The organism is Flavobacterium sp. CFBP9031 (assembly GCF_034044945.1).
GTDB lineage: Bacteria > Bacteroidota > Bacteroidia > Flavobacteriales > Flavobacteriaceae > Flavobacterium.
Genome location: NZ_JAXCWF010000012.1, coordinates 115,343 through 173,013, shown reverse-complemented (window position 1 = coordinate 173,013; position 57,671 = coordinate 115,343). Strand labels below are relative to the sequence as shown.

46 protein-coding genes (2 of these 46 running past the window's edge) are annotated in these 57,671 nt (G+C 34.4%); 24 read left to right on the top strand and 22 right to left on the bottom strand.

What is annotated here, in order from left to right; genetic code table 11:
* On the top strand, positions 1–310 hold the 3' portion of the coding sequence (locus SOM12_RS19385) for a DUF4870 domain-containing protein (protein ID WP_095930035.1). 20 nt of this gene lie to the left of the window's left edge; only the last 310 of its 330 coding nucleotides appear in the window; its start codon lies beyond the left edge, outside the window; the stop codon is at positions 308–310.
* Between the two features lie 132 nt (positions 311–442).
* On the opposite strand, the gene SOM12_RS19380 is transcribed toward SOM12_RS19385, so the two are convergent.
* Positions 443–736 (bottom strand): winged helix-turn-helix transcriptional regulator, encoded by a 294-nt coding sequence (locus SOM12_RS19380; RefSeq protein ID WP_320494969.1) that lies wholly within the window; start codon positions 734–736, stop codon positions 443–445.
* Between the two features lie 89 nt (positions 737–825).
* On the opposite strand from SOM12_RS19380, the gene SOM12_RS19375 reads away from it, so the two are divergent.
* From SOM12_RS19375 to SOM12_RS19345, 7 genes are all read left to right on the top strand, one after another.
* Positions 826–1,071, top strand: coding sequence for a redox-active disulfide protein 2 (locus SOM12_RS19375; RefSeq protein ID WP_320494968.1), 246 nt, complete (start codon positions 826–828; stop codon positions 1,069–1,071).
* Positions 1,072–1,175: 104 nt separating this feature from the next.
* Complete coding sequence (locus tag SOM12_RS19370) at positions 1,176–3,530, top strand: mechanosensitive ion channel family protein (RefSeq protein ID WP_095930038.1); 2,355 nt, start codon at positions 1,176–1,178, stop codon at positions 3,528–3,530.
* A gap of 210 nt (positions 3,531–3,740) precedes the next feature.
* A complete protein-coding gene (locus SOM12_RS19365) occupies positions 3,741–4,328 on the top strand; it encodes a phage tail protein (RefSeq protein WP_320494967.1) in 588 nt (195 codons plus the stop codon).
* Positions 4,329–4,377: 49 nt separating this feature from the next.
* The gene (locus tag SOM12_RS19360) at positions 4,378–5,508 is read left to right on the top strand and encodes an ABC transporter substrate-binding protein (protein ID WP_320494965.1); all 1,131 of its coding nucleotides are present in this window, start codon (positions 4,378–4,380) and stop codon (positions 5,506–5,508) included.
* Positions 5,509–5,522: 14 nt separating this feature from the next.
* Entirely contained in the window at positions 5,523–11,807 is a 6,285-nt protein-coding gene (locus tag SOM12_RS19355; RefSeq protein ID WP_320494963.1) for an MBG domain-containing protein, read from the top strand.
* A gap of 29 nt (positions 11,808–11,836) precedes the next feature.
* Positions 11,837–13,153, top strand: coding sequence for an OmpA family protein (locus SOM12_RS19350; RefSeq protein WP_172426905.1), 1,317 nt, complete (start codon positions 11,837–11,839; stop codon positions 13,151–13,153).
* A 183-nt stretch (positions 13,154–13,336) separates the two neighbouring features.
* Entirely contained in the window at positions 13,337–13,933 is a 597-nt protein-coding gene (locus SOM12_RS19345; protein ID WP_095930042.1) for a Crp/Fnr family transcriptional regulator, read from the top strand.
* A gap of 139 nt (positions 13,934–14,072) precedes the next feature.
* On the opposite strand, the gene SOM12_RS19340 is transcribed toward SOM12_RS19345, so the two are convergent.
* From SOM12_RS19340 to SOM12_RS19310, 7 genes are read right to left on the bottom strand one after another with little or no spacing between them, the layout of a single operon-like run.
* Complete coding sequence (locus SOM12_RS19340; RefSeq protein ID WP_095930043.1) at positions 14,073–14,444, bottom strand: group III truncated hemoglobin; 372 nt, start codon at positions 14,442–14,444, stop codon at positions 14,073–14,075.
* Between the two features lie 32 nt (positions 14,445–14,476).
* Entirely contained in the window at positions 14,477–15,244 is a 768-nt protein-coding gene (locus SOM12_RS19335; RefSeq protein ID WP_095930044.1) for an ABC transporter permease subunit, read from the bottom strand.
* Complete coding sequence (locus SOM12_RS19330; RefSeq protein ID WP_095930045.1) at positions 15,228–15,950, bottom strand: ABC transporter ATP-binding protein; 723 nt, start codon at positions 15,948–15,950, stop codon at positions 15,228–15,230. The genes SOM12_RS19335 and SOM12_RS19330 overlap by 17 nt, the downstream gene beginning before the upstream one ends.
* Complete coding sequence (locus SOM12_RS19325) at positions 15,947–17,179, bottom strand: nitrous oxide reductase family maturation protein NosD (protein WP_320494961.1); 1,233 nt, start codon at positions 17,177–17,179, stop codon at positions 15,947–15,949. Before SOM12_RS19325 ends, SOM12_RS19330 begins: the two co-directional genes overlap by 4 nt.
* Positions 17,180–17,208: 29 nt before the next feature.
* The gene (locus SOM12_RS19320; protein WP_095930047.1) at positions 17,209–18,210 is read right to left on the bottom strand and encodes a nitrous oxide reductase accessory protein NosL; all 1,002 of its coding nucleotides are present in this window, start codon (positions 18,208–18,210) and stop codon (positions 17,209–17,211) included.
* 54 nt (positions 18,211–18,264) lie between these two features.
* Entirely contained in the window at positions 18,265–20,238 is a 1,974-nt protein-coding gene (gene nosZ / locus SOM12_RS19315) for a Sec-dependent nitrous-oxide reductase (RefSeq protein ID WP_095930048.1), read from the bottom strand.
* Between the two features lie 29 nt (positions 20,239–20,267).
* Positions 20,268–20,744, bottom strand: coding sequence for a c-type cytochrome (locus tag SOM12_RS19310; RefSeq protein ID WP_095930049.1), 477 nt, complete (start codon positions 20,742–20,744; stop codon positions 20,268–20,270).
* Between the two features lie 125 nt (positions 20,745–20,869).
* On the opposite strand from SOM12_RS19310, the gene SOM12_RS19305 reads away from it, so the two are divergent.
* The 10 genes from SOM12_RS19305 to SOM12_RS19260 all read left to right on the top strand — a co-directional run bounded on the left by SOM12_RS19305 (position 20,870) and on the right by SOM12_RS19260 (position 31,053).
* Positions 20,870–21,238, top strand: a complete 369-nt coding sequence (locus SOM12_RS19305; protein ID WP_320494958.1) for a hypothetical protein — start codon at positions 20,870–20,872, stop codon at positions 21,236–21,238.
* A gap of 71 nt (positions 21,239–21,309) precedes the next feature.
* Complete coding sequence (locus SOM12_RS19300; RefSeq protein ID WP_320494956.1) at positions 21,310–22,152, top strand: hypothetical protein; 843 nt, start codon at positions 21,310–21,312, stop codon at positions 22,150–22,152.
* Between the two features lie 60 nt (positions 22,153–22,212).
* Positions 22,213–24,210 (top strand): TonB-dependent receptor, encoded by a 1,998-nt coding sequence (locus tag SOM12_RS19295; RefSeq protein WP_320494955.1) that lies wholly within the window; start codon positions 22,213–22,215, stop codon positions 24,208–24,210.
* Between the two features lie 181 nt (positions 24,211–24,391).
* Positions 24,392–25,324 (top strand): quinolinate synthase NadA, encoded by a 933-nt coding sequence (nadA, locus tag SOM12_RS19290; protein ID WP_320494952.1) that lies wholly within the window; start codon positions 24,392–24,394, stop codon positions 25,322–25,324.
* A 29-nt stretch (positions 25,325–25,353) separates the two neighbouring features.
* Complete coding sequence (gene nadB / locus SOM12_RS19285) at positions 25,354–26,868, top strand: L-aspartate oxidase (protein WP_320494950.1); 1,515 nt, start codon at positions 25,354–25,356, stop codon at positions 26,866–26,868.
* Positions 26,869–26,898: 30 nt separating this feature from the next.
* A complete protein-coding gene (gene ric / locus SOM12_RS19280; RefSeq protein WP_320494948.1) occupies positions 26,899–27,630 on the top strand; it encodes an iron-sulfur cluster repair di-iron protein in 732 nt (243 codons plus the stop codon).
* Between the two features lie 14 nt (positions 27,631–27,644).
* Complete coding sequence (locus SOM12_RS19275; protein WP_320494947.1) at positions 27,645–29,768, top strand: ribonucleoside triphosphate reductase; 2,124 nt, start codon at positions 27,645–27,647, stop codon at positions 29,766–29,768.
* Entirely contained in the window at positions 29,749–29,916 is a 168-nt protein-coding gene (gene nrdD / locus SOM12_RS19270; protein WP_172426906.1) for an anaerobic ribonucleoside-triphosphate reductase, read from the top strand. Before SOM12_RS19275 ends, nrdD begins: the two co-directional genes overlap by 20 nt.
* Positions 29,870–30,586 carry an anaerobic ribonucleoside-triphosphate reductase activating protein gene (locus SOM12_RS19265; protein WP_256385527.1) on the top strand — a complete coding sequence of 239 codons (717 nt, stop codon included), beginning with the start codon at positions 29,870–29,872 and terminating at the stop codon, positions 30,584–30,586. Before nrdD ends, SOM12_RS19265 begins: the two co-directional genes overlap by 47 nt.
* A gap of 20 nt (positions 30,587–30,606) precedes the next feature.
* Positions 30,607–31,053, top strand: a complete 447-nt coding sequence (locus SOM12_RS19260) for a copper resistance protein CopD (RefSeq protein WP_095930057.1) — start codon at positions 30,607–30,609, stop codon at positions 31,051–31,053.
* Positions 31,054–31,133: 80 nt separating this feature from the next.
* Here SOM12_RS19260 and aspT read toward each other — a convergent pair whose 3' ends face one another.
* The 10 genes from aspT to SOM12_RS19210 form a co-directional block, all read right to left on the bottom strand.
* Complete coding sequence (aspT, locus tag SOM12_RS19255) at positions 31,134–32,810, bottom strand: aspartate-alanine antiporter (protein ID WP_320494942.1); 1,677 nt, start codon at positions 32,808–32,810, stop codon at positions 31,134–31,136.
* A 374-nt stretch (positions 32,811–33,184) separates the two neighbouring features.
* Positions 33,185–34,747: a vitamin K epoxide reductase family protein gene (locus SOM12_RS19250; protein WP_320494940.1), complete on the bottom strand. Its 1,563-nt coding sequence runs from the start codon at positions 34,745–34,747 to the stop codon at positions 33,185–33,187.
* A 33-nt stretch (positions 34,748–34,780) separates the two neighbouring features.
* Positions 34,781–36,007: a TlpA disulfide reductase family protein gene (locus tag SOM12_RS19245; RefSeq protein WP_320494938.1), complete on the bottom strand. Its 1,227-nt coding sequence runs from the start codon at positions 36,005–36,007 to the stop codon at positions 34,781–34,783.
* Between the two features lie 137 nt (positions 36,008–36,144).
* Entirely contained in the window at positions 36,145–36,330 is a 186-nt protein-coding gene (locus SOM12_RS19240; protein ID WP_141248145.1) for a hypothetical protein, read from the bottom strand.
* Positions 36,331–37,157: 827 nt separating this feature from the next.
* Entirely contained in the window at positions 37,158–38,594 is a 1,437-nt protein-coding gene (locus SOM12_RS19235; protein ID WP_320494936.1) for a serine hydrolase, read from the bottom strand.
* A gap of 126 nt (positions 38,595–38,720) precedes the next feature.
* Entirely contained in the window at positions 38,721–39,857 is a 1,137-nt protein-coding gene (locus SOM12_RS19230; protein ID WP_320494935.1) for a helix-turn-helix domain-containing protein, read from the bottom strand.
* A 161-nt stretch (positions 39,858–40,018) separates the two neighbouring features.
* Entirely contained in the window at positions 40,019–40,519 is a 501-nt protein-coding gene (locus SOM12_RS19225; protein ID WP_320494934.1) for a GNAT family N-acetyltransferase, read from the bottom strand.
* A 130-nt stretch (positions 40,520–40,649) separates the two neighbouring features.
* A complete protein-coding gene (locus SOM12_RS19220) occupies positions 40,650–41,018 on the bottom strand; it encodes a hypothetical protein (RefSeq protein WP_320494933.1) in 369 nt (122 codons plus the stop codon).
* A 46-nt stretch (positions 41,019–41,064) separates the two neighbouring features.
* Positions 41,065–41,760 (bottom strand): LytR/AlgR family response regulator transcription factor, encoded by a 696-nt coding sequence (locus SOM12_RS19215; RefSeq protein WP_320494932.1) that lies wholly within the window; start codon positions 41,758–41,760, stop codon positions 41,065–41,067.
* Positions 41,757–42,779 carry a sensor histidine kinase gene (locus SOM12_RS19210; protein ID WP_320494931.1) on the bottom strand — a complete coding sequence of 341 codons (1,023 nt, stop codon included), beginning with the start codon at positions 42,777–42,779 and terminating at the stop codon, positions 41,757–41,759. The genes SOM12_RS19215 and SOM12_RS19210 overlap by 4 nt, the downstream gene beginning before the upstream one ends.
* Before the next feature lie 141 nt (positions 42,780–42,920).
* Here SOM12_RS19210 and SOM12_RS19205 point away from each other — a divergent pair, with 141 nt between their 5' ends.
* Positions 42,921–45,308, top strand: a complete 2,388-nt coding sequence (locus SOM12_RS19205; protein ID WP_320494929.1) for an outer membrane beta-barrel family protein — start codon at positions 42,921–42,923, stop codon at positions 45,306–45,308.
* Positions 45,309–45,329: 21 nt separating this feature from the next.
* On the opposite strand, the gene SOM12_RS19200 is transcribed toward SOM12_RS19205, so the two are convergent.
* Entirely contained in the window at positions 45,330–45,695 is a 366-nt protein-coding gene (locus SOM12_RS19200) for a hypothetical protein (protein WP_320494928.1), read from the bottom strand.
* A 166-nt stretch (positions 45,696–45,861) separates the two neighbouring features.
* Between SOM12_RS19200 and SOM12_RS19195 the strand changes: the two genes are divergently transcribed.
* Both SOM12_RS19195 and SOM12_RS19190 read left to right on the top strand, forming a co-directional pair.
* The gene (locus SOM12_RS19195; protein ID WP_320494926.1) at positions 45,862–46,449 is read left to right on the top strand and encodes a TetR/AcrR family transcriptional regulator; all 588 of its coding nucleotides are present in this window, start codon (positions 45,862–45,864) and stop codon (positions 46,447–46,449) included.
* Between the two features lie 67 nt (positions 46,450–46,516).
* Entirely contained in the window at positions 46,517–47,326 is an 810-nt protein-coding gene (locus tag SOM12_RS19190; RefSeq protein WP_095930068.1) for an SDR family NAD(P)-dependent oxidoreductase, read from the top strand.
* 74 nt (positions 47,327–47,400) lie between these two features.
* On the opposite strand, the gene SOM12_RS19185 is transcribed toward SOM12_RS19190, so the two are convergent.
* The 3 genes from SOM12_RS19185 to SOM12_RS19175 form a co-directional block, all read right to left on the bottom strand.
* Positions 47,401–48,132 carry a hypothetical protein gene (locus SOM12_RS19185; RefSeq protein ID WP_320494925.1) on the bottom strand — a complete coding sequence of 244 codons (732 nt, stop codon included), beginning with the start codon at positions 48,130–48,132 and terminating at the stop codon, positions 47,401–47,403.
* 341 nt (positions 48,133–48,473) lie between these two features.
* Positions 48,474–49,568 (bottom strand): PepSY-associated TM helix domain-containing protein, encoded by a 1,095-nt coding sequence (locus SOM12_RS19180; RefSeq protein WP_320494923.1) that lies wholly within the window; start codon positions 49,566–49,568, stop codon positions 48,474–48,476.
* Between the two features lie 56 nt (positions 49,569–49,624).
* Entirely contained in the window at positions 49,625–52,006 is a 2,382-nt protein-coding gene (locus tag SOM12_RS19175) for a TonB-dependent receptor (RefSeq protein WP_320494922.1), read from the bottom strand.
* Between the two features lie 574 nt (positions 52,007–52,580).
* On the opposite strand from SOM12_RS19175, the gene SOM12_RS19170 reads away from it, so the two are divergent.
* The 3 genes from SOM12_RS19170 to SOM12_RS19160 all read left to right on the top strand — a co-directional run.
* On the top strand, positions 52,581–53,480 hold the full coding sequence (locus tag SOM12_RS19170; protein ID WP_320494920.1) for a carbohydrate kinase family protein: 900 nt from the start codon (positions 52,581–52,583) through the stop codon (positions 53,478–53,480).
* A gap of 163 nt (positions 53,481–53,643) precedes the next feature.
* Positions 53,644–55,824: an HAD-IIB family hydrolase gene (locus SOM12_RS19165; protein WP_320494918.1), complete on the top strand. Its 2,181-nt coding sequence runs from the start codon at positions 53,644–53,646 to the stop codon at positions 55,822–55,824.
* Positions 55,825–56,295: 471 nt separating this feature from the next.
* A protein-coding gene (locus SOM12_RS19160; RefSeq protein WP_320494917.1) for a glycosyl hydrolase family 32 crosses the window boundary here: on the top strand, positions 56,296–57,671 show its 5' portion. Its footprint extends 136 nt past the window's final position; 1,376 of the gene's 1,512 nt are visible here — the first part of the coding sequence; the start codon lies at positions 56,296–56,298; its stop codon lies off the right edge, out of view.

Below are 57,671 nucleotides of genomic sequence, written 5' to 3'. Positions count from 1 at the left end.
TATTCTTAGCTATGTCACTATTATTGGTTGGATTATAGCTTTTGTTAAAAGTAAAGATTTAACACCTAAAAGTGATTTGGTAAGATACCATTTAAAACAAGGATTCGGAATTTTTCTGGTTTCTTTAGTCGTAAATGTTGCTTTGTCTATTATTGTAACGATCGTTCCAGCGCTTTACTTTTTAAGCTATATCGGATACGTTATTTTTATTTTATGGATTTTCGGAATCATAAATGCGGCTAACGAACAAAAGAAACCTATTCCGTTAGTTGGACAAGTTTTTGAAGATAAATTCAGCTTTATTGACTAACCGGTCTTGCTTTTTTTAGCTGACGTTTTTATTTTTTGGATGTAGGAGATGATTCTCAGAGAACTTCTGTAGCTATGGTAGCGCCGAATAGTATTTGAGGATCTTTCTACTTTTAAAACAAAAACTAAAAATTTATGCCAAACCTTCCAATTGCTGAAAAACAGGAATTAAAGCTTTTCCTTTTTCTGTTAAATTATACTCGATATGAAGAGGTTTTAGTTTAATAGTTACCTTTTCCAACAAACCTTCTTCTTCCAATTCTTTTAAAGCTGTAGCCAAAGATTGCTTATTTGAGCCTTGAATTTGGCGTAGCAAATTATTAAAACGTAAAGGCGATTCTGTAGCCAAACGAAAAATTTCTGCTTTCCATTTGCCAGATAACATTTTTAAGAGTCTTTGTGCTGGACAAGTTTCTATTTCTTCCATAATTAATTGGGGTAGTCAAAAAAAATTGACCTATTGTTTTCGAACGTTTTTTAATTAAAATTTGCTTTAATTCTAAGTAAAAATATAAAATGAAAGCAAAGAAACCAAGCGAAATGAGTATCGAAGAGTTATTAAAAACGCAAAAAACAATTAAAACAACCATTAAGGTTTTGATTCTAATTGCCATCTTATTACTTCTCCTTATTGTATTTATTTTCCTCAAAAAAGGATTTCTATCTTTAATGGTCTTTCCTTTATCTATGGCTTTTCTTATTGTCAATTCTAATTTTCTAAAAGAGATTCAAGAAGAAATCGCTACACGAAACCTCGAATAGAAGCACAAAATGAGATCGTTTTTCTTTATTTAAATTTCATTTTTCTTAACTAAAAGTCTTGCAAAAAAAATTACATTTGGGCTCCCTAAATAAGCCCATAAATTATGATTATTAGCAAAAAGACTTTTTATTTTTCCTCCTTATTTTTACTTCTATTATTTTCGCAGTTCAACTACGCGCAACAGCAACAAACCGTTAAAAAAGAAAGCCGCGGAAGACTATTTAACGACTCTACAGCCACAGACAGCGATTATTTAATGGCTATTGAAAAAGCCAGCGAAGTATTAGAATCTGCCTACAATGATATTGATTTTGCAGGCGATACGCGTCATCTTTTTGGCGAAATGAAACGTACAGAAAGCAAGCTGGATTTGATCTTAGCTAGTTTAAAAGGAGCAAATCCGAATGTGCGCAACCAACAAATGTACCGATTGGTTCTACAAGAAATCCAACAAGAATTAGAAGAACAGAACAAAGCAATTAATGCTAAAAATCTGGATCTTGAGAACATCAAAAAACGTGTAATTGATCTACGTAAAGACAAAACTTTAATTAGTTTATTAAAAGACACTATTCGTCGCAAACAGTTTCAGAAGGAATTCGGAAGTCTTAAAAAAAGATATCTTGCAACTGATAGTTTAATGACGAAAAATCAAACTACTTTAAACAATAAAAAACGACTTACCGTACAGCGAAAAATTTCTGTTTCTAATGCCTTGGTAGCCGTTGAAGGAAAACTGGAGAAATCTGGAATCAGTATTTTCAATAAAGAATATCCTTCTTTATGGCAGATTAACGATTCTGCCACAAAGAAAAAAGTAACCCACAATATAAAGGCAAAAATCATAATTGAAGAAAATGTCGCTGCGTATTACTTAGGTTACAAAGCTGGCGGGCTTATTACGCTATTTTTCTTTATGGGTCTTTTATTTTGGTATATTTCTCGAAATATCAAATACCTTACTACAAACGGTTATGCTGAAAACCTACAGCTTTTAAACTTTAAATATTTAAATCGAGGGGTTTTATTGCCCGTTTTAGTCATTGCGCTAAACATTGCTGTAGTCTCCAATTTATACGCTCCTGCTCTATTTTTAGAATTAATTCAGCTTTTCCTGCTTGGGGTTTTAATCTTCCTTTTCAAAAATCAATGGTCTGGAGTTGCCATGAGAAATTGGCTTTTCCTTTTAGGATTGTTCTTTGCTCTTTGTTTCCTAGACTTATTTATTACAATCGGATTATTGCAACGATTGGCTTTTGTAGCCATTAATATTTTAGGTATTCGTTACGGTTTGGTTCAGATTAAAACACTTAAAGAAGAACTTTATATAAAAGGCTTTTTTAAATGGGCAAGTATCATTTTTATTAGCTTAAATGTCTTGTCTATTCTTTATAATTTATTCGGGAGAGTTTCTCTTTCTAATATGTTAAGCATTACAGCTTTTATATCGCTCACTCAAATTGTTGCTTTAAGTGTGCTTTTGAAGATTATTTTGGAAATTATTTTGCTTCAAATCTACACGACTAGAGTAAAAAGAGGAATTGAAAAAATGTTTGATTACGAAAGTTTATCCGACACTTTGAAAAAGCCATTTATTATTGCCATTAGCTATATGTGGCTGATTGTAATTGCTTCAAATTTGAACATCTGGGAATCACTTCGCGCTGCTTTAGCGAAGTTATTAAGTCATCCAAATACCATTGGAAGCATTACGTTTACTTTAGGCAATGTTGTTTTATTCTTTATTATTATTTGGGCGGCGCACTTACTACAGAAATATGTTGCTTATTTCTTTGGCGAAATTGACGATGAAAACGAAGAGAACATCAATAAAAGACAGCACTCCAAATTACTTATTACAAGATTGGTTGTTTTAATAAGCGGTTATCTGCTTGCTGTTGCAGCTTCTGGAATGCCATTAGATAAATTGAGTATTCTTTTGGGAGCTTTAGGTGTCGGTGTCGGACTTGGGCTTCAGAATGTGGTTAATAATTTTGTTTCGGGAATCATATTGATTTTTGATAAGCCAATTCAGGTTGGCGATGTTGTAGAAATTAGTTCAGAATCTGGCCGAATCAAGTCTATGGGACTTCGTACCACTAAAATTAATGCTCCAAACGGCGCTGAAATCATTATTCCGAATGGTAACTTGTTATCTCAAAATATCACCAACTGGACATATACTGACAATTTTAAACTGGTTGAAATCACTTTTGAAATTAATGGAGAAACAATCCCAGAAGAAATTAATACTGTAGTAAATGAAACGCTTGCTAATCTACCATTGGTAAACAATTCAAAACCATCACAAATATATTACAGCTCAATTTCTGACGGAAAATATAAACTTTTAATCAAGTTTTGGTGCAGTATTTATCGAACGGAAGAAACAATAAGTTCGGCACGACAGGAACTTTATATCAGTTTCAAAAACAAAGGTTTAACTTTCTCAAGTTAGATTTAAGACAAAAAAGGCGGTAATTGATTACCGCCTTTTTTTATGCCTTACAATTTGCAATTTTTCTATCTTTTTATAGTAATATGTTAAATAATAGCATTTTACTAAAAACAGGTAAAAACCCGTGTACCCACAATTTAGTTATAAAGTAATTTAGCATTGTAGTAAAATACTACGAAAACTAACATTAACTATTAAATCTTAAAAATTATGATGGAAGTATACATGGGAACAATTTTGAGTTTCGCATTTAATTACCCACCTAGAGGCTGGGCTGCTTGTAATGGCCAGCTGGTAGCAATCACTCAGAATTCAGCTTTATTTTCATTGCTTGGCACAATTTATGGCGGTGATGGTGTCACCACATTTGGTTTACCTGATCTAAGAGGAAGAACTCCTATTCATTTTGGTCAAGGACCAGGTTTAAGCAATTTTGTAATAGGCCAAAAAGCAGGTAGCGAAACGATGACTTTATTAACGCCAAACATGCCTGCCCACGTACATAGCCTTACAACTGGTACTGTTTCATTAGCTTTAACAACTAATTCTGCAACTGGAGGAACGATTTCTAACGACACTGATAATGGAAACAACTCTTTATCTTCAGGCGGTTCAACACCAAATATCTACAGTGAACCAGGAACTGGAACTGCTAAAATAGGCGGTATTTCTGCAACTGCAACTTTAGGAGGAAGCACAAGTATAGCTGGAGGCACTCAACCTTTTGATTTACACAGTCCATATCTTGCTATCAATATGTGTATTGCATTATCTGGGATTTTCCCTTCTAGAAATTAACAAACTTAAATAGAGGCATTTTTTTGCCTCTATTTTCTAATCTCATTTTATGGATAACGACGTTAAAATAGGCATTTTAATTCCAAAGTCGCAACAGTATCCTTCATTAGACAAAGATTTTATAAGGGGTTTAAAACTCAATAATTTAAACGTAAAATTTTTTGTAGAGAGTATTGGTGTTGGCGCTGATGAAAAACTAATAATTGACAAAATTCAGAAACTTAATTTTCAAGAAGATGTATCAATTATAATTGGTTTTATGGGACATTGCAACATGTCTGAGGTTTATAATTATTCTTCTAATAATGACATCTTATTTTTGGCCGCAGATTTAGGAGCAACAACTCCTTATCAAACATCTGAATATGAAGGTATATTTATAAATTCATTAGGACTAACAGATTCTTGCTATTATTTAGGCCAATACTTTACCAATAAAAAATATCAAATAGCCTCTTCTACTTCATTTTATGATTCAGGATATGGTTTGCTTGCTGCATTAGAATATGCATTTAAAGAAAAAAATCAATTTACGGGACATTATATTACTCCTTTTATGCCAAGAGAAAATGAAGCATTACATATGGATCATACTATAAATACACAGCAACCCAATGCTGTTTTTGCGTTTTATAGTGGTTTATATGCTGAAGAGAATGCTACTTTTCTGAAACAAAATAAACTTACTCAAAAGTATCCTTTTTATGTAACTCCTTTTTTTATTAACGATAAAATTTTGGAGGAGTATAAAAATAATCCTTCTGAGCTTTATGTAGTGAGCAGCTGGATGCAAAATGATACTACTTCAACCAATTTTACTTCACTTTATAAAGAGGTTTACAACGATATTCCTTCTCTTTTTTCAGTCTTAGGATACGAAAATGGATTAATATTAAAGAATATACTTTTAAATGCTGACAGTTTAAAAACAAGCTCTTTAATTGAAGAAATGTACAAATTAGATATTGATGGCCCAAGAGGTAATATCCGATTTGATACCACAACCAACAGAACACTATTCAATCACTATATATACCAATTAAATTTGGATTCTTTTAACACTATAAGCTTTAGAAAAATTGAAACGTTATTAAACGATGGCGGTTTTATTAAAGCTTTTGCCTCACTAACAAAACCCGACCATATAGGAGGCTGGGACAATGCTTATCTATGTCATTAACTAAATTGTATGTTATGAAAAAAAAATTACTCTTATTTTTTACGTTCTTTTGCGTCTTTGGTTTACATCAAAATATAAAAGGACAAACTTTAGGACCCGGTGATATTGCTTTTATCGGCTTTGATACTGGAGGCCTAGATGGTTTCAGCTTTATAGCCCTAAAAAATCTACCAGCAGGAGAAATTGTATACTTCACTGAAGAAGGGCTCTATGCAAATGGCTGGATAGGCAGTAACGAGCCACACATCAAATGGACAATACCTGCTGGCGTTACTTGTGGAAAAATCATTTCTGTTATAGAAACTTCAACAAACAATATTTTTACAGTAACAGACGGATCAGTGGCTGATTTTGTAATTAATCCAGAAGGTCCCGTTTACAGTTTTAACTTATCTTCAGGAGATCAGATGCTTGCATACCAGAGTGTTAGTAATGTCATGAGACCCGTAATTTCACCAACTACCATAACTTTCTTAGCAGGTATTCATGGCGATTTTAATTCTTCCAATTATGACCCTGATACACATTGGAATAATGACGAAGTTTTATTAAATCTCGGCGGTGCTGAAAGTATCATACCACCGGGATTAACTAACGGAGTAAACTGTGTTGCCTTATTTCCTGGTGTAACAGAGCAAAGTCAATATTTCGCAAAATATACAGGTACTTTAACTGGTACTTCTACTGCTTTAAGAGCAAGTATCAATAATTATTCTAATTGGACAATCACATCCACAAGTACAACTCCTCCTGGTACTACCCAAGGAATTTTACCTAGCAACTATTCTCCAAATTTAACTTGTACATCAGTTCCAACAGTAACTACAACAACTCCTGCTACAAATATTGGAGCACTAACTGCTACATTAGGAGGCTTTAACAATAATGGTGGCGATACTGGTACTCTAGATAGAGGTATCGTTTGGTCATTAACGACAAATCCTGTGATAGGTGGTGGTGGAGTAACAAAATTATCAACGGCTACACTTAATGGTATTGGTACTTTTACCGTAAATGTAACTGGACTTCCTCCAGGAATACCGATATATTATAGAGCATATGCGGAAAATTCAGTAGGAATTGGATACGGAAATACGGTCTCATTTACAACTAACGCAGCTCTATCTGCTACACAATCACAAACAAATACTTGTAATGGTACCAATAATGGGACAGCAACAGTAGTTCCTTCGGGAGGAAAATCACCTTATACTTATGCATGGTCTAATGGTTCGACTGCAGCAACAATAACAGGTTTATCGCCATCTAATTATTCTGTTAATATAACAGATGGCGAAGGAACTTCGATAACCAAAATCTTTAATATAACTCAAAACTCTATTATCTCTGGAACAACTACCATTAGTAATGTATCTTGTAACGGAGGCAATAATGGATCTATAGATCTAACTCCTATAGGAGGCAGTGGATCTTACACTTATAACTGGGGAGGCGGAATAACAACGCAAGACAGAACAAATCTTGCAGCAGGCACATATTCTGTTACTATTACCGATTCTAACAATTGTAGTGTGGTTGTAAGTAATATAGCAGTTGGCCAGCCAGCAGCACTTGGCGGAACAACTGTTGTAACCAATGTAGCTTGCAACGGAGGAAATACAGGAGCTATAAATCTTACTCCAACTGGAGGGATTGGACCTTATACATTCTTATGGAATGATCTAGTAACTACTACAGAAGATAGAACAGGCCTAACAGCAGGTACCTACTCTGTCACTATTACAGATGCTAATTCATGCCAAGTAACGATTAATAGCATTACCGTAATTCAGCCTCCTGCAATTACAGGGATAGGTTCTACAACCCAAGTTGCGTGTTATGGAGGAAATACAGGAGCTATAAACGTTACCCCTGGCGGAGGAATCGGTCCTTACACCTACATATGGGATGATGGGCCTACTACTGAAGACAGGACAGGACTTACCGCCGGTACATACAGCATTAAGATAACTGATGCTAATTCATGTCAAAGAACATTCTCCTACACTATTAATCAGCCTGCAGCAGCTTTAAGTGCAGCAACGGGAGGAGGAAAAACAGATGTATCTTGCAATGGAGGTAATAATGGTACTGCTACTGTGGCGCCAACTGGCGGAACTCCTACTTACACTTATTCTTGGAATACCACTCCTGTTCAAACAACTGCTACAGCAACAGGGCTTGCAGTAGGTACTTATACGGTAACGGTAACTGATGCTAATGCATGTCAAACAACTAGAAGTTTTACAATTAACCAGCCAGCAGCAGCTTTAAGCGCATCTGCAGCTGGACAGACCGATATTTTATGTAACGGATCTGCAACTGGATCTGCAACTGTTACAGCAACAGGAGGAACTCCAGGTTATACCTATTCTTGGTCTCCATCAGGGGGAACTGCTGAAACAGCAACAGGTCTTACTGCTGGAACTTATACCGTAACGGTTACTGATGCTAATAGTTGCCAAACAACGCAATCATTTACCATTACAGAACCAGGGGCTTTAGTTGCAAGTCCAGCAGCTCAAACCAATATAGCCTGTCGTGATGATCTAACTGGATCTGCTACTGTTAATGCAACAGGAGGAGCAGGAGGCTACACTTATTCTTGGGCACCTTCTGGAGGAACTGCGGCAACAGCAACAGGACTTGCTGCAGGAAATTATACCGTGACAGTTACTGATGCTAATAATTGTCAGGCTACCCAAGCATTTACAATCGTACAGCCAACAACGGCACTTACAACCACAGCAGGCACTATAAACAATACTTCTTGTTATACAGGCGGTAATGGAACAGCAACGGTTATAGCATCAGGAGGAACTCCTAGTTATTCTTACTCTTGGAATACAACTCCTGTCCAAACAACTGCTACCGCATCAGGACTTTCTGCTGGCACTTATAGAGTAACGGTAACCGATGCTAATGGCTGTACAGCAAATAGAGACTTTACTATATCCCAGCCACCTGCTCTATCAATAACTCCAAGCCAAACTAATGTTTCTTGCAACGGAGGTACGAATGGTACGGCTACGGCATCTGTTAGTGGAGGAACCGGAGCTGGAACTTATACTTACTCTTGGGCTCCAACTGGAGGAACTGCAGCATCAGCAACTGGTCTTCAAGCTGGGACCTATACAGTTACAGTTAAAGACGCTAATAACTGTCAGATTGCACAAAGTTATACTATCGACCAACCAGCAGTCCTAACAGCAACACAATCACAAACGGAAGTTTTGTGCAATGGTTCTGCAACAGGTACAGCAACAGTTGTTGCCTCTGGCGGATCTCCTAACTATAGCTATTCATGGTCACCATCTGGAGGAACTGCTGCAACAGCAACTGGATTAACCGCTAATACTTATACTTGTACCATCACAGATAACAATGGTTGTTTCATAACAAAAACATTCATTATTACTCAGCCAGCTGCTCCATTAAGCGCTACTACTACTCACATTAACGCTACCTGTTCAACAGGTGGAGAAGCAAGTGTATCACCATCTGGTGGTACACCAAGTTATAGCTATCTTTGGTCGCCAGGAGGTGAGACAACACCTTTCATTACAGGTAAAGCAGCAGGTAATTACAGCTGTATAATTACAGATGCAAATGGATGTACTCTTACCAAAAACTTTACTATCTCTACAACTAATACTCTCGTTGCTAGCGCCGCTCAAACCAATGTACTATGTAACGGTTCATCAACTGGAAGCGCTTCTGTAATTCCATCTGGAGCTCCTGGACCATTTACTTATGTTTGGGCACCTTATGGCGGTAATACTGAAACAGCAGTGAATCTTAGCGCAGGAAACTATTCGGTGACTATTACTTCTTCAAACGGATGTTCTATTGTCAAGACTTTTACCATTACTGAACCCTCAGCAATTAATATAACTCCATCACAAACAAATGTTACCTGCAACACTGGATCAAACGGATCTGCTTCAGTAACTGTAACTGGAGGTACGGGAACTTATACTTATGCATGGTCTCCTTCTGGAGGAACTGCAGCAACTGCAAATGGACTTTCTGCTGGAACTTACACGGTAACTGTTAAAGACGCTAATCTATGTACCAAAACACAAAGTTTTACCATAACAGAACCTAATGCACTTACTCCATCAGTATCTCAAACAAATGTTTCTTGTAATGGTGGTTCAAACGGATCTGCAACTGTAAGCGTTACAGGAGGAACTGGAACTTATAGCTACCAATGGTCTCCTTCTGGAGGAACTGCTGCAACTGCAACTGGCCTATCGGCGGGAACCTATACTGTACTTATAAAAGATAGCAACTTATGTGAGACAACAGCAAGTGTAACTATTGCTGAACCTGCTTTACTTACTGCAACAATAGACAAAACAGATGTTTTATGTAACCAAGCAAATAATGGTACTGCAACGGTAATTCCTTCTGGAGGAACTGGAACTTATACATACTCTTGGTCTCCATCGGGAGGAACTACTGCAACAGCAACCGGATTAAGTCCAAACACTTACTCTGTTACCGTAACCGATGCAAATGGATGTACTGTAACACAAACTGTACAAATTACAGAGCCTAACACGCTTTCGGCTACAGACACACAAACAAATGTATCTTGTAACGGAGGAAATAATGGTACCGCATCTGTAGTGGCTTCTGGAGGAACAGGAAACTACAGCTATTTATGGGCACCTTCTGGCGGAACTGCTGCAACAGCAACTGGTCTTACAGCAGGAACTTATACGGTAACCGTTACAGATGAAAACTCATGTTCTGTTACTAATACGATTGAAATTACAGAACCAGATGCTTTAACTTTAACCGCTACTACTGTAGAAGTTTCATGTTATAATGGAAACAACGGATCGGCTACAGTAAATGTAACTGGTGGTACAGGTTCTTACACTTACTCTTGGGCTCCATCTGGAGGAACGGCTGCAACAGCAACGGGTCTTACAACAGGAACTTATACTGTAACTGTAACAGATGACAATTCTTGTACTGCTTCATTAACTGTACAAATATTGCAGCCTGTAAATCCTGTTACCTTAAATACTGTTGCTGTATCTGGAATAACTGTCAATAGTGCTTCTTTATCTGGAACTGCTTCTGCAGACGGAATAAATACAGATAGTGGATCTTGTTTAACAGAAGTTGGTTTTGTATATGCACAGCATGCAAGCCCTACTACAGCAGATACTAAAATAAATATTTCTGCCGCATTAGGAACATTCACAAATTCATTATCCGGTCTTAGAGGAAACAGAACTTATTATGTTAGAACTTATGCTATAAATAGTAATGGTTTTGTTAATTATGGAAATGAAGTTAGTTTCACGACTCAAAAATATACTCTTACTATAACTGCAGCAGCAGGACATACAAAAGTATACGGCACAGAAGATCCTGCATTTAATTACACACCACTAGGTTTTGCTAACGGAGATACACCTTCAATAATTACAGGTCTGCTTTCTAGAGATGCTGGTGAAAATGTTGGAAAATACAATATTAAGTTAGGGTCAATTAGTGCTGGCGCAGATTATACAATTGCTTTTACTGGTGCAGAATTTGAAATTACTAAAGCGGACCAAACAATCACTTGGGACCAAACTTTAGAATTTGGATGTATAGATTCTAATAACGTAGCCTTAACTGCAACAGCAGACAGCGGATTACCAATTTCGTACACTATTGCAAATGCAGCATTAGGAACAATTTCTGGATCAACATTAAACATCACTGGATCAGGAAGCTCAACAATTACAGCTGTACAAAATGGTGATCAAAATCATAATGCTGCTACAGCGGTTGTTAAACCAATAGAAGTTAGCCATTCTGGACTTGTAACACAACAGTGGGCAAATGTGCTATTCTTTGATAATAAATCGAACAATTACGTGGCATGGCAATGGTATAAAAACGGAGTAGCTATTTCTGGTGCAACTCGCCAATATTACAGCGAGACTCAGCCTTTAAACGGAAGCTATTACGTAATTGCAAAAGACAAAAACGGAAATTCAATTAAATCTTGTCCAATTGAGACTACTGGAACAGTTTTTACCAAAAAGATAAAAATCTATCCAAACCCAGTTAAACCTGGAGCTGAATTTACTTTAGAGTGTGATTTTAGCGATTCTCAATTAAATGGATCTGAGGTGGTTATTTATGACATTACAGGAAAATTAGTTCAGACTATTTCAAATGTAAAAGCCAAAAATGAAATCATCGCTCCATCGCAGGCAGCCTTATATGTTGTCGTTCTTAAATTGGCAAACGGCCAGTTAAAAACAATCAACTTATTGGTGAAATAAAAATGAGATTTAATTTAAAATTACAAGCAATGAAAATTAAAACCACAATAGCCATACTACTACTGTGTAGTGTCACAATAAAAGCGCAGGAAATTAATGTCAAGATTAATGGAGGCCCTTCAGGAATTCTTTATGATAGTACTTTTGGAGATGGCAAACTCAAATTTGGCGGAGGAATAGGTGTCGGTTACACCTATTTCTTCAGCAGCCATTGGGGAATTTCGACAGGAATTGATGCAATGTACAATCAGAATAGTTTTGAACTAAAAAATGGAATAACAATTTCGACTTACGAAGTTGATGACCAAACTTCTGCATTTGAGTATCAAGTAACGCCGACAAACTACAAAGAAGATCAGCATTTCATTTCTGTTGCAGTTCCGCTTATGATGCAGTACAGAACATCAATTGCATCTCAAACACAACTTTATTTTGGATTTGGAGGAAAAATTCTGTTTCCAGGAAAACAAACAGCAAAAGCTTCTGCATCAGAATTGCAATTGAGCGGTTACTATCCTGATATGAATCTTTTAATTGATGATCTGCCTTCTCACGGATTTGGTAAAGTAACCAATTGGCAGGATAAAGCAACCGTAAGCTTAGATCCTTCATTTCTTTTAAGTGTTGAAACAGGTCTTACTTTCAAACTAAAAGAGAATACACAGCTTTACACTGGTGTATATGTGGACTACGGTTTGACAGAGATGGCAAAAGAAAATGCCAATCTTAACATTGTTGCGTACAACCCAAGCGGATTGGATAACATTCAAGCAAATGGTACGAGTGGCAATAGAAAAATTGTTCAAGAAAGCCGTTACTTCTCTGCAGGTGTTCAACTGAAATTAGGTTTTATGCTAAATAAAAACAAGCCAGAACCAGTAGCCGTACAACAAAAAGAAGAAGTGGTAACTAAAACTGAAGCGCCTGTTCAAGAAAAAGCGCCTGTGCAGCAAAAAGTAGTTGAAACTCCACCAGCTAAAAAGGAACTTACAACAACAGAGCGCACATACGTTGAAAAACCGCTTGCTTTCCAAGAAGTTGGAAACACCGATGTAACGCCACAATTGGCTACAAGATTGGATGAAATTGCAAAAATTCTAAAATCAAATAAAGACATAGATCTGAATATTACAGGATATACTTGTGATATAGGAACAGAAGCACGCAATCTTGAAATTGGAATGAAAAGAGCACAAGCAGTTTCAGATTATTTACAGAATAAAGGAATTGAATCTAATCGCATGCATTTATTTTCGAAAGGTGAAAGCGAACCTTTGGTTCCAAATACTCCAGTAGAAAATAGACCGCTGAACAGAAGAGTAACTCTTACATTAGTAGATAGATAAATTCTGAAAATCTATAATTTTAAAAAGCATGAAAAGAACTTCCTTTTCATGCTTTTTCTTTTTGATAAAATTCAAAAGCTAACAATTATCATATTTTATTCTCCGTTTAAAATCGTTCTTTGTCTTAATTAAAACTATTCCAAACATTTAACCAATCATTTACAACGTATTAATTGTTTTGCCATGCACATTGATACTGACTTACTTTATACCTGGGGAGCTGTAGCCAAAAAAGTTCCTAAGAACTCCATTATTTTCTTCGAAAATGATGCCGCCATATCTTATTACCAAATTTTAGAAGGGACTGTAAAAATGAGCTATACCAACGAAGATGGCAAAGATTTAACGGTTGGCATTTTTAATGAAGGAAATAGCTTTGGCGAGCCACCGCTTTTTATTGGGCAACCCTACCCTGCTTCTGCAATTGCACAAACCGATTGTATTATTTTAAAACTATCCAAAACAAACTTTTTTTCTTTTCTTGAAGAAAATTCAGAAATGCAATTTAAAATCCTAAAATTGTTTGCATGGAAAATCTATAATAAAATTGTTTTTTCTAAAAATATAGTCAATCATAAACCCGAATATCGCATTCAGTATTTTTTAGATAATTTAAAAAAGCAGCAAAATATTGCCTCTTCCATGAAAATGAAAATTCCGTACACGAGACAAGAAATTGCAGATTTTACTGGTCTTAGAGTAGAAACCGTCATACGCACCCTATCACTCATGAACAAAAACAAAAAAATTGAAATTGTCGACCATAAGCTATTTTATTAATTTAATCTGTTATGATTTGAATCATACTAAAACAGCTTGATTTTTTCTTTTTTTGCATAAGGTTAAAAGAAATTATTAATTCAAATCTAATCTCTTTAAGAATAAAAACGGGAACTTTTTTGAAGTTCCCGTTTTTGTATTAAGAAATAACTTTATTCATCATCCAATTCGAAATGTTTTCTGCTCTTGATTTTATTTCATCCGCTTTTTCTCCTTCAAACAAATCATCTACCGTTTTTTTCCAAAGTTTAGTCCAATGTTTAAAATGAGCCTCTGTGAGCGTACTTTTCTGATCTAGCACTCGATGTTTCAACATCGGGTTTCCATCAAAATTTCCGGTATGAAAAAGGATGTTATCCCAAAAATCATACATAATCGGAAGATGCTTCTCCCAATTTACCACAGCGATTTCTGTAAACAAATATCCTATAGTTGAGTCCGTTTTTACTTGCAAATAAAAAGCATCAACCAGTACTGCTATATCCTCTTTATTCCTAATGTCTGTTTTCATATTTTCTTAATTCTGAATAAATAACAAAACATTTAAAGATCTTTTCGTTCGAACTTTCTAATAGAAATTACAAACGGAACAACGATCCATGAAATGAGCAGTAAGAAAGAAATCAGTAGGCCAATTACTGTCCCAAAAAAATCTTTAAAAATAGCTCCTGTATATCCCATCATGGCAGATTGATCTAAATGTAGTAATATTTGAATTCTCGCTAAATCTATCGGACTAGAAGCGGTTATAGCTACCATAGCTTCTTCTATTGGATATTCTGCAAACTGAAACAAAAGAAACAATACCAATGCATCAAACAAAATAGCAAAATACATCCAGAATAAAATGGCCACCCCTATTCCTTTTGCTTTATCTCGAGTTAAAATGCAGCTTAAAAAAGCCAGAGACACAAAAACAATAGAAATTAAACTTCCCGACAAAAGCATCATCAATCCTGCCATACCAGGCACATTAATCAAAAGCGGAATTCCTGCACCGAGAAAAAAAGCCAAAAACATTGCAATTGATAATCCAGCAAACAAACTAATCCAGATCTTTTTTCTTTTAATAGGCTGACTCAATAAAAGCTCGATGAATTCTGAACTATTGTAAATATAGATGGTCGAAAAAAGTATAGACACCAACGGAACCGTAAATAGAATGACATTCAGAATCGTCAGTAAACCTTTGGCTGTATTGTTTTCAAGCATAAAAGATCCCCAAGAAAGCAATGCCAGAATTAAGGCATAACTCACAATAATCTTATTTTTAAGAATATCTAATAAGATAATTTTAATTATTCTGTTCATGCTGTTTCTCTTTTAATATAGTAGCAATAGATTTCGAAATTTTAGTTTCGCCCGTTGATTCCAAAAGATCTGTAATCGTTTTATGAAAATGTACTTTTCCGTCCTGCATAAAAATAATCTGAGTAATCATATCGTCCAATTCACTCAACAAATGTGAAGTAATCAAGATTAGCTTTCCTTTGTTTTTCTCTTTTATGATTTTTTCTTTCAGAATTTCTGCAGCCAACGGATCCAATCCTGCCGTTGGTTCGTCCAGAATTAAAACATCGGGGTTAAAAAGAAAAGCTAATGTTGCACTTACTTTTTGTGTTGTTCCTCCAGAAAGTGTTCTCATTTGCTTCTCACTCATTTTGTCGAGCTTAAAAGCTTTTATCAAATCTTCATCCAATTCGTCTTTCGAATTTCTAATCTGCTTGATCATGGCTATAATCTGGGCAATGGTCATATGATCAGGATAACGGCCAATTTGCGGCATATAACCAATTCTTTTTCGGTATTCAAACTTCTTTAAAATAGATTCGTCATGCAGCAAAATGTCACCACTATCGGGTAAAACCATTCCTAAAACAGATTTTATTAATGTCGTTTTTCCACAGCCATTCGGACCAATTAAAGCGATGCATTCTCCGGCTTTAAACTCAAGGGTGATGTTTTGCAATACCTTTAGTTTGCCAAATTTTTTATTTATATTTTTTAAAGTAATCATAATACAATAGATTTCATTATAGGAGATTCATCAACAAAATTATCAGGCGTTATACTTGGTAGAATTTTCTCTGATTTATCTAGAAGCGTAATCATAAAGCTTCGAAATAAAAGCATCGCCGACGGATTATTCTCGGTAATTACCGCAAAAAGACTCAGCGGATGAAAAGGCACATCGCCAATACCATCTCGGTTCAAATCATACCCTTCATATTTATCCCAGTAATTATTATTGAAATGATTTAAAACTAAACTGCCGTTTGTGCTGATATCGAAAGTATTCGAAAGAAAATTATTAAACGAGATCACATTTTCCATACAGCTTGCCTGAACTTTCATTCCCCAGCCATTATCCTTAAAAATATTTCGTTCCAATTTTACACGGCTCGTCCCTTCCATATAAATTCCTGAAGTGTTCCTGATAAATTTATTTCCATTTATATAACTATCCGAAATTTCTTTAAGCAATAAACCATAAGAGGCGTCTCCCCAATTCTCCTCGAAATAATTGTTGAACATTTTTACATTTTTGGTAAACATTACCGCTACTCCTGCTCCATTATTTTTAAAGACATTTGAAATATAGGCATCATCATTCGAGAACATAAAATGAAGACCATAACGTATATTTGCTTTAGAAACATTTCGCCAGATTACAGAATTAGAAACAAATTCAAAATAAATTCCGTCGCGATGTCCAGAAATTCTATTTCCTATAATCTGCATATTCTCGCTTTTCCAGCAATGAATTCCGTTTCCAATACGCTGTTCTTCTTTTTGATGGGCCTTTATAGTATTGTTTTTTACAATGCAGTTGACGCCTTTTTGAACATAAATTCCAAAAAAATTATTCTCTAGAAAATTGTCTTTTACTACAACTCCAGTCTTGTTGTATATTTTAATTCCACAGGGATCATTCAGGGAGGCATACCCTGAATTGATAACTTTAAATCCGGAAAAAATTACGCTATCGGCTTTAATAGAAACTACTTCATATTTTCTTTGTCCGTCCAGAGTTGGCCAGTTTTTTCCCTGCAGAATTACTTTTTTATCTACAATTATATTGCCTTCGCGATAAACCCCTTTATTTACTATAATGGTATCACCAGATTTTGCGAGTTCGATCGCCTTTTTAATGGTTTTAATCGACTTGTCTTGCCCTACTTCAATCTTCTGAGACCAAAGGCAGTTTAAAAAAAATAAGAGTGAAAGACAAAAATGTAGCTTCATGATTTAATATTTTAATTTAAGACCGCATTTTATTTATTCAAAATTGCTGTCCATTCCTTTTCCTCTCCTTTTGATTGTGCTTCAAATGCTTTTGCTTCACTTTTATTGTTAAAAGCGGCAATATTTCCATTCATTGGGCTTTTTATGGTTCCGCCCCAAACAAAAAAGGCGCTTTCAGCAGGAATCAATTCATTGTTTTTTGTATAATCATGCACGTAATATGTCTTAATCTTAATGTTTGCATTGTCTTTGCAGTAATGCGACATACACGCAATATCATCAAACTTGTAAACTCGACCTTTTTCTGTAATAATTTCGGCTCCATGTCTTCCATCACTAATTCCCATCATACAGAAATCGCAATTATCAGCATTTAGTTTAATAGGAACAGGTTTGTCGCTAGAGCATGAAAAAAGAAAAACGGGAACCAGCAAAATGCCCAAGAGCCGACCAGATGGTTTAGCATACTTTTCTTTTACAATAACAGCAAAAAGCAAAACTCCAACCGCAATAAGCATCCAGCCTCCAAGATCAGGAATTGAATAAGCTCCAAAATTTAATAATTGTTTGTATCCGAGCATCGGTGGCTGATAAGCCATGCCAGGAACTCTAATCGCAGCATTAGGATCGAGATTATGCCCATATTCATAATTCCATCTATAGAAATCACAGGCAGACAATATTCCAAACAAAACAAAAGAAAAGAAGAATACAAAAAGTCCTTTTCTATTTGCTTTCCATGCACATAGTATCGAAATAGCGCCTAATCCAGCTAAAATAAATGGTAGAACTTTAAACTCAATAAAATCTTCTGTATGCAACGTTTTCATTCCGATATAATGGTTTAAACCGTTGATAATGTCAACATCACCCGCAATTTTAGAGGCGTGAAGTTTTAATACCAAACCTTCAGGATATTGTGGCGCTGTAAGCTCTATTCTCCATATTGGAAAAAATATAGCCCCAATCAATAGAAGTCCTGACAAGAAGAGCGCAATTTTAGAAAAAGCGGTTATTTTTTTATCTCTCATAATAATTCAAAATAAAAGGGAACAAAGAATACTTTGTTCCCTTATGGTTACTGGCTATTCTTTAGGCAGATTAGTACCTACACTATAAGTAATTGGAACATTACTTCCTGCTGGTGAAACTCGTACATAACCCTGCATTTCTTGGTGCAGTGCACTACAGAAATCAGTACAATAGAATGGGAATATTCCTTTTTTCTGAGGAACCCATTTTAATGTTAAGGTTTCTCCTGGCATAATAAGTAATTCGGCAGTATTGGCTCCTTTAATTGCAAATCCATGAGGCACGTCCCAGTCTTGTTCTAGATTCGTAACATGGAAATAAACTTCGTCACCCACACGAATTCCTTCGATATTATCTGGTGCAAAGTGAGAACGAATACAAGTCATATAAATGTGCACTTTATTACCTTCTCTCACTACCTTAGTTTCTTTTTCTCCTTTAGTAGCATATGCATGGTTATTCTCTGCAATTTTGTAATACTTCAACTGTCCGTTATTAATCACTTTTTCAGCTGGAATACCTTGTGCATAGTGTGGCTCGCCAATTGTTGGATAATCTAGAAGCAATTTCATTTTATCTCCACTGATATCAAATAACTGAGCACTTTGTGCCAATTCTGGACCAGTTGGCAAGAAACGGTCTTTCGTAATTTTATTGTAAACCACCATGTATTTTCCAAATGGCTTTTCTGTATTTCCACCAGGAATCATTAAGTGTCCAGGAGAATAATAAGTTGCTTTTCTGTCTAAAACCTTTAAATCTTTAATATTCCATTTAACCACTTCAGACGAAACAAACATTGTAGTGTAAGCATTTCCTTTTCCGTCAAACTCTGTATGTAAAGGCCCTAAACCTGGTTTTTGAACCTCTCCATGAAGAGCAGCTTCATATTTTACAACTGGAATTCCTGCATAATCGCCATCAAATTGTTTTTTAGCAATAGCATCTTTCAATTTTGTGAAACTAAATACCGGAATTAAAGCCGCTAATTTTCCACTACCTACAATAAATTCTCCTGTTGGATCAATATCGCAACCATGAGGCGATTTCGGACAAGGAATCATATAACAGATATCTTTAAGCTCAGAAGCATCAAGAGTAAGAACTTCATTTTTAATCTCAGATTTAGCAGTTTGAGTTTTTTCATCCCAAGTATTGTGAGCATATTTTGCAGGAATTCGTTTTCCTTTTCCAGCTTTAATATATTCCTCTGCTTTTTTCCAGTTTACAGCCATGATAAAATCTTTATCATTTTTAGAAGCGTTAACCTCCAATAAAGTATTAGCTTGTTCTGTATTATAACACGAAAAGAAGAACCATCCATGAGATTCTTTTTTACCAGGGTGGCTAAGGTCAAAATTTACACCTGGAGCTACAATTTGAAAAGCAAGATCCAATTCTCCTTCTTTTCCAACTTTTACAAAACTCAGATATCCTTTAAAGTTTTTCTTGTAGGTATTAATTGGAACGTCTCCATTATCATTATCAGCAGGAACGCTGAAACGGCTTGCTCCTACCACATACTCTGTGTTTTGAGTAATAAAAGGCGAAGAGTGATTACCTCCGCAGTTTGGCAGTTCGATAATTTCAGCAGTTTTGAACGTTTTCAAATCAATACGTGCAATACGTGGCGTATTATTGGCATTGGCAAAAATCCATCGTCCGTCAACTTCTCCATTTGTTTGCGATAAATCCAAGTGATGCTGATCATCCCAAGGCACATAACCATGCGAAGTATTCAACATAGGTTTGGTTTCTTCGCTGTACCCGTAACCGCTTTGCGGATCTTCAGAAAACACCGGCATCACTCTTAACAATCTTCCGCTTGGAAGCCCGTAGACACTAACCTGACCGCTAAAACCACCCGATACAAAGTTGTAGAATTCATCATATTTTCCAGGTGCCACATATACTTTTGAGGCTGCATCGCCTTCAACAGCATCCGTAGAGTCTTTTGGTTTACAAGAAACAAAAAGAGCACACCCTAGCGTAACAACGAAAATCGATTTTAAAAATTTATTTTTCATAAGGCTATTTATTTTTGATTTTGATTTCTTTATTTTACCCCATCATTCTGGCGCATATATTCCAAGATAGATCTTGCTTCATCCTCCGTTAAACCTTGATTAGGCATACGAATCATGCAAAGCTCTAGTTGCGCTTGCAATTCAGGATCTTTGTCAATCATGGGGTCTGGATTGGTAATAAAGTTCATGATCCATTGCGGTGTTCTTCTCTCGGTAACTCCTTTCCATCCTGGTCCAACCAATTTTTCGTCGGTAGATTTATGGCAAGAAGTACATTTTACTTCAGCAGTTTTAAGTCCTTTTTCAGCCAGTGCTTTATCTAAAGAAGCTCCTAACTCAACTGTTTCATATTTTCCGATACCTCTTTTAGGATCGTAGGATTCTGCATCAGCTGCTTTTTCTTCGGAGGCAGGGGCTGAAAAATCCTGATCGCTGTTTGACTTTTCTTTTCCGCAGGATACCATCAGGAAAAAACCAAACATTGTTAATAAGAATAATTTGTTCATTAGTTTGTTTTTTTAATTGTTAAACTTTTGATCAAAATTCTAAAACTTGTTTTTCATAAAGTATGATTACAATCATATCCTCAAAAAAAAGTTCATAATACCTTCGTATTTTCAAAAAACAACCAATGAAGTTTTGCGTTTACATATTTTTATTTGCGATCGTGTTTAGACCCGCTTTTCCGTTTTTGGATTACATCGTCAACTACCATTACATTGCAACTGAATTATGCGAAAACAAAAATGCTCCCGAACTTCATTGTAACGGAAAATGCCATTTGAAAAAAGAGCTGGCAAAAAGCTATAAAAACGATACGCCAGCTTCTAACGAAAAGAAAAGTGAAACAACAGAAACTTTGGTGCTCTTTATGGTCAAAATCCCAGTATTTTCCTTTAATGAAAACAGGGTTATCCATTTCATAATACATACATTTTACAACAACTTATACTCTCATTTAGAGGCCGTCAATATCTTTCGCCCTCCTATTTTCATCTGATTTTATTTGATTCTTTTCCTTCCGAGTAGTTTCGGCAGACCTTTTATTATCATTATTTAAATCATAATCACATGAAAATTTTAAAATACACAGCACTTTTATTTTTATCAATTGTTTTATTCTCTTGTTCTTCTGATGATGCTTCAGAAATTCCAGCAGATGAAACCACGGGACTTCATAAAATACAGGAAATCGCAAATGACACTCATACAATAGAATTATTCTCGTCAACAGGTTCTTTGGTTCAAGGTTATAATCATGTTTCTCTTCGAATAAAAGACAAGAAAACCAACACTTATATTACAGATGCCGAAATCAGCTGGACACCATTAATGCATATGGCTATGATGCAGCATTCTTGCCCAAGATCTGAAGTAGGGAAAGTAGACAAGAAAACAATTTTTGAAGGAGATATCATCTTTCAAATGGCGCAAAACGAAACGGAATATTGGGAACTAAGCATTTCATACAAAATTAATGGTGCCATTTATACTGCAAGCGACAAAATAAATGTTCCTGCATCAGCAAAACGTACCGTAAGCTCGTTTAAAGGAAGCGATGGAAACAATTATGTAATTGCTTATATCGCACCATCTTCTCCAAAAGTGGCACTAAACGATATGACAGTGGGAATTTATAAAATGAAGGATATGATGACTTTTCCTTTCGTTGATAATTTAAGAGTCAAAATCGATCCAAGAATGCCAAGTATGGGCAATCATGGTTCTCCTAATAATACTGATTTAATGCAACGTGACGTTTATGGTCCTTACATGGGAACACTTTCTCTAACTATGACAGGATATTGGAAAATAAATCTTCAGGTTTTAAACGCTAGTCATGAAGTTCTAAAAGGAGAAGCAGTTACAACAGACAATCCGTCAAGCAGTCTTTATTTTGAAATTGAGTTTTAGATCTAAAAAACAACAAGAAAGAGGCAAAACACAATTTGTCTCTTTCTCTTAAAGTATGAAATGATGAAAAATCTAACAGCACTCTTTTTGGCTGTGTTTTCAACAATATGCTGGGCGCAGGAAAAAGCAAATGATAGTCTTGAAACCATAAAACTAAATGAAATAATTGTTATTGGAAATAAACCTTCTTTACATTTAAAACAATCCAAATCTCTTACATCTGTAGAAGAATATCTCTCAAAATCATCAAAAGTGAATATGATTAAAAGAGGATCTTATGCATGGGAACCTATTATTAATAATATGGCCACAGAACGTACGGTGATTACAATTGATGGAATGCGCATTTTTGGAGCTTGTACCGATAAAATGGATCCGATCACTTCTTATGTTGAGGTTTCAAATTTAGCCGAAGCCACCATAGCATCTGGACAGCGGGCAAGCTGTCACGGCGCAGGAATTGGCGGATCGGTCGATTTAAAACGTAATCCGTTTAGTGATAAAAATACGGGGTGGAACGGCAGTTTAAATTCTGGTTTTGAAAGTAATAATCTGCAAAAAATTATAGGAGCATCCTTAGGATACAATGATTCTCATTTTTATACTCATATCGATTTTATGCATCGTGATGCCGATAATTATAAAGCAGGTGGCAATAAAGAAGTCCGTTTTTCTCAATTTACTAAATACAATATTTCTGCTAGCGTGGGTTATTTTATAAACCAACAGAAACTTTTAGAAGCTTCTGCAATTTATGACAAAGCCAATAATATTGGCTATCCAGCACTTCCTATGGATGTTTCTTTGGCTGAAGCTAAAATTGTATCTCTAAGTTATAAATACTTGCCAAAATCTAATTTCGTAACCAATTGGGAAACAAAATTATATTTTAATTCTATAACCCACAAAATGGATGACACCAAAAGACCTAGCGTACCTATACATATGGATATGCCTGGCTGGTCTGATACGTACGGCTATTATTCAAGAATGAAAGGAAAATTTGAAAAGCATAGTTTTCTAGCTGACTTAAACGGATTTTACAATAAATCTATCGCAGAGATGACAATGCATCCTTCAGATCCAAACGAAAATCTGATGTTTATGTATACATGGCCCGATGTCAGAACTTTATACAATGGATTGTCTTTAGAAGATAATATTAAAATTTCTGAAAATGATCATCTAAGAATTGGTGCTAATCTCGGATTTCAAAATAATACCATAGCGAATGATTTCGGATTAGCGAGTCTACGCATTTTTTATCCGGAAATGGATGCTTCAAAAAACCGTTTCTTAAAAAGTTTTGCAGCAAATTATACCAAAAAAAACAACATTTTTGAGTTCGGATTTGGTTTGGCTTACGCCGAAAGAGCACCTTCTGTATCTGAAGGCTACGGATTTTATCTCTACAACAGCAGTGATTTTTATGATTATATCGGAAATCCAAATCTAAAAAATGAAAATGCTTTTGAAGGAAACTTTTCTACTGGTTATAAAACATCGCAATTAACCGCAAAAATTACAGGTTCTTATTTCTATTTTTCTAATTATATAATAGGTAAAATCGACCCGAATACGCTTCCTATGACTATTGGCGCTTCTGGAGTAAAAAGATATGAAGCTATAGACAATGCCAAAATATTGAATACCGATTTTAATCTGACGTACGACTTTTTAGAAAATTGGCAATTCAAATCACAACTTACTTATAGCACTGGAAAAGATAATGATGGAAACAATTTACCTTTTATAAGTCCGATCAAATACAGCGCTGGAATCGACTTCAAGAAAGAAAATTTTAATGCTGGAATTAGTGTTTTAGGAAATCTGGCTCAAAATGAATTTGCCAAAACTTACGGACAAACCAAAACGCCAGATTATCTAATTTTTGGGCTTAACGCTGGATATGCTTTTCATTGGAATCAAAACATATTGAAACTGCAAACAGGTGTTGAAAATATATTGGATCGATATTACACCACTTATGCCGACTGGAATAAAATTCCGCGAATGGGGCGCAATATTTTCATCAATCTTACTTTCAATTTCCATTAAACATCAAATTATCAAGGTTAACATATAAAAACAAAAATTAAACAGTATGATTAGAATCATGTTTTGAAAAAAATGATGATAATATATTTACCCTATTAAAATTATATGCTTAAATATATTTTAAAACAAACTAAAAAATAAGCAACAACAGCTTTTGTTAGTACAAAATTCAAGAATTTATATGGACAAGAATTTTTTAATACAGGAGATCATCCGATTGAAAAAAGAAAAAAATGCCGTGATACTAGCTCATTATTATCAAGATGAGAATATTCAGGAAATAGCAGATTTTATTGGAGATAGTCTTGAATTGGCTAAAAAAGCTCAAAAGACAGATGCTGATATTATAGTTTTTGCGGGAGTTCATTTTATGGCAGAAACAGCCAAAATTTTAAACCCAAATAAAAAAGTAGTATTACCCGATTGGAATGCTGGCTGCTCTCTTGCAGATGGCTGTCCGCCTGAAGCGTTTAAATTGTTTAAAGAACAGCATCCCGATCATATTGTGGTTACTTACATTAACTGTTCTGCACAAATAAAAGCTATGAGCGACTTAGTCTGCACATCGGCAAATGCCAAAAAGATAATCGAATCTATTCCAGTAGAACAAAAAATAATATTTGCTCCAGATGAAAATTTAGGCAAATATCTTCAAAAAGAAACCAAGCGCGAACTTGTCTTATGGAAAGGCTCATGCGTTGTGCACGAAGCCTTTTCATTAGACAAATTAATAGAAATATATAACAAAAATCCGACTGCAAAAATTGCAGCTCACCCGGAATCTGAAAGTCATATTTTAAAAGTAGCACATTTCATTGGCTCGACTTCGGGAATTATTAATTTCATTAAAACGGATCCTGCTGCCGTTTTCATTGTGGCCACAGAAGCCGGTATCTTGCATGAGCTTACTAAAGCGGTACCTGATAAAACGTTGATTCCGGCTCCTACCACAGAAGACAACATCTGTGCTTGCAGCGAATGTGCTTTTATGAAAATGAATACACTCGAAAAATTGTATTTGTGTCTTAAAAATGAAAGACCAGAAATGCTTATTAAAGATGAACTGAGAATAGAAGCGCTAAAGCCTATTAAAAGAATGCTTGAATTATCATAAAAAACGCAATAACCTTAAATCAAAATAACATGCTTAAAACAGATATACTTATCATCGGTTCTGGTATTTCGGGATTATTTTTTGCCATGAAAATAGCAAAAAAACGTCCAGACTTATCTATTGTTATAATGACGAAAGAAACAGCCAAAAATACCAATACACAGCTCGCTCAAGGTGGTATTGCTGTAGTTACAGATCATTTAAAAGACAGTTTTAATAAGCATATACATGATACCCTTCGTTCTGGAGGTGGTTTGTGCGATAAAGAAATTGTCAACATGGTCATTACGCAAGCTCCAGAAAGACTTCAGGAATTAATTGAAATTGGAACTTCTTTTGACAAAGATGAAAAAGGCCAATGGAATCTAGGTTTAGAAGGAGGACATTCACAACACAGAATATTACATCATAAAGATAGCTCCGGACAGGAAATTGAGAGTAAACTACTCAAGATTATTAAGAAGATGCCCAATATTGAACTCTTAGAGAATCATTTGGTCATTGATATCAATACCGAAACAAAAAAAGCTAAAACTACTTGTGCCGGAGTCTTCTTTTATGAAAAAAAACACAATCGCATTAAATACATGAGAACGCGCACTATTGTTCTAAGTACAGGAGGATGCGGACAGCTTTTTGAAAATACAACAAATCCTAAAATTGCAACGGGAGACGGACTTGCAATGGCAGCACGCGCGGGAGCAGAAATTGCAGATATGGAATATATGCAGTTTCATCCAACCGCTTTATTTACAGGAAAAGAAAATCCGTTGTTTTTGATTTCTGAAGCTGTAAGGGGTTTTGGCGCTCATATCGTAAATGATGAAGGAAAAAGGTTTTTATTTAAATATGATATTCGAGGCGAATTGTCTACACGAGATATGGTTTCAACTGCCATTAGTAAAGAACTTCAAGCGAGCGGAAAAAAACATGTTTATCTAGACTGTAGACATCTAGATCCAAAAGCATTTTCAAATCAATTTCCTGTGATAACAGCACATTGCAATGAGTTGGGAATTTACCCTGAAAAAGATTTAATTCCCGTTGTTCCTGCGGCACATTATCAATGTGGCGGTATTCAGGTAGATAAAAATGGAGTGACGACAATAAAAAATCTTTACGCCATTGGAGAATGCGCTAGAACAGGTCTTCATGGTAAAAACCGTCTGGCATCCAACTCTCTTCTTGAAGGTCTAGTCTTTGCACATCAGGCTTCAGAAAATGTAGATAGAACTATTGCTGAATTTCTTTTTTCATCCCAAATATTAATTCCAAAGTTTCCAAAGGCACATCAAGTCGACGATTACCTTGCTTTTGAAGTACTTAAAAAAGAATTGCAAAAACTGGTTACCGCATTTTACACAAGCGAAGAACGCGATGCCGAATTGGCTTTTGAAAAAATAAAAGAGCTTCATAATTATGCTGTTTCGCTTACAGAAGCACACGAAATTACGATTCCGTTTATCGAATTTTCGAATATGATTGCGGTTTCTCTATTAATTATTAAGCAATGTAAAACTGCAACAGACCAAAAAATATGCTGAAACCAAAATTAATCTATACCCCCAACCATTATGAAACTAACAAGCAAAACAACCATTGGAGAAATCGTCGCAGATGATTTCAAAACAGCAGCCATTTTTACAAAATTCCATATCGACTTTTGCTGTAAAGGATATCGAACAATCGAAGAAGTTTGTAAAAAAAGAGATATTGAAGAAAGTGCTCTTATAGAACACATTGAAAAAGCAAGAAGCAGTTCTGCCAATCAGTCTTTTGATTACAAAAGTTGGTCAGCCGACATGATTGCAGATTATATAACCAAAACCCATCATAGATATGTAGAAGAAAAGTCTCCTGTTATTTTAGAGTATTTAAATAAATTATGCGGTGTTCACGGTGCGATTCATCCTGAGCTTCATGAAATTCATACTATTTTTTCAAAGACGTATTTGGATCTCACAGCTCATATGAAACGAGAAGAGTTGGTTGTTTTTCCTTTTATAAAAAAAATGAAAATCGCACACAGTAAAGGTCTAGAACTGGAAACACCGCCTTTTTTATCTATCGAAACTCCAATTACAACATTAAAAGAGGATCATATAACCGAAGGACAACGTTTTAAAAGAATTGCGGCTTTAACCAATAATTATACACCGCCTCTTGACTCATGCAATACTTATAAAGTTGCTTTTCTGATGCTGGAAGAATTTGACAAAGATTTAAAGAAGCATATACATCTGGAAAACAACATCTTATTTCCAAAAGCAATTGAACTTGAAAAAACATTTGAAAAAGTGTCTTAAATTAAAAGAATACCATGGAAAAATATGTTATCAAACGCAACGGAGATTATAAGCCTTTTGAAGCTTATAAAATTCAGGATGCCATTCAGAAAGCCTTTCAAAGCGTCAATCAGCCTATAGACAAGAGAATTTTTAAAACCGTTCTTTCTGGTCTTGAGGTAAAGTTTTCGTGGCCTGTAGAAGAAATTCAAGACATGATAGAAAGGGTGCTTTTTGAAAATGGATATTTCCAAACCATGCGTTCGTTTATAATTTATCGTCACACCAGGAAATTACAGCGAGAACATATTAATGGTTTAAATGATGACACTACCTATATAGACAGTACGCAAACTGTTGAAGAATACATCAATCAATCCGATTGGAGAATTAATGCCAATGCCAATATTTCGTATTCAAACGCTGGCTTGGTCAGCAATACTGCAGGAAAAGTTATTGCCAATTATTGGCTCGATAAAATATATAATAAAGAAGAAGGTTCTGCTCATAGGAATGGCGACATACACATCCATGATTTGGATTGTCTTACCGGATACTGCGCTGGTTGGAGCCTACGTGTGCTATTAAATGAAGGTTTTAATGGCGTGCGTGGCCGTGTCGAGAGCAGACCTCCTTCTCATTTTAGAGAAGCATTGGGGCAAATGGCTAATTTCTTAGGAATTCTGCAAAGCGAATGGGCAGGCGCTCAGGCTTTCAGTTCTTTTGACACCTATTTGGCTCCTTATGTTTTTAAAGATCGGCTTTCTTGTGAAGAAGTTTTAAAAGGAATTAGAAGTTTTGTTTACAATCTTAATGTGCCTGCACGTTGGGGACAATCGCCTTTTACAAACATTACTTTGGATTGGAATGTTCCAGAAGATTTAAAAGAACAGATTCCGACAAGAAGCGATCAGCATTTGTTTTTGAATGTAAATGATAAAAACCTAATTGCGGAAGCTCAAAACAGAGGTGCTCAAAAATTGATAGACTTAAAATATGGCGATTTTCAGAAGGAAATGAATCTTATTAATAAAGCCTATTATACCATTATGACCGAAGGAGATGCAAACGGACAGCCGTTTACGTTTCCGATTCCAACCGTAAATATTACAGAAGATTTTGACTGGCAAGGAGAAAATGTCGATTTATTATTTGAAAATACAGCTAAAATAGGTTCCTCTTATTTCCAGAATTTTATTGGAAGCCAATATGTTTTGGATGAAAATGGAAACCGAATTGAAAACCCAGAAGCTTACAAACCAAATGCCGTACGAAGTATGTGCTGCCGATTACAGCTCGATTTAAGAGAATTGTTAAAACGCGGAAATGGCCTTTTTGGTAGTGCTGAAATGACGGGAAGCATTGGTGTTGTAACTATAAATATGGCGCGTCTAGGATATCTGCATAGAGGAAATATCCTTACTTTATTTGAACATTTAGACGAATTGCTTCAAATAGCCAAATCGACTTTAGAGAAAAAAAGAATCTTTATTCAGCAAATGTACGACCGCGGACTTTATCCGTACACACAGCGCTATCTAAAACATTTTAGAAATCATTTTTCTACCATTGGTGTAAACGGAATGAACGAAATGGTGCTCAACTTTTCTGAAGGAAAACAAAATATAACGGACAGATCAGGAATACATTTCGCTACAGAAATCCTAGATCATATTCGCATGCGAATGAAGGAATTTCAAGAAGAAACTGGAAATCTCTACAATCTAGAGGCAACACCAGCCGAAGGAACAACATATCGTTTTGCAAAAGAAGATAAAAAGCGTTTTCCAGAGATTTTACAAGCGGGTCAAAACGAAAACATTTACTATACCAATAGTTCACAAATTCCGGTCGATCATACCGATGATCCTTTTGAAGCTTTATTACTTCAAGACGAATTGCAATGCAAATATACTGGAGGTACAGTTTTGCATCTTTATATGAGAGAAAAAATAAGCAGTCCAGCAGCTTGTAAAAACTTCGTGAAGAAAGTTTTAACTGGCTTTAAACTGCCATACATAACCGTAACACCAATTTTTAGCATCTGCCCTATTCATGGCTATCTAAACGGAGAACATGAATATTGCCCAAAATGCGACGAAATTTTACTCAATAAAAACAATCAAAAACACTTGGCTTATGAAAACGAAAACGCTTAAAATTCTAGAAGAAAAAAAATCCCAAAGAAGCAAATGTTTGGTTTATACACGTGTAATGGGATATCACAGACCTGTAGAAAGTTTTAATATTGGAAAAAAAGGTGAACACCAACAGCGTACCCATTTCGAAGAAAGTATTATCTATTAAAGGAATATTTAGCCTCACGCCTTTTACTTTATTAGATTTTCCGCATAAAACAGCCTGCATAGTGTGGTTTGCGGGCTGTAACATGCGGTGTTTATACTGCTACAATCCAGACATTGTTTTAGGAAAAGGAAAGATTGATTTTAATGAAGTTCTATCTTTCTTAAAAACTAGAAAAGGATTATTAGACGGTGTTGTATTAAGCGGTGGCGAATGCACTTTACACAAAAAAATAATTGATTTTATAAAAGAAATTAAAGCATTGGGATTTGAGGTTAAAATAGATACCAACGGTTCCAATCCAAAAATATTAAATAGCCTGATTCGTGATCAATTAATTGATTATGTCGCGTTAGATTATAAAAGTCTTCCTCATACCTTTAAAAAACTAACGCAATCAGGCTTATTTTCAGAATTTGAAGAAAGCTTAGAAATTTTGATTCACTCGAATATTCCGTTTGAAGTTCGTACCACTTTTCATTCTTCTTTAATTAAAGAAAATGATTTTGTGAAGATGATTGAATATTTAGAAACAAAGAATTTTAAAGGAAATTATTATGTACAGCATTTTATGAATAATGTCCCAACACTTTCAAAACTAGACGATTCAAGTAAAGAAATACAGCTTAAAAACTTCTCCACTCCAAAAATAAAAGTTATTTTTAGAGATTGATAACTCAAAATGAATACGTTATGACTTTACATCATTTTGTACTTATAATTCATCTATTGGCGGCGACAATTTGGGTTGGCGGACATTTACTTTTGGCTATTTGCTATCTTCCAACAGCGTTGAAGAAAAAAGATCCACAGATTATTTTAAATTTTGAAAAGAAATTTGAAGCACTAGGCATGTCTTCTCTTGCTTTATTAATTATTACAGGAGTCTGGATGGCGTATGATTTTGGCGTAACAGCCGAAACTTGGTTTCATTTCTCAAGCGGATTTGAAAAAGTAGTTTCCATAAAACTGATTTTACTTTTCTGCACTTTTATCTGTGCTGTTTGCGCTCAATTTTTTGTTATTCCGAATCTTAATAAAAATAATATTTACAGAATTGCCATAATTATTCTAACGGTTACTTCAATAGGAGTTGCAATGTTAGTTTTAGGATCGACACTGCGTTATGGCGGAATTTAATTAACTCAACTAACTGATTTTTAATGCAAACGCAATCTCGATTTTTTTGGGATTGCGTTTTTTACTTTACAGCGCATTAGTTACGACATCATTCCTACAAGTATAGGGCCGAATGCAGTCAATAGTATATTGGCTAATGCGTAAGGAATAGTGTAGCCTAAAACGGGAAATTTACTCCCTGATGCATCTTGAACTGCTTTTAATCCAATTGTTGATGTGCCCGCACCTGTTTGCGCGCCAAGTAAAATTAAGGGATTCATCTTTAATACATATCTCCCAAAATACATTCCGATGATATGAGGAATTAAGGCAACCGCTACACCCGCTAATAAAATACCAAATCCAGTTTCTTTAAGACCTGAGATAAAACTCGGACCAGCAGCAAGACCAACAAGTCCAATAAAGGCTGCTAGACCAACGTTGTCAAATATCCACAAAGCGGGTTCTGGAATTCTGCCAAAAACCGGAGTTCTTGAATGCAACCAACCAAAAATTAATCCCATTACCAATGCACCGCCGCTTGTTGTTAACGTTACCGAAACTCCAAATAAGGTTACCGAAAGCAAACCTAAAAGTCCACCAAGGACAATACCCAAACCAACAAAAATGATATCGGTCTCGGGGCTTAAACGATCCAGATAACCTATTTCTTTTGCTGCTTTTTCTAGTTTTGCAGGCCTGCCTGAAAGATTCAAAATATCACCTCTATTTAAAACTGTCTTCGATTCAAGCGGTATCTCATGATTTTCTCTGGTTATTTTGTTTAGCATTAATCCATGATAAAAACTGCTTTTTCGAAGAGACTTTACTGTCATCCCTTCAATAGCTTTATTCGTAATCGTAACATCTAAATGAGCCAGCGGAAAATTTAATAATTCTTCATCCAATACTTCTGGTCCAATAGAAAAGAGACTATCCAAAATGATTCCATGCTGTCCCATAATAACCATTACATCATCTTTTTGAATTATAATATCGGGGTTGGGATCTAGCAATTGATCCTTATGGCGTATTCTCTGAATAACAATATTCTTGTTAGAAATTAATCTTTCAAACTCGCTTATACTGATTCCGGTCCATTTCTCATTGGTTATTCTATAGGCTCGGATAATCCATCTCTGATAGGCGCTTTTCATTCCTGGACCATATTCAGTTTCTCCTGAAATGGTTTCAGCCAATTTATCACTTTCTTTCACTAAATCAATACCAAGCAATTTTGGAGCAATTCCAGTTAGAAAAAAAACAAAAGAGGCTGCCCCTACAAGATAAGTTACAGAATAGGCTACTGGAATATTATTGATTAATCGGCTTTTTTCTGCATCAGCAAGATTTAAGTGGCTGATAGCATCTGATGCAGTACCAATTACAGTTGATTCAGAAAACGCCCCTGCCAATAATCCGGCTGCCGTTCCTACATCATACCCTAAAAAAGTAGAGACAGCATATGCCACTAATAAGCACGATAAACAAATTACCAAGGTGAGCAGTAATTGCGGAAATGCATTTTTTTTAAAACCTTGAAAAAATTGAGGTCCAACTTTATATCCTGTAGAAAACAGGAAAAAGTCAAAGAAAATAGTTTTTACAATATCAGGAATTTCAATATCCAACTGACCAATTAGCACTCCAGCGAATAAAGTTCCTAATACGACACCAATTTTAAATGTACCTATCTTAATACGTCCTATTAAGAATCCAAGAGCCAAGCATAAGAAAAGTGCCAGTTCAGGATGTGCTCTAAGTATAGCTGTAACCATATTGCCTTTTTTTTCATATAAATTTAATCAAAAAAAGATAGCAACACATTATATTTCAATTATTTACAAGTAATTAATTATAACCACATTATAATAAACAGAAAATAAAAGTGGCAGATATAAAAACTAACTCTTAAATAATTTTTCATCCAAATAAACAAACCTGTCTGGCCGGCTTCATCTTCGCTGGAAAAAACAAAAAACTAAAAAATCTAAACCAACTGGCAAGCAGCTTGAATTAGAAACAATATAAAAAACAGCCCGAAGGCTGTTTTAATTTTTATGAGATATCGCCATAAACATCTGATTTTCCACAAATATTAGAGGGAGTATTTGCTTTTGGATTACCTTCCCAAGACCTCAATTATCTTCATTTAAAGATCATCCTCAATCAATTCATTTATGAAATATTCCAAATTTTGCCTATCATACACCTTAGGATAATGATATCCATTAATAAAAAGTGTAGGCGTTAATTGGAAATGGTTATTTTGGCACCAGACGAACTGTTTGGCAAATAATTGATCGATTTTCACAATATCAATATCTATTTTATATTTCTGCAGCCATTCGCCAATATTTTTCTCTTCAAACCAATTGGCTAATGCTTCGCTATAAGCTTCTTGTCCCTTTTCCAGATAAATTGCCATCAGGCTCCTTAACAGCAGTTTTTTCTCATCCCTTTCTTTTCCAATATCAATCCCCATCAGCACATTGATTTTTACTTTTTCTCCATGAAGCTTCAAAATTTTAGCCAATAATGCATCGGCATCCTTACAGTAGCCACAAAAAGGATTTGTGATTATGGTTATTTGGACTTTACTGTTTGCATTTCCAAGCTGGATTGGACTTTGAAGCATATCTAATTTTGATCTGGATAACAAGACAATCTTAAAAATTTTATAGTTGCGTATAAATCTCGTCGCTTTAAAATTCATGTCTTTCAGCTCATTATGCTTTGCCAACATCTGTTTGAGCAGTGACCAAATAAATGATATAGTCAGAAATAGGAATGCAAATATTAAAATTGATCTGAGCGAAATGCCTACACTGTTTTCAAGAAATACTTCGACATACAATAGCTCTGCCAATAAAGTAAATATTATTGCCAAGCATATCGGGCACCACTTTTTTTCAACTATTTTTTGATAGTAAAGCGATAGGATAATGATCGGTATACTACAATAGAGCAATGCTTTTTGAATTATAAAAAAATCATTTGAATTTCCGGCAAGTATCAATACAAAGAGGCTTATAAACTGAGACGCAAAAAAAACGATGCTTAAACTGCTGAAATTTAAAAACTTGAACAATTTCCATTTATCTGAGTTAAGTATAGCCTCACAGCTTGTATCGTTTGAAATATTGCAGAATTTTGCAATTAATGCGCTCTTTGTACCAAACAGATCTTTTAGTGCTGCAATTGAAAACAAAAGGCCGATTATCGGGAAAATGGCAAAAATCTTTGTCGTAAGGCTTTCATCAGCATTGAAATATAGGATGCCAAGCAGAATTAAAGATAAAGATGGCAAAATGAATGGATAATTATTCTTAGATCCTGTTTCAATTTCATTAGTCTTTTCCGCCAATAAAACAGTCCCGCCCCATCTTTGCTGCAAAAGCTCTCTATCATGTTCTACTATTTTTTTTCCTTTATATGTGAAATAGGAACTTTCTCTCCTTTCAATAAAATAGGGCGTCTTTTTACCGTTGTCATTTTTTAGAACGGCAATAAATCTATCGGGCAAAATTTCAATATCATCGAAATCAATATTTATAGCAAAATTTTCTATAGAGAAAAAATTTAAAGTATCCGATATAGCCAGTAAAGTAGGGTAATCAGGATGCGACTGCACCTGGAATGAAAATTCAGATTTATCAATTGGTAGTTCTTCTTTTTCTAAATACTGAAAAAGGTAAGTGAAATTTTCGGTCATATATAAGCTCTTAATCTAAATGTTTTAGAAATTTTATTCTTTGTCAAAAGTTTTTTCAAGTATTTTTTTTAATTCCATTTTATTTTCATCTCCACTGCCTTTCCATCGTCCAATTATTTCGCCCCGTTTGTTAATTAGAATCTTGACAGGAATTGCTGTCACAAGATAATTATCTTCAATTTTGGTCTGATTTTCAGCAACGGATATATGCTTCCACAAACCAATTTTTTCATCGGCGATTGCTTTCCTCCATGAATTTAAATTCTTATCTCTGGATATGCTGATAATTTCAAATCCTTTATCTTTATATTTCTCATAGGCATCTTTAAGAAAAGGCAGATCATCCCTGCAAGGCTCGCACCAGCTGGCCCAGAAATCTATCAGAACATATTTTTTATCCCGAAAGGTTGCCAGAGGGATCACCTCTCCATTATAATCTTTTAATATAAAATCAGGAGCAATGCTTCCCACTTTACTGTTTCTAAAGTCGGAAATCCTTTTAAAAAGCCTCACTCCCGATGGAGATTCTTTTACTTCTTTTGATAGTCCATCAACAAGAGAAATAATAGTTTCATAATTTAAAAGCCCTTCTTTCTTAGCCAATCTGTAATAAAGTAAAGAGGGAGCTATAAACGAAGACGGATTTTGCCTGATAAAATTAAAATCCATCTCCATTTCTGTGATTTTATTTTGATCTGACAGTTTTTCCAAAATTTCCAATTGATGTTCCAGTTCCACTTTAATCTGCGGGTCTGAGGCGACAGTAATCCTTTCAAAATACGATCTTATAAGCAATGAGATAGAATCTCTTTTACTATATACGCCGTTTTTTACTTTTTGAAGTTGGGAATATTCGTCTTGTGTTTTACTGCCCTTCACCTCTGCTGTTGAAAAATCATAAAAATCCAACTTTATTTCCATTATGGTTGGTTCAAGGAACAATTCTGTAGAATTGCTTCTGCTCATACTAAACTCTCGATTATTGCATAAAGTGGCTCTTGTGGGATAATCGATATTTCCTTTCAAAATAAATTTGTTATTATCTATTTTAGACGAGTCATAGATTCTTTTGTCGCCAACTTCGTAAACCAGATAGATCTTATCAATACTTAATCCTTTACCTGTACCCCTTAACTCGAATGCAGTTCTATTGCCTAATTTCTGTGCAGATAGAGAAATGGAAACTAAAAAAAGAAGAAGAGCCGTTTTGAACATTTTTTTTGTGTTTCCTAAACAGCTAATTTCAGGACAGTTTAACATGGATTTTTTTTTAAAATAATGCATTGGCTTATCTATTTAAAGAAGCAGGAATGACAATTCCTGCATTTCTATTTTTTAATATCAGTAAAGGAATTGCATGCAATTCCTTTACTTTGTTAACTAGGATTTGGATAATCTTAGCAGTCGCACTTTCCGTTCCTGCAGTAGTCGCAGTATCCATCACAGCCTCCTGCATCGCCTCCGCATTCTTCACCACATTCTTTCGTTGCAGCTCCGCACTCGTCACAGCCTCCAGAAATCATTCTCATTTGATCTCTTTTAAGAGCATTTTCTTTCATGTCTTTAAAACTCATTTTTTTCATGATTTTCATGTTTGTTATAGTTAATAATTAATTGAAAATCTTTCGCAGATCATTACTCTAAAATCTACCACGTGCACTTGGTTTGTTTTTTATAGTTATCTGCTATAGATTTACTCTTTTGTTCTTTGTTTCACATGATCGATATCTCCAATTAAGCCGTACTGTAACAATAATCAAAATTGATTTCTAATAGTGAGTATGCCATCAGGCAGTCAAAAAAAAATTCCACCTCCATTAATTAATCTCACTTCTTTTTCTGATTTTTGTTTTGTTTTTTAAATTATATAATAAATTTTTTACACATTAATTAAATAAAATACAAATACACTTGTTAATATATTTTATAATACATTCTTCTATAATTTTTTTGCAAATTGATTTAGATGTATTTTAAAATCATAATCACATTATCATTAATAAAAATTTGTCAGATTTTATTTCGGTGTAAATATATTAATTCTATCAAATTAATCAAATTTAAAACACAATTAATTCAATATTCTATCCAGCTGGAAAAACTAACAATATCTTAAAGAAATAAATCAATTTTGAACTTCAGTCCAACGACATTTTAGAATTTAAATTTCCTCAACAAATTAGGGCGTAAAATAGTAGCGAAACCACAAACCTTACCAATAATTCTACTAATCTTATTTAATCCTTAGAAATAAATTGTCCCTAAATAATCTTCTCATTCCCTCCCGTCACCAGTTAAAATCAAAAATAAAATAAGTCTGATAAAAAAGATAAAAATTATAACTAACTACAAAGTACAAGAGGGAATTCAATAATTCCCTCTTGTGATAAAAGCCAAGTTTATGCCATGACTAATTATTTACTTTTATTTTCTCGATTTTCTCTATCATTTTTTCTGCGTTTCCGTTTGTTCCGCCAAGTTTTATTGCTTTTGCATAGCTGTTTAATGCCAAATCGTACTGCTTATTAATATAATAGGCTTCACCTAAACTGTCAAACAGATTAGCATTTGTAGAAAACTCTTTTGTTGCCAGTTTAAATATCTCTATTGCCCCATTAGTTTTTCCGGCCCTTAGTAGTTCATATCCTAATGCATTGAGTTCGCTCGGATTTCCAAAGCTGTATTCCTTCTCAGAATTTTTTTTGAGCAGATAGTATGCCTCGATGCCTTTCTCCGTATCATTAAGCGCTTGCTTTCTGATAGCCAAATGAATAGATTTTTTAGGGATTTCGTATTCCTTTCCTAACATTAGGCTGTGGATGCTGTAGCCTAGATCCCAAACCCTATTCAGATTATTGGACAATAGGATTATCGTTATCTTATTTTTAAAATCGTTTAAGAAAATAGATTCAAATTTATACGATACCCCATTGTGCCTCTGCAGCTCGTCTTTTTCGAAGTATCTGCCAAGTGATCCGCCTTCGTCGACTGCATATGGGTTTTCTAGCAGTGTAAAAAAGGATTTCTCGGATATCAGACGGTTGCTATTCATTCCTTCAATCCATTTATAAAGATCATTTGTATCCGTCCAGAGCCATCCGCTGATAAATTCCAATTCTGGACATCTCACATTATCCAAATCGTAACAAGACGTTCGATTTTTATAGCCAGATTTCGGATCAAATGCCGAATTTGTCATTTTCAATGGTCCAACTATATTTTTAAGGACAAATTCCTCGTATGACATTCCGGATACCTTTTCAATAATTCGTCTCTGTAAAAATACATTGCTATTGTCATACCTGTAGGCAGTTCCAGGCTCAAACAGCAAACTGTCGCTGTTTCTTAAGATTTTCCAAGCCTCTTGGTCATTTTTAGGCACTATGGGGTCAATTCTGGCAATGCCGCTGGCATAATTGATAAGATGTCTTATCGTAACTTTTTCTGACCAGTTAGGCAGTCCCAAATCAAATTTGGATATATGGTCATCAAGATTAAGAAGTCCACGTTCAGCTAGAATCATTATCGAAACGGCATTAAATTCCTTTGCGATAGAGCCAATATTGAATATTGAATTTTCACTTAGGGGAGTCTTCTTGGTTTCATCGGTAAAACCGAATGATTTCTGATAGATAATTTTATTGTTTTTAACGATAAGCACGTTCCCATTAAATATCCCTCTTTCATAGGATGTTGCCATTAGGGAATCAATTTGGCTGAAAACCGATGAATGCTGTGGGGTCGAATTTTGACGTGTTTTCTTCGCTTCTTTAACGTCACTTGATTTTTGGGCAGAAAGCAAATTTGCAGATAGAATGGCTGCCAATAATAAAAACTTGATCTTCATTTTTAATAAATTTTTCGGAGATAGAATTTTGATTGATTGTCTAAAACTTTCTGCAAATATGCTTTAAAACGCTTCAATACGCGACCGATTAAAAAAAGTCGAACCCTTTTCTTGGAAAAAAATGAATTAATTCGAGTCTTTTCTAAAATCAGTCGGAGTTTTTCCGGTATATTTTTTAAAAGAAGAGCTAAACGATGATTTGGAATTGAAGCCTACCTTATAGAGAATTTCAAGAATGGTAAGCTCTTTCTCCAGAGGATCTTTTAGAATTTCTTTAGCTTTTTCAATCCTATACTCATTTACGAAATCGAAAAAGTGCTTATCCATATATAGGTTAATCAGCGCAGACAAATCTTTAACGGGCATTTTCAATTGTTCAGCCAAATCCTGGATCGTCAATGAAGAATCCAGGTAAGGTTCCTTTTCAATCATAAAATCTTTCAAGGATTCTATCTGTCTATTTTTTTCCTCATCTATTGCAGGAGGCGATTTCTGTTTCGCCACAGCATCTGCAATCGGTTTAAACTGGGAATTGATGCCCCTGAAAAACTCTGGATTATTTAAGGCAGCAAACAGATACCAGCAAGTGCAGAATAAAAACGCAAACCCATCAAGGGTCACAATCCAAGCTCTTACTTCTCCCAAACCAAAGATAAAAGTCACCAGCCACCTTAAAAGCACTATAAAATGTAAAGCATAATATAGAATTGTCACTTTATAAAGTGCATTAAGCAAAGAGATATCCGGATTCGTATAATTCTCGAGATAGACGGTTTTAGCTTTTCTAACCGCCAAAAATGAAGCGATAAAATAAACTTGAAATAAAATTTCGAAAAGAAAATAAAAAAACTGCATGACTGGCGTCTGATTCATAGCGTTTATGAAACTCACTTTTGCAGCTCTATCCTCAAAATATATCCCCGCCATCATATACAGATTGAAAGCGGCAAACGGAATGGCGTGCAGTAAATGCTTCGGTTTCAATCGAAATCCAGAAAAACAGATCGACAATACATAGAGATAAAAAGAGGCAGGAGCCAAATAGTTGATGCTCCATCGAAATGCTTCGAGATTGATGTAGTTAACAGGAAAATCACGCATCAAAAATTTCAATGCATCTGCAGCACATGCAAAAAGAAAAAAGGCAAGAAGGCAATTTGCCAATTTATATTTTGTTTTAACGGTAAACAGAAATAAGGCAAGAAACAGCACCAAAAATATTCCTATAAGTGCCGCTATTTCCAAAAAGCTGTATCTGTCCATTGTTTTTTAACTTAGGCGAAATTTAAAATTTAAATGGGAAAGTCTAAAAAAGTATGGATGATTTTATCCAAATTTTAAAAATATTTTGCTTAAAATGCTAAAAGTCTATCCGCTGAGGTTTTAAAAAAGAGACTTTTTAAATACCCCAATCATAAATGAAATCACAATCTCTCAATCTTAAAATAAGCAAGTTCCTCCTCGTTTCTTATCAGATTGCTTAATCGTTTAAAACCAACTTTTTGCAGCACATTTTGCGATCCGGTGTTATCGAGATCTGTTATGGCTACAACTTCATTTGTCTTTGTATTTTCAAAGCTATATTGAGTCATAGCCCTGCATACTTCTGTGGCAATACCTTTTCCCCAATATGCTCTACTAAGCACATACCCAATCTCTATCTGATCTGTATTGTGTACAAAAATACGGGCAACACACATTCCGATAAAACTATTATCCAAAGTATCAAATATCGCCCAACGGCTGAGATTTTTGTTTTTATAATTTTCTTGCAGTTCATTAAACATTTCGGCACATCTTTCTGGTGAAGTATCAGGAAGGTATTGCGTCACCTGCTTGTCTATAAAAAGATCAAAGAATGTCTGTTTTTCTTCAGGCAAAAATTCGCGGATAATTATTCTAGGGCTTTGATAAATAATATGCATTGGTACTATTAAAAATAAATAAGTTAGAAGCTATTTTCTAAAATTAGTAACAGAATTTTTCTTTTGTAAATATATCGAAATTTTTTAACCACGAAAAAGCATTCGCTGATTCGAGGGATCAAAACAAAAATTAAAAATAGTCCGAATCTTTCATCCAGGTTATTTGATCATCTTCATGAAATATGGGACAAAGAATTATACTTTTATCTCCTTTCTCATTGAGAATGTACCAATCTGTAGTAGTATCAACTATTAAATCAAGATATTTTTTTTCCTCTTCTGATTGAGCCAAAACCAAATCATCATCCTCAACTCCTTCTCCCAATAAAATGCTATCTTTTATAGAGAATTTTATATAGTCTGCTAAATGTTCATTTTCAGATGACTCAGCCAAATAATCAAATTTAAACGAAATATCTCCTGAACTCCTCATATCCCAGTTGGTTTCAACAATCGATCCAATGTTAAGGTCTCTCCAGTACAATTCGAATTTCTTCATTTCTTTTTAGTTTATTTTAATTCTCTATTTATAAAACATTCCAAACTTACACCAACCACTCACTAACCAACTTTCTATACGTCTCTCCTATTGGTAAAGCATTACCGCTTTTCATTAGAATCTGATTTCCATCAATAACCTTAATTTTATCCTTTGGAATAATATACGAACGATGAATTCGAATAAACCGATTCGGAAGTTTCTCCAAAATATCTTTCATATTCTCCAATGCCATAATCTTTTCGTCATTGGTATGAATTCGGATATAATCTCGTAATCCTTCAATATATAAAATATCGCTTAAAGCAATTTTATAGTGCTTTCGGTCCGCTTTTACAAATAGAAAATCATCTCCCGCTTTTTCAGTAGTTTGAAAAGTTTCCTGCCAGCGAATGAACTTTTCTACACTTTGATAAAAACGATTGAACGTAATGGGTTTCAGCAAATAATCAATCACATGAAATTGAAAAGCTTCAAGCGCATATTGTGGATAAGCCGATGTAATGATAAAATTATATTTCTGATTGAACATCTGCATCAATTCAATTCCCGTTAATTGCGGCATCTGGATATCAATAAAAATCAAATCGACCGATTCTGTATTTAAAACTTCAATCGCTTTAAAGACATCGCTATCTGCATACAAAACATTTATCCTTGAAATTTTAGAAGCGTAATCGGCAATTAATTTGACAGCAAACGGCTCGTCATCCAGAATTATGCAGTTTATTTTTTTAGTCATTTTAAATCTATTTCTAGTTCAGCCGTAAAATGGTTTTCGTTGTTTGTGATTTTTATTTGATGTTTTTCGGGATAATGAATCTGTAAACGCTTTTGCAAATTATCTAATCCGATTCCGCCCAAACTATCTTTTTTCTGCGTTCCGATTTTATTCTTCACTTTAAAAATCAATTTTTCAGAAGAAACCTTTAGCTGAATTTCTATGGGTTCTGAGTCTGAAACCTCTCCGTGCTTTAAAGCATTTTCTACCAAAGGCGACAAAATATATGGCGGAATTTCTTCAAATTCGTTTTTGATTTCGACATTCAAATCAACCCGAACATTGTCTTGATGTCTCAATTGTTCGAGTTCAATATACGCTTTTATATAATCCACTTCGTCTGAAAGTCTGATCTTTTCTTTTTGAGATTCGTACGTTGTAAAACGCATAATCTTGCTCAATTTATCAATCGCGACCAATGACTTATCTGACTGAAAATAAACCATGGAGTAAATGTTATTTAAAGTATTAAATACAAAGTGCGGATTAATCTGCGCTTTCAAAAATTTAATTTCGGTATTCTTATTTTCTTCTAGAATAAGCTTGTTATATTCTAAAAGACGAATCGAATAAATAACAAACCAAAGAAACGAACTCAAAATAATCGCCATACTGCTGTAATGCAAATTATCGAGCATATAATTCAGAAAATTAACATCGGTATAATTTACTTTATCAAATAAAAGTTTGGTTACAATTTGCTCAAAAAAGAATCTCAAAAAAGTAAAAACCAGATACGAAACAAAAACTCCTGCAAAAAGCCTTTTCCATTTAAAAGTCTTAAAAACCGTTTTCATTACGATCAAATAATTAAAATAGAACGTAATAATAAAAACGATAAAGTAAGTACAAAGAAAGAGATCAGGTAAAAAAAATTGTCTTCCAATCGGGTTTTTCACGAAAGTGAAATAGAAAATTAAAATCCAATAAATAAGATGAATTATACATTCTAGTTTTTTGGTAACGGTTCCTTTATACATTCGGTATATTTTTAAAACAAAGATATACATTCAATAAAAAGCATTTTTACGGGTTTGCAGATTAATCGAAGGGGTTTGTCGATAAAAGTGGTTTTTGGGTTTTAATTCTAACAGTTTTGCCCTGTAATTAAAATCCAAATCATGAACAGAATCATTTTAGTATCAGTCTTATTTCTATTTCAAATTAACGTATTTGCCCAACAATATTTAGTAAAAGGAAAAATCATCAATCAGAACAAAACACCGTTGGAGTTTGCAACGGCAACTTTATTAAAAGCAGATAAAATTCTGTACAAACAAACTTCAACTGATAGTTTAGGTAACTTTATTTTAAACACTGAAAAAGGAAACTATAGATTAATTATAGAACAATTTGGAACTGAATTTAGCAACAAAGAAATAATCGTAAATCAAGATCTTGATTTAGGAATAATTGAAGTGAAAGAATTGGTGCAATTAGATGGCGTAACTGTAAAATCACGAAAAAAATTGGTAGAACAAAAAGTAGATCGTTTGGTTTTTAATGTCGAAAACTCTGTTGTTGCAACTGGCGGAACGGCTTTGGACGCTTTAAAATCTACGCCAACCGTGAGAGTCCAGAACGAAACAATTTCTATTGTTGGAAAAGGAGAAGTCTTGGTTATGATTGATGATCGTTTGAATAAAATGACTCAGGAAGATCTTGTTGCATTTCTAAGATCGATTCCCGCAGATAACATTAAAAGTATTGAAGTAATTACAACGCCTCCAGCAAAATATGAAGCGGAAGGCAATAGTGGTTTGATCAATATTAAATTGAAAACTGCTAAAGCGAATTCGTGGACCGCTAATCTTGGAACTACTTATACACAAAGAAGTTATGCAAGCGGAAACATAAACGGATTGTTTATTTACAATTACAATAAACTTTCGCTTCAAGCTTCAATCAATAAAGGAACAGAGCAATTTCGCACGACTTCAGATAACCGAATTTATTATCCTAATGAAGTTTGGAAACAAGATATTGCAACCAAATCAAAAACAGATTTATTGAGCATTGGTTTTGGTACCGATTATAAACTGACTGAAAATTGGACTTCTGGAGTAAAATATTTAGGAAGTTTTAATGACAGAAATTCAGCAAATAATCCGCTTACAACTCGTTACAATACAGCTGGAGAAATCAATTCTTATGTGTTTTCTAATGTACATGCACAGAACAAACCTCAAATGAATTCGGTTAACTGGAATAACGTTTTTAATTTAAATAATGAAGGCAAAAACATTACAGTAGATTTAGATTATTTTGACTACCAAAAAGACGATTCACGTGTGTTTTCGGGAAATGAAATGGATAATCAGAAAAGAAATATTCCTGGAACTTATTTTGCGGCAATTAATTCTAATTTAAACCAATTGAGAAATTATTCGGCAAAAACAGATGTTTCTATTCCTTATTCTTGGGCGAATATTAGCTTTGGCGGAAAAGGATTTTATACGAAAACTAAAAATAATTTAACGGTTTTTGACAACGAAACAGGAACTCCAATTCTGGACGTAAATTATTCTAATATATTCACGTACAAAGAGTACAACGAAGCAATCTATTTTTCTGCAAATAAAAAAATAAGCGAAAAATGGGAAACGCAAATTGGTTTAAGAACCGAAGCGACACAAACCGAAGGCTATTCTGAAAACCTAGATCAAACTAACAAAAACAATTATATTAAATTATTTCCAACCGCTTATGTAACTTACAATGCGAATGATAACAATTCCTACTCTTTAAATTACAGCCGAAGAATCCGCAGACCTGATTTTGATTATTTGAATCCGTTTGTGATTAGAACAAGTCCGTTTTATTATTCTGAAGGAAATCCTTTTTTGAAGCCTTCTATTATAGACAATTTACAATTCTCTTATATTCGCAATCAAAAATGGGTAAATAATATCTATTTTTCTCAAGTTTCAGATTTCGGTCAAGAATTAGCGATTATTGATCCTGAAACCAATATCACGAAAAGCACGCCAATCAATTATGCTGACACTTACCAAATCGGTCTTTCAACGTATTACAATTTCAATAAATATTCTTGGTGGAACAGCTTTATGGGATTCAATTTAAACTATCAAAATGTAAAATCGAGAACCAATTTAATTGCTTCTGTAGATGGTTACAATGGTTATATTTACACCAATAATGATTTTACGGTAAATCCATCTAAAACTCTTTTTATGGGTTTAAATTATGGTTTGCAATTGCCAGGACGCTATCAGGTTTTTAATATTTCAACTTTAAATATTTTAGATGTTTCGGTGAAATTTCTAGCTTTAAAAAAGAACCTTTCGATTACTTTGACAGGAGAAGATCTATTGAATGCACAAAAACCTTTAATTTCTTATTATTCAAACGGAATTAAGAATACAATGAAAAATTATGGATATTCAAGAGCTTTTAGAATTGCTTTAAGCTACAAATTCGGAAACCAAAGTGTAAAATCTAAAGAGAGAAACTTTGGAAATGAAGAGGAAAGGAATAGAGCGAATTAAGAAATAAAAAAAGCTTTACAATTACGATTGTAGAGCTTTCATATCTATCATCCAGGTTATTCCATCATCTTCATGAAATATAGGGCAAAGGATTATTTCTTTTTCTCCATTTTCATTGATAAGATGCCAATCTGTTGTGTTAACTAAATCAAGAAATTCTGTATTTTCTATTTTAACCATTCTATCATTAGCCTCCTCGTCTCCTTCTTCTATAAGAATACTTGCCAATATAGAATGTTTAATAAAATCTGCAAGATGCTTATTTTTAGAAGGTTCTGCTAAATAATCAAACTTATAAGTAATTATTCCAAAATCTCTCATATCAAAATACGTTTTAACAATCGATCCAATATTAAGGTCTCTCCAATACAATTCGAATTTTTTCATTTCTTATCTTTAGATTATGAGAATTACTTCAAACAAATATAGACAAATGACTTTCTTATTTATGATGCTTTTCGAAACATTTCTGTATCCTAAATTAAAAAAATCAATTAAAATTTGCATATATGACCAATCGGTCATATATTTGCATCGTTAAATACAACCTATCATGACAAAAGGTGAAGAAACCAGACAATTTATTATAGAAAAAGCCGCTCCTATTTTTAATACAAAAGGAATTGCAGCAACTTCTATGAGCGATATTATGGAGGCAACCAAACTGTCTAAAGGTAGTATGTATGTTCATTTTGAGAACAAAGATGTTTTAGCTTGTGCCGCCGTAGATCATAATATGAAAATACTAAGCTCTAAACTGGAAATGGCACTTAGAGAAGGAAAAAGCGCCAAAGACCAGCTTTTTGCCTATATCGAGTTTTTTAGTAATCCGATCAATCCACCGGTAATTGGCGGATGTCCTTTGCTAAACTTTGGAACCGAAGCCGACGATACAAACCCGATTGTGAAAGAAAAAGTAAACACCGCTATCAAACGTGGACAGCAGCTTTTAACTTCGATTATAGAAAAAGGAATCGCTAATAAAGAATTTGATCCTGAATGGAATGCATCAGAATTTGCCATCGCGCTTTTTGCCATGCTTGAAGGAGGCCATTTAATGTCCCGTATGTCTGGCAATAACGATAATATGAAAATAATAGAAAAAACGCTTAAAAAAATTATATCTGAAAAATTGATATAATTTTTTTTACCTCAAAAGTGACCGATTGGTCATTTTTAAAAATTAATTAATTATAAAAACAAATACCATGTCAAAAACAATTTTAATTACAGGAGCTTCAAAAGGATTTGGAAGAGCTTGGGCAGAAGCTTTTTTAGCTAAAGGATACAATGTAGCAGGAACTGCTAGAAACCTTGAAACCTTAAACGATTTAAAAGAAAAATACGGAAATGCAATTTTACCTTTAAAATTGGATGTCAATAACCGTCAAGAATCACTAGAAGTGGTTCAAAAAGTAAAACAGCATTTTGGAACTATCGATGTTTTGATTAATAATGCTGGTTACGCACTTACAGGCGCAGTTGAAGAAGCAAGCGAAAGCGAAGCTAGAGAACAATTTGAAACCAATTTCTTTGGGACATTATGGTTAACCCAAGCTGTTATTCCAATAATGAGAGAACAAAAAAGCGGTCATATTATTCAGGTTTCTTCTATTTTAGGATTAGCAACTTTACCAACAGGAATGGGACTTTACAGTGCTTCTAAATTTGCAATTGAAGGTTTAAGCGAAACGTTAGCATCTGAAGTAAAACAATTCGGAATCAACGTAACTTTATTGGAACCAAACGGATACGAATCTAATATCTGGCATACAGGAATTACCAGCGAAAGTTTACCTTACTATGACGAAATCAAAAAAGCTCTAGCAGAAAGAGAAAACATATTCGGTAAAGTGCAAGCAACAGCTCCAGCAGTTGTGAATTTGGTAGAATCAGAAAATCCGCCGTTACGATTGTTGCTAGGAAAAGTAGCATTTCCATTCGTAAAACAAAGCTACGAGCAAAGATTAGAAAACTGGGAAAAATGGAATGACGTTTCGGTTGAAGCTCATGGTTAATTAATTTCCAATTTAAAATAAGAAAGGCAATCTCATACGATTGCCTTTCTTATTTTATCTGCTTTATTATCAAATCAAAAATTGCCAAACGTATTTCGATATTTATCCATCACTGTTTTGAACAAATCTTTATTGGATGGCGGCGAAAGCACAATTGCTCTCGAACCAGAATTTATAGATTCTTCGATATCATGTAAACTTTTCCCGCCAGTTGCCATTACAGGAAAATCGGGGAATTTAGCCGTAATTTCTTTTACAATTTTAGCTGTATGTGCTCCTCCAGAAACATGAAAAACATTTACGCCTGCCTCGATTTTTCCTTTTAAAAAATCATAATCAGAGTAAGCAACAGTTGCTACAATTGGTATCGCAATTTTTTCTCTTATTTTCTTAATGTCTTTATTTTCAAACGGAATATTTACAATAATTCCGGATGCTCCTGCTTCTTCCGCATAAATTGCCATTTCTACAGATTTTTTTCCTTTAGTTGTTCCGCCTCCAACACCGCATACAATAGGTTTTCCTGCAAAATCAATCAGCGTTTTGATTATTTTTGGCGATGGTGGAAAAGGATAAACCGCCAAAATAGCATCGGCATCATTATTTTCAATAAGCGCCATATCTGTAGAGAAGAGAAATGATTTTAAGTTTTCATTTCCTAGCTGTAATCCTCGACAGTTTTTACTAATCATTTCTGGTGTAGATAGTGCTTTATTTATCGTTTTATTTCTTCTAAATAATCTATCCCAGAGAGAGATTTTCTTCTTATTTCCCCAAAATGAATCTGAAATTAAATTGATTTTCATGGTCTTGATTTTTGCATTATGACCAAATTTAGGATATTGAAATTTATTTTTTTTATAAAATAAATACGAAAAATTACATTTTGTAATGAGTTGGGGAAAATTTGTAGTGAAATAGAATCTGCCAATTCGTTTAATGGAAATCAAACAAAAACAGAATTCTTTATTTCAAAATAAAAATGCTTCACAAGCTGTTATCATTCCGTAGGAATGTTTCGTTGGTAAAAAAATGGCAACAACCTGATTCTACCGACCAGATGTTCCTACGGAACATAAGCGATTTATCGAAAAAAGCGCAAAATAGATTTATTTTGCGCTTTTATATTTTACTTGAAATGATTTTTTTATGCCCTAACCTTCTTAGCCTTCTTCTTCCCTTTCTTCCACCAAATAATAAATCCAGTTATAGGAAGAGAAGCTCCAATCAAACTAACCAAACTCCAAATTATTTTGCCAGTAAGTCCAAAGAAAACTCCTGTATGCAGATCATGATTACTTGCTTCGTAAATATCTGCAGCATTATTGTCTTTGTATAATTTCGTTCTGAGCATTTGCCCTGTTATTCCATCAAAAAAAATAGTATTTTGATTTCTTGCCCAATCATTTGGATACGTCATTCTTAATCGCAACTCTCCTGTTTTTCTTATCGAAAATGAAACTGAAGTTGCGCCAGGATATTTTGCATTAGCACTTTCGTAAATATTATTATAACGAACAGGAATTGTTGTTGAATCTATTTTTGCATTAGAAACCACTTCATCGCCTTTTCTTAATTTAGCGCCTGTAACTAAACTTACTCCTTTTTTTACCGTTTCATATTTAAAATAAGTTCCTGAAAAAGCAATTAAAAGCAAAAAAATAGAAGCGTAAAATCCGAGAACTTGATGTAAATCAAAATTGACTCTTTTAAAAGAACCGCTCCATTTTATCTTTAAAGATTGTTTAAGTAAACGCCTTTGCTTTGGAAACCATAAAATTAATCCCGTAATCAACATAACGATAAAAATCACAACTGCACAACCTTGAATAAATTCGCCCACTTCTCCTAACAACAAAGTGCGGTGTATTTCCAGAATTGTATTCAGCCAATCTGCTCCCTGCTGATTTATTAAAGTTCCATCGTATGGATTGAAATAATAGGTCTTTTTCTTTTTTGTCGAAATTTGAACTGTGGCATTCGGTTCTGTTTTGTCAATTTTTAAAGCCGTGATTTTCTGCTTCGGTTCCAGAAGTTCGTAATTTTCAATTATAGCTTTTAAACCTATAAAGGGCTTTTCCTGAACCGGAACATGAAGATATTCTTTCTGCGAAAAGTCTCGAATTTCTTCTTCAAAAACATACAGAAAACCTGTAATGCTCACTATAAAAACAATGAGGCCCGATGCTAAACCGAGCCACAAATGTATTTGTCTAATAGTATTTTTAAAACCTTTGGTCATAATTTGCAATAAAATCCAAATGTAGATAATATGATTCTAAATGACGAATTGTAATCTTAGAATTTAAACGTAATATTTCCTGTAACTCTTGTTGGGTTTTGAGCCGCTAGACGATAAGACCAGTATTTTTCGTTGGTAAGATTGTCTACTTTTAATCCTAATCTAAATTTTGGTCGGTCATAAAACACAGAGGCATCCAAAACAGTATAAGAAGGAATAGTGAATTTAAAAGTTGTTGTATTGGTTTGATAATATTCGCTTCCATAAATTCCTCCAAATCCAAATCCAAGACCAGAAGCAGCGCCTTCAGTCAATCTATAACTTGCCCAAAGATTGGCAGTTGTAGGCGACCCAGCGGTTGTTGGTCTTAAACCATTAATGCTTGGGTTTGCTTTTGTATATTGGCTATCATTATAAGTATAACCCGCAACGATATTTAAACCTTTAATTGGGTTTGCAATAAATTCAGCTTCAAAACCTTTACTCAATTGCGTTCCGTCCTGAATCTGGAAGTTGATGTGATCTGGATCATCGCGCGTAACATTGGTTACTTTGATATCGTAATAGCTAAAAGTTGCGCTAATTTTATTAAAATCAAATTTAACTCCACCTTCTAATTGGTTTGCCTGATTTGGTTTGAAAGTATTTCCGTAAAAATCAGATCCGCCAACATTGTTGAATCCGTTCATGTAATTTCCGAAAACAGAAACTTTATCTTTAACCACTTGATAAACCGCTCCCAATCTAGGAGAAAATGCTGTTTGATTATAATTTCCAGCAATAGAATCGCGACTTGGATAGTACACTCCTTTATTGATATAACGGTCAGCTCTAACACCAGCCATTACCAATAATTTATCTGTAACATTCAAGACATCAGAAACATATGCGCTATACGTTCTTTCATCATTTGACACCAAATTAGTGTATGTAGCATTTGCAAATAAAGGCTCTATTTTATTGATTGTAAAATTGTTGTAAGCATCTCCAGGTTTTCTAAAGTTAAGCGCTGGCATGTTTACCGTCGCGTCGTTACGTGTAGCGCGAAGGCTGTAAAAATCTAAACCTGCCACTACTCTATTACGTAATTTGCCTATTTTAAAATCACCGTTGAAATTCTGCTGAATATCAGTTCCATAATATGGATAATCTTGATTGGTAACTTGCTGTCTAAGAGTTTCATTACTCAACATAGTCAAAGCCACAACATATCCTTCAGATGAAGATCTTGTACGAGAAACTATTGTTTGTGAAGTCCATTCTTCTGAAATTTTATACTTCAATTGAGCAAATATATTATACTGCTGACCTGTATAGTTTACTGTATTATTGGCAAAAGAAAGTTTATACGGAATTCCTAATTCTTCGATGCTGTGAGCAGTCGCATCTGCTTTTGTATAAGGTGCCAATCGTGTTGGAGATGTTCCTTTAGAAACACTAAATTCAGCATCAATTAACAAAGTCAGTCTTTCATTTACTTCATAAGAAAAACTTGGCGCGATGAAAAAACTTTTATTAAAACCAGCGTCTTGAAAACTTCTTTCGCTGTGCAGTGCCGTATTAATTCTAAAAAGAGCCGTTTTGTCTTCATTAAGAGGCGTATTAATATCAGCCGTTAAACGATTCAAATCCCAATCGCCAGCCGAATAAGAAACTTCTCCTTTAAAGAAATTAAAAGGCTTTTTGGTAACTCTATTAAACAATCCGCCAAAAGAAGAGATGGTACTTCCAAACAAAGTTGCCGATGGTCCTTTAATAACTTCAATACGCTCTAAATTAGAAGGATCAATCGTATTATAGGTAAAACTTCCAACACCATTTCTTACCAATTGAGGCGTTGCAAAACCTCTAGAAATGTTAGTTGTTCTACCTTGATTTCTCACTTCGGCAATACCAGCACCGGGAACGTTTTTAAAAGCACTGTTGTAATCTGTAATTACTTGCTCTTTCATCAATTCCTTACTCACAATAGTATAAACCTGAGGATTCTCCATGTTTTTGAGTTTCATTTTAGAAACCTCTTCACTTTCTTTTCTTGCAAATCGGTTTCCTCCCGAGCTTACAATTACCTCTTCTAATTTTTGCGAAGTGTAAGCCATTTCAAAATCAAGAGTAACTTCTGTATTATTCTGATCTACAATAACAGATGCTGGAGAAGATTCGTAACCGTTTAGTTTTATTTCAACGAAATAAGTTCCGAAAGGAATATTTTTTAATTGATATGTACCATCAGAATCGGTCGTAGTAGTTTTATTTAATTCTGAAATTTTAACCGTTGCACCTTGTAAAAAATTTCCGTCTTTAAGCACAGCCTTACCAGAAATTGTACCAACAGTTGATTGAGAAAAAGCCGTTTCTGAACAGGAGAAAAGCATCAAAAAGGCAACAAACACTTGAGTTAAAACATTGTTTTTAAGTGTTTTAAAAATTGTTTTCATATAAAATTTATAATTTATCCTTATTTAGACTGGTTACAAATATATAAATGAGAACTGATTTCTTAGAAAAAGATTAAAACTTTCTTAAAAAATAATTAAAAACCAAACATTACTATTTTCTTGCTTTTCAAAAAGATCTACTTCTTAAAAGATTGCCATTAAAATCTATTTTTTTAGAACAAGCATTTTATACCGTTTTAGCTACTTTAAAAATCTCATTTCTGACTTTACGAACTTCCATATGTATAACTTTAAATAGCTTTTGAAAGTAAAATTTTATTATCAAACTGTTATAGTGCAAGTTTTCTAAACTTAAATGCATCAGAAGCAACTTCTACATCATATATAATAAAGTACAACATTAACCCTTATTATCTTCTTATAAATTATAATTTTATAGAAAAAAGACTACTTATTAAGTAAATATAAATCAAAACCTTACGTTTTGTAAAGTGAACAGATTGTTATGTTTTTTAGAATTGGGTTGCAGAAACCGTTATTCTTTTTTATTTTTATGAAATCGTGTGAAACTCTAATCACTCGATTTAATATTTACAAATAAGAGAAAACTAAAATGAGCAACGACAAAAAACTAAAAGCTGTCGCTTTCGGAGAAGTACTTTGGGATATTTTTGATAATGAAAAGAAAATTGGTGGCGCACCATTAAATGTAGCGCTTCGCATGAAAGCCTTAGGCGTTGATTCTAATATGATTAGCTGTGTAGGAAATGATGCAGATGGAGAGGAAATTATAAACGAAGTCAGCAAACTAGGTTTAGAAACCAACACTCTTTTAAGATCTAATGATTTCCCGACAGGATTGGTAAATGTAACATTAGACGAAAGCAAATCGGCTACTTATGAGATTCTTTATCCTTCTGCTTGGGACAAAATTATCCTAAACGAAGAAACGAGAGAATTAGTCGTAAACTCAGATGTTTTAATTTATGGAAGTTTGGTCTGCAGAGATGAAGTCTCTAGAAAAGCATTAGAAGAATTACTCCACACACATACTTATAAGGTTTTTGATGTCAATCTTCGAAAACCACATTATGATTACGAAATTCTACAACACTTAATGCAGGCAGCAAATTTCATCAAATTTAATGATGAAGAGCTAATGGAAATAAGTGCTGCATTAGATTCTCCTTACAATACTTTAGAAGAAAACATGAACTTCATCTGCTCTTTAACCAATGCTACAGCTATATGTGTAACAAGAGGAAAAAATGGAGCTTTACTTTTATGGGATAAACATCTTTACGAAAACGAAGGTTATACCATAAAAGTTGAAGATACAGTTGGTGCAGGAGATTCATTTTTAGGAGCTTTGGTCACATCACTTTTAAATGGAAAAGAACCACAAGCAGCCTTAAACTTTGCTTGTGCGACGGGCGCTTTGGTCGCCGGATCTGCAGGTGGAAATCCCGAAATTTCAATCTTTGACATTGAAAATCTGATCAATAAAAATTAAAAGAAAAAAACTATAGCCTGATTTAAAAAATCAGGCTTTTTTTTATACTTAAAACATACAGTTTCTATTAAAAACATGGGAACTATGTAAATTTAAAACGTAATTATTTCTTCCTAATCGATACAAGCGCTGTAACTTGCATTTTTAAAATAATTAATGAAGAATGATGAAAAAATTACGAATTTCTCTTATCAATATACACGGACTTTTGAAGGGTTCTGGTCTCGAAATCGGTCGAGATGCTGACAACGGAGGTCAGACCAAATACATATACGAATTAGCAGAATTTTTATCGCAACATGAAGATGTAGAACACGTTCATCTTTTTACCAGATTAATAGATGATCCCGCTCTTTCGCCAGAATACGCCGTGCCTATAGAGATTATTAATGAGAAACTAGACATAAGGCGAATTCCGTTTCTGGGGAAAAAGTATAAAGCAAAAGAACAGCTTTGGGAAGGTCTTGATACTTTTGTGAACGGCGCGATGCAACACATTAAACAACACAATATTTTCCCAGATTGGATTCACTCTCACTACGCAGACGCGGGTTATGCCGCAGCCGAATTATCAGCCGTTTTAAACATTCCTTTCGCACACACAGGACATTCTTTAGGATTCTACAAAAAGAAAAAACTAATTGAAAGCGGAGAAACGGAAGAAGAACTTGAAAAAAAGTACAAGTTTAAAGCCAGAATCGCCGCCGAAGAAAGAACATTAGAACTTGCAGAATTTATTGTTACTTCTACCGAACAGGAAATTGAAACCTACAAAGCATACAAAAACTTCGAATTAGGAAAATACCACGCCATTTCTCCTGGAATTGACACCCGAAAATTTGTTCCTTATTATTATCAAGAAAACGATTCGGACAAACATATGGAAGAAGCGCAACGAAAATATTGGGTTGCCGAAAGCATTTCTAAATTTTTAACCAATCCGCACAAGCCTATAATTCTGGCACTTTCAAGACCTGACCGTCATAAAAACTTGAACACTTTAATTGAAGTTTACGGAAAAGACAAAGAACTCCAAAGCATAGCCAATTTGGTTATTTTTGCTGGTATTCGAAAAGACATTGCCAAAATGCCCGAATCTGAAAAGAACGTTTTAACAGATCTGCTTCTTTTGATGGATAAATACGATTTGTACGGAAAAATGGCCATTCCGAAGAAACATGATGTTGAAAATGAAGTTTCAATTATCTACCGTTATGCTGCAGAAAAAAGAGGTGTTTTTGTGAATTTAGCTTTACATGAAAACTTCGGTTTGACTGTTATCGAATCGGCTAGTTCTGGACTTCCTGTTGTGGTAACTAAAAATGGTGGACCATCTGAAATTATTCCGGTCTGTCAAAACGGAGAATTAGTCAATCCGCAAGAAGAAAGTCAGATTAAAAAAGCGCTTCGTAATATTTTAACCGATGAAAATAAATGGAAATATTATTCAAATAATGGAGCCATCAATATCCAGAAATACTACAGCTGGCTGAGTCACGTCAATCAATATGTTGATCTTGTAAAAGAAAACCTCTCCCTTTCTTCGGGTGCTGGAATTAAAAAACAGCATTATCCGAATATCAATATCGACCGATTAAAAAGAAAAATCGATCACTTATTGGTTTCAGATATTGACGGCACATTAATAGAACCCAAACTTGCAAATCCAGGTTTGAAAGAATTAAAAGCCCATTTAACCAATCGAACCGATAAAATGGCTTTTGCAATGGCTTCTGGACGCAATTTGGAACTCGTAAAGAAAGTAATTGACGAAGAAGAATTTCCTCTGCCCGATTTCATTATCTGTTCGGTTGGAACTGAAATCTATTATACAAACGGAAAGGATTATATTCTAGATAAAGGTTGGGCCAAATTTCTCTCTGGAAGATGGAAAAGAGACGAAATTGTCAATAAACTGAAAGGCATAAAATGGATTAAACTACAGGAAGAAGAAGCGCAAAACCCTTTTAAAATCTCATATTATTATGATAAAGAACATTACAATCATGATGAGTTAATTCAAATTTTAGGAACAGGCTGGTACAAAGTCAATATTATTCCGAGTCACGGTCAGTTTTTAGATTTTATTCCGAAAAGGGCTTCTAAAGGAAATGCTATTAAATTTTTATGCCGAAAATGGTCGATTCCTTTAGGAAACGTAATTGCTGCAGGAGATTCTGGAAATGATGTTGATATGTTTAGAGGTCCAGTGAAAGGAATTATTGTTGGAAATCGAAGTTCTGAACTTGCCGATTACGAAACGACCAAAAATATTTATGTCGCTAAAAATTCAGCTTCAGAAGGAATTTTGGAAGGTTTAAAACATTATAAAGTTATAAAATAATATTGTTGAGTTAAAAATTCTAAACACATAGAAACATAGGTTTTATTCTGACTTAAAGAGAAGAAAAAGAAACTAGTTTTCAAACATAGAACAAACTCAAGGGTCAACTTTGTCAAAGTTTTGAAACCAAGGGTATAATGAACATAAAACATAAATTATAAAATTGGTTTATGCATTTTTGTCATTTCGACGAAGGAGAAATCTCCGCGAGAAGCTCGACAAAGATTGGATTTTCGTTACGGAGTTACTTGCGGAGATTTCTCCCTTCGGTCGAAATGACAAAGATTGTGGTTACTGTGTAATACTAAAGTTCCTTACACTCTTGCTTTCAAAACTTTGACAAAGTTTAACGGTTAAAAGATCTATGTTCATTTTAACTAAATAAAATGCCTTTTTTAACTCAAAGTAAAACTATGATTCTTTGTGTTTAAAAAATTAAAAATATACTAACAGTTTAAAATAAATAATAAAATGTATTCAGGTTCAGGATTTAGCAACTGGGAAATTGGAGATGTTGATGTATTTATAGATGAAAAAGGAATCCATCATTTATTTCATTTAATCATTCCCAATCACGATTATATCGCTCATGCCATTTCAAAAGATGGCCTTTCGTGGAAACGAGTAAAAAATGCCTTATTTGTTGGCGATCCCGGAGAATGGGACGATGATATGTTATGGACAATGCATATCAGCAAAAAGTCGGACGGGGAAGGTTATGAAATGTATTATACAGGTCTTAAACGCCAAGATAAAGGAATCGAACAAAAAGTAGGAAGAGCAATTTCTACCGATTTACTCAATTGGAAAAAAGAAAATCTATACGGACTTCCTTTTAAAAGTGAAGCGCCACATTATGAGGGCAAGAATAATAATCCGCGTCAATGGATAAGCTTTCGTGACCCATTTAAATACCAATACAAAGGAGAAGATTATTTGCTAATCTGCGCCCGAAGCGCCTCTGGACCAACATACCGCAGAGGCTGTATTGGTGTAGCCCAAAGAGAAAAAGAAGGTTATGTGCTGCAAAAACCGCTTCATATTCCGTATGTGTATGATGATGTAGAATGCCCGTGTGTCTTTGAAATTAAAGGAACGCATTATCTTTTGGGATCCATCAGAGAAGATATTAAAATTCGGTATTGGTCTTCGCCAGAATTTAGAGGAGAATATTCTGCATTTCACAATAATGTACTAATGCCACAAGGAAACTATGCCGCCAGAGTGGTTAAAGATGGAAAACATTTCTTGGTTTACAATTTCTATTTCGCAGACGGAAACGTCAATACGCATCGTGTGATTCCGCCACCGAAAGAATTGGATGTCGATAAGAGCGGAAGACTTCTTTTGAAAAGCTATTATTATTGGCAAAAACTGTATCAGAAAACCATACTTCAAAAAGATCTGCCCCTTCCCTTACCTATTTTAGGAAATCCGACAGCAGAATTTGTTTTGGAAAACGAAAACAAATGGCGATTTGGATGCCGAAGCGGTTATGAAATTTATGGTTTCGAAAAGCCATCAAATGATTTTGTTTGGGAAGGAACATTGTCTGTTGAAGGAATGGGAAAAACGGGCTTTGTAATTGAATGTGATAAAGAAGGAACGGGCTATTATATTTCGATTGATTTTATGAATGGCTTCGTGCAGTTTAGAGCTTGGGGATTTAATGAAAAGGATGTGAAGAATAATTTTATCTTTGAAAACATCCAAACCAATCAGTTTGAAATTAGTGACGAAAAACAGATTTCTTTTAAAATTATCCGCTACGGAAATTATTATGAACTTTCGATAAATGACATTGTAAAACTAACTTTATTGGATTTTAAATACAACGAAGGAAAAGT

Bases quoted from the DNA above. Each gene is read 5' to 3' on its own strand.
- SOM12_RS19380 (WP_320494969.1), bottom strand. From the start codon at position 736: ATGGAAGAAATAGAAACTTGTCCAGCACAAAGACTCTTAAAAATGTTA.
- SOM12_RS19375 (WP_320494968.1), top strand. From the start codon at position 826: ATGAAAGCAAAGAAACCAAGCGAAATGAGTATCGAAGAGTTATTAAAA.
- SOM12_RS19370 (WP_095930038.1), top strand. From the start codon at position 1,176: ATGATTATTAGCAAAAAGACTTTTTATTTTTCCTCCTTATTTTTACTT.
- SOM12_RS19365 (WP_320494967.1), top strand. From the start codon at position 3,741: ATGATGGAAGTATACATGGGAACAATTTTGAGTTTCGCATTTAATTAC.
- SOM12_RS19360 (WP_320494965.1), top strand. From the start codon at position 4,378: ATGGATAACGACGTTAAAATAGGCATTTTAATTCCAAAGTCGCAACAG.
- SOM12_RS19355 (WP_320494963.1), top strand. From the start codon at position 5,523: ATGAAAAAAAAATTACTCTTATTTTTTACGTTCTTTTGCGTCTTTGGT.
- SOM12_RS19350 (WP_172426905.1), top strand. From the start codon at position 11,837: ATGAAAATTAAAACCACAATAGCCATACTACTACTGTGTAGTGTCACA.
- SOM12_RS19345 (WP_095930042.1), top strand. From the start codon at position 13,337: ATGCACATTGATACTGACTTACTTTATACCTGGGGAGCTGTAGCCAAA.
- SOM12_RS19340 (WP_095930043.1), bottom strand. From the start codon at position 14,444: ATGAAAACAGACATTAGGAATAAAGAGGATATAGCAGTACTGGTTGAT.
- SOM12_RS19335 (WP_095930044.1), bottom strand. From the start codon at position 15,244: ATGAACAGAATAATTAAAATTATCTTATTAGATATTCTTAAAAATAAG.
- SOM12_RS19330 (WP_095930045.1), bottom strand. From the start codon at position 15,950: ATGATTACTTTAAAAAATATAAATAAAAAATTTGGCAAACTAAAGGTA.
- SOM12_RS19325 (WP_320494961.1), bottom strand. From the start codon at position 17,179: ATGAAGCTACATTTTTGTCTTTCACTCTTATTTTTTTTAAACTGCCTT.
- SOM12_RS19320 (WP_095930047.1), bottom strand. From the start codon at position 18,210: ATGAGAGATAAAAAAATAACCGCTTTTTCTAAAATTGCGCTCTTCTTG.
- nosZ (WP_095930048.1), bottom strand. From the start codon at position 20,238: ATGAAAAATAAATTTTTAAAATCGATTTTCGTTGTTACGCTAGGGTGT.
- SOM12_RS19310 (WP_095930049.1), bottom strand. From the start codon at position 20,744: ATGAACAAATTATTCTTATTAACAATGTTTGGTTTTTTCCTGATGGTA.
- SOM12_RS19305 (WP_320494958.1), top strand. From the start codon at position 20,870: ATGAAGTTTTGCGTTTACATATTTTTATTTGCGATCGTGTTTAGACCC.
- SOM12_RS19300 (WP_320494956.1), top strand. From the start codon at position 21,310: ATGAAAATTTTAAAATACACAGCACTTTTATTTTTATCAATTGTTTTA.
- SOM12_RS19295 (WP_320494955.1), top strand. From the start codon at position 22,213: ATGATGAAAAATCTAACAGCACTCTTTTTGGCTGTGTTTTCAACAATA.
- nadA (WP_320494952.1), top strand. From the start codon at position 24,392: ATGGACAAGAATTTTTTAATACAGGAGATCATCCGATTGAAAAAAGAA.
- nadB (WP_320494950.1), top strand. From the start codon at position 25,354: ATGCTTAAAACAGATATACTTATCATCGGTTCTGGTATTTCGGGATTA.
- ric (WP_320494948.1), top strand. From the start codon at position 26,899: ATGAAACTAACAAGCAAAACAACCATTGGAGAAATCGTCGCAGATGAT.
- SOM12_RS19275 (WP_320494947.1), top strand. From the start codon at position 27,645: ATGGAAAAATATGTTATCAAACGCAACGGAGATTATAAGCCTTTTGAA.
- nrdD (WP_172426906.1), top strand. From the start codon at position 29,749: ATGAAAACGAAAACGCTTAAAATTCTAGAAGAAAAAAAATCCCAAAGA.
- SOM12_RS19260 (WP_095930057.1), top strand. From the start codon at position 30,607: ATGACTTTACATCATTTTGTACTTATAATTCATCTATTGGCGGCGACA.
- aspT (WP_320494942.1), bottom strand. From the start codon at position 32,810: ATGGTTACAGCTATACTTAGAGCACATCCTGAACTGGCACTTTTCTTA.
- SOM12_RS19250 (WP_320494940.1), bottom strand. From the start codon at position 34,747: ATGACCGAAAATTTCACTTACCTTTTTCAGTATTTAGAAAAAGAAGAA.
- SOM12_RS19245 (WP_320494938.1), bottom strand. From the start codon at position 36,007: ATGTTAAACTGTCCTGAAATTAGCTGTTTAGGAAACACAAAAAAAATG.
- SOM12_RS19240 (WP_141248145.1), bottom strand. From the start codon at position 36,330: ATGAAAAAAATGAGTTTTAAAGACATGAAAGAAAATGCTCTTAAAAGA.
- SOM12_RS19235 (WP_320494936.1), bottom strand. From the start codon at position 38,594: ATGAAGATCAAGTTTTTATTATTGGCAGCCATTCTATCTGCAAATTTG.
- SOM12_RS19230 (WP_320494935.1), bottom strand. From the start codon at position 39,857: ATGGACAGATACAGCTTTTTGGAAATAGCGGCACTTATAGGAATATTT.
- SOM12_RS19225 (WP_320494934.1), bottom strand. From the start codon at position 40,519: ATGCATATTATTTATCAAAGCCCTAGAATAATTATCCGCGAATTTTTG.
- SOM12_RS19220 (WP_320494933.1), bottom strand. From the start codon at position 41,018: ATGAAGAAATTCGAATTGTACTGGAGAGACCTTAACATTGGATCGATT.
- SOM12_RS19215 (WP_320494932.1), bottom strand. From the start codon at position 41,760: ATGACTAAAAAAATAAACTGCATAATTCTGGATGACGAGCCGTTTGCT.
- SOM12_RS19210 (WP_320494931.1), bottom strand. From the start codon at position 42,779: ATGTATAAAGGAACCGTTACCAAAAAACTAGAATGTATAATTCATCTT.
- SOM12_RS19205 (WP_320494929.1), top strand. From the start codon at position 42,921: ATGAACAGAATCATTTTAGTATCAGTCTTATTTCTATTTCAAATTAAC.
- SOM12_RS19200 (WP_320494928.1), bottom strand. From the start codon at position 45,695: ATGAAAAAATTCGAATTGTATTGGAGAGACCTTAATATTGGATCGATT.
- SOM12_RS19195 (WP_320494926.1), top strand. From the start codon at position 45,862: ATGACAAAAGGTGAAGAAACCAGACAATTTATTATAGAAAAAGCCGCT.
- SOM12_RS19190 (WP_095930068.1), top strand. From the start codon at position 46,517: ATGTCAAAAACAATTTTAATTACAGGAGCTTCAAAAGGATTTGGAAGA.
- SOM12_RS19185 (WP_320494925.1), bottom strand. From the start codon at position 48,132: ATGAAAATCAATTTAATTTCAGATTCATTTTGGGGAAATAAGAAGAAA.
- SOM12_RS19180 (WP_320494923.1), bottom strand. From the start codon at position 49,568: ATGACCAAAGGTTTTAAAAATACTATTAGACAAATACATTTGTGGCTC.
- SOM12_RS19175 (WP_320494922.1), bottom strand. From the start codon at position 52,006: ATGAAAACAATTTTTAAAACACTTAAAAACAATGTTTTAACTCAAGTG.
- SOM12_RS19170 (WP_320494920.1), top strand. From the start codon at position 52,581: ATGAGCAACGACAAAAAACTAAAAGCTGTCGCTTTCGGAGAAGTACTT.
- SOM12_RS19165 (WP_320494918.1), top strand. From the start codon at position 53,644: ATGATGAAAAAATTACGAATTTCTCTTATCAATATACACGGACTTTTG.